Source organism: Acinetobacter sp. CWB-G5 (genome assembly GCF_019209785.1).
GTDB lineage: Bacteria > Pseudomonadota > Gammaproteobacteria > Pseudomonadales > Moraxellaceae > Acinetobacter > Acinetobacter johnsonii.
In genome coordinates this window covers 791,871-849,541 of record NZ_JAHUTF010000001.1, presented here as the reverse complement: position 1 = coordinate 849,541, position 57,671 = coordinate 791,871, and the positions used below count along the sequence as shown (strand labels likewise).

The 57,671-nt window shown below is 41.7% G+C and carries 52 protein-coding genes (2 of these 52 cut by a window edge); 30 read left to right on the top strand and 22 right to left on the bottom strand.

Annotated features, from left to right (window positions below):
* Together KVY11_RS04075 and wecB are read left to right on the top strand one after the other, a co-directional pair.
* On the top strand, positions 1-57 hold the end of the coding sequence (locus KVY11_RS04075; protein WP_218288188.1) for a lipopolysaccharide assembly protein LapB. 1,122 nt of this gene lie to the left of the window's left edge; only the last 57 of its 1,179 coding nucleotides appear in the window; its start codon lies off the left edge, out of view; its stop codon occupies positions 55-57.
* A 2-nt stretch (positions 58-59) separates the two neighbouring features.
* Entirely contained in the window at positions 60-1,205 is a 1,146-nt protein-coding gene (gene wecB, locus KVY11_RS04070; RefSeq protein ID WP_218288187.1) for a non-hydrolyzing UDP-N-acetylglucosamine 2-epimerase, read from the top strand.
* A gap of 1 nt (position 1,206) precedes the next feature.
* Here wecB and KVY11_RS04065 read toward each other — a convergent pair whose 3' ends face one another.
* The 6 genes from KVY11_RS04065 to KVY11_RS04040 form a co-directional block, all read right to left on the bottom strand.
* Positions 1,207-2,076 (bottom strand): hypothetical protein, encoded by an 870-nt coding sequence (locus KVY11_RS04065; protein ID WP_218288186.1) that lies wholly within the window; start codon positions 2,074-2,076, stop codon positions 1,207-1,209.
* A 2-nt stretch (positions 2,077-2,078) separates the two neighbouring features.
* A complete protein-coding gene (locus KVY11_RS04060; protein WP_218288185.1) occupies positions 2,079-3,902 on the bottom strand; it encodes a hypothetical protein in 1,824 nt (607 codons plus the stop codon).
* Entirely contained in the window at positions 3,899-5,152 is a 1,254-nt protein-coding gene (locus tag KVY11_RS04055; protein ID WP_218288184.1) for a glycosyltransferase, read from the bottom strand. The genes KVY11_RS04060 and KVY11_RS04055 overlap by 4 nt, the downstream gene beginning before the upstream one ends.
* A complete protein-coding gene (locus KVY11_RS04050; RefSeq protein WP_218288183.1) occupies positions 5,149-6,042 on the bottom strand; it encodes a hypothetical protein in 894 nt (297 codons plus the stop codon). Before KVY11_RS04050 ends, KVY11_RS04055 begins: the two co-directional genes overlap by 4 nt.
* Entirely contained in the window at positions 6,039-6,800 is a 762-nt protein-coding gene (locus tag KVY11_RS04045; RefSeq protein ID WP_168158487.1) for a hypothetical protein, read from the bottom strand. The genes KVY11_RS04050 and KVY11_RS04045 overlap by 4 nt, the downstream gene beginning before the upstream one ends.
* Before the next feature lie 478 nt (positions 6,801-7,278).
* A complete protein-coding gene (locus tag KVY11_RS04040; RefSeq protein WP_218288182.1) occupies positions 7,279-8,079 on the bottom strand; it encodes an undecaprenyl-diphosphate phosphatase in 801 nt (266 codons plus the stop codon).
* 634 nt (positions 8,080-8,713) lie between these two features.
* Here KVY11_RS04040 and kdpA point away from each other — a divergent pair.
* Genes kdpA through KVY11_RS04015 form a run of 5 tightly spaced genes read left to right on the top strand, consistent with a single transcriptional unit; the run spans position 8,714 to position 16,467 of the window.
* Complete coding sequence (kdpA, locus tag KVY11_RS04035) at positions 8,714-10,411, top strand: potassium-transporting ATPase subunit KdpA (RefSeq protein WP_218288181.1); 1,698 nt, start codon at positions 8,714-8,716, stop codon at positions 10,409-10,411.
* Positions 10,412-10,427: 16 nt separating this feature from the next.
* A complete protein-coding gene (kdpB, locus tag KVY11_RS04030; protein ID WP_218288180.1) occupies positions 10,428-12,440 on the top strand; it encodes a potassium-transporting ATPase subunit KdpB in 2,013 nt (670 codons plus the stop codon).
* Between the two features lie 9 nt (positions 12,441-12,449).
* A complete protein-coding gene (gene kdpC / locus KVY11_RS04025) occupies positions 12,450-13,085 on the top strand; it encodes a potassium-transporting ATPase subunit KdpC (protein ID WP_218288179.1) in 636 nt (211 codons plus the stop codon).
* A gap of 12 nt (positions 13,086-13,097) precedes the next feature.
* Positions 13,098-15,746, top strand: a complete 2,649-nt coding sequence (locus KVY11_RS04020; protein WP_218288178.1) for a sensor histidine kinase KdpD — start codon at positions 13,098-13,100, stop codon at positions 15,744-15,746.
* A 10-nt stretch (positions 15,747-15,756) separates the two neighbouring features.
* Positions 15,757-16,467 carry a response regulator gene (locus tag KVY11_RS04015; protein WP_218288177.1) on the top strand — a complete coding sequence of 237 codons (711 nt, stop codon included), beginning with the start codon at positions 15,757-15,759 and terminating at the stop codon, positions 16,465-16,467.
* Positions 16,468-16,506: 39 nt separating this feature from the next.
* Here KVY11_RS04015 and KVY11_RS04010 read toward each other — a convergent pair whose 3' ends face one another.
* The 3 genes from KVY11_RS04010 to KVY11_RS04000 all read right to left on the bottom strand — a co-directional run bounded on the left by KVY11_RS04010 (position 16,507) and on the right by KVY11_RS04000 (position 20,459).
* Positions 16,507-17,397, bottom strand: coding sequence for a DMT family transporter (locus tag KVY11_RS04010; RefSeq protein ID WP_218288213.1), 891 nt, complete (start codon positions 17,395-17,397; stop codon positions 16,507-16,509).
* Positions 17,398-17,472: 75 nt separating this feature from the next.
* Positions 17,473-19,023, bottom strand: coding sequence for a galactarate dehydratase (garD, locus tag KVY11_RS04005; protein ID WP_218288176.1), 1,551 nt, complete (start codon positions 19,021-19,023; stop codon positions 17,473-17,475).
* Positions 19,024-19,097: 74 nt separating this feature from the next.
* Complete coding sequence (locus KVY11_RS04000; protein ID WP_218288175.1) at positions 19,098-20,459, bottom strand: MFS transporter; 1,362 nt, start codon at positions 20,457-20,459, stop codon at positions 19,098-19,100.
* Between the two features lie 480 nt (positions 20,460-20,939).
* Here KVY11_RS04000 and kdgD point away from each other — a divergent pair, with 480 nt between their 5' ends.
* From kdgD to KVY11_RS03980, 4 genes are all read left to right on the top strand, one after another.
* On the top strand, positions 20,940-21,851 hold the full coding sequence (gene kdgD / locus KVY11_RS03995; protein WP_218288174.1) for a 5-dehydro-4-deoxyglucarate dehydratase: 912 nt from the start codon (positions 20,940-20,942) through the stop codon (positions 21,849-21,851).
* 31 nt (positions 21,852-21,882) lie between these two features.
* On the top strand, positions 21,883-23,469 hold the full coding sequence (locus tag KVY11_RS03990; RefSeq protein WP_218288173.1) for an aldehyde dehydrogenase (NADP(+)): 1,587 nt from the start codon (positions 21,883-21,885) through the stop codon (positions 23,467-23,469).
* Between the two features lie 67 nt (positions 23,470-23,536).
* Positions 23,537-23,728 (top strand): type II toxin-antitoxin system Phd/YefM family antitoxin, encoded by a 192-nt coding sequence (locus KVY11_RS03985; protein WP_004981514.1) that lies wholly within the window; start codon positions 23,537-23,539, stop codon positions 23,726-23,728.
* A 216-nt stretch (positions 23,729-23,944) separates the two neighbouring features.
* Positions 23,945-24,658 (top strand): FadR/GntR family transcriptional regulator, encoded by a 714-nt coding sequence (locus KVY11_RS03980; RefSeq protein ID WP_168158475.1) that lies wholly within the window; start codon positions 23,945-23,947, stop codon positions 24,656-24,658.
* Between the two features lie 109 nt (positions 24,659-24,767).
* Here KVY11_RS03980 and KVY11_RS03975 read toward each other — a convergent pair whose 3' ends face one another.
* Positions 24,768-25,724 carry an NAD(P)-dependent oxidoreductase gene (locus KVY11_RS03975; RefSeq protein WP_218288172.1) on the bottom strand — a complete coding sequence of 319 codons (957 nt, stop codon included), beginning with the start codon at positions 25,722-25,724 and terminating at the stop codon, positions 24,768-24,770.
* Between the two features lie 303 nt (positions 25,725-26,027).
* The gene (locus KVY11_RS03970) at positions 26,028-26,696 is read right to left on the bottom strand and encodes a GntR family transcriptional regulator (protein ID WP_218288171.1); all 669 of its coding nucleotides are present in this window, start codon (positions 26,694-26,696) and stop codon (positions 26,028-26,030) included.
* Positions 26,697-26,832: 136 nt separating this feature from the next.
* Between KVY11_RS03970 and madL the strand changes: the two genes are divergently transcribed.
* The 9 genes from madL to KVY11_RS03925 all read left to right on the top strand — a co-directional run bounded on the left by madL (position 26,833) and on the right by KVY11_RS03925 (position 34,104).
* Positions 26,833-27,234, top strand: coding sequence for a malonate transporter subunit MadL (gene madL, locus KVY11_RS03965; protein ID WP_062035311.1), 402 nt, complete (start codon positions 26,833-26,835; stop codon positions 27,232-27,234).
* Between the two features lie 63 nt (positions 27,235-27,297).
* Entirely contained in the window at positions 27,298-28,059 is a 762-nt protein-coding gene (madM, locus tag KVY11_RS03960) for a malonate transporter subunit MadM (protein ID WP_168158472.1), read from the top strand.
* Positions 28,060-28,080: 21 nt separating this feature from the next.
* Positions 28,081-29,736: a malonate decarboxylase subunit alpha gene (mdcA, locus tag KVY11_RS03955; protein ID WP_218288170.1), complete on the top strand. Its 1,656-nt coding sequence runs from the start codon at positions 28,081-28,083 to the stop codon at positions 29,734-29,736.
* Positions 29,737-29,741: 5 nt separating this feature from the next.
* Positions 29,742-30,050, top strand: coding sequence for a malonate decarboxylase acyl carrier protein (gene mdcC / locus KVY11_RS03950; RefSeq protein WP_218288169.1), 309 nt, complete (start codon positions 29,742-29,744; stop codon positions 30,048-30,050).
* A gap of 3 nt (positions 30,051-30,053) precedes the next feature.
* Positions 30,054-30,941: a biotin-independent malonate decarboxylase subunit beta gene (locus KVY11_RS03945; RefSeq protein ID WP_218288168.1), complete on the top strand. Its 888-nt coding sequence runs from the start codon at positions 30,054-30,056 to the stop codon at positions 30,939-30,941.
* A gap of 4 nt (positions 30,942-30,945) precedes the next feature.
* Positions 30,946-31,662, top strand: coding sequence for a biotin-independent malonate decarboxylase subunit gamma (gene mdcE, locus KVY11_RS03940; RefSeq protein WP_218288167.1), 717 nt, complete (start codon positions 30,946-30,948; stop codon positions 31,660-31,662).
* A 10-nt stretch (positions 31,663-31,672) separates the two neighbouring features.
* Positions 31,673-32,353, top strand: a complete 681-nt coding sequence (gene mdcG, locus KVY11_RS03935; protein ID WP_218288166.1) for a malonate decarboxylase holo-[acyl-carrier-protein] synthase — start codon at positions 31,673-31,675, stop codon at positions 32,351-32,353.
* Positions 32,331-33,209: a triphosphoribosyl-dephospho-CoA synthase MdcB gene (gene mdcB / locus KVY11_RS03930; RefSeq protein ID WP_218288165.1), complete on the top strand. Its 879-nt coding sequence runs from the start codon at positions 32,331-32,333 to the stop codon at positions 33,207-33,209. Before mdcG ends, mdcB begins: the two co-directional genes overlap by 23 nt.
* The gene (locus tag KVY11_RS03925) at positions 33,187-34,104 is read left to right on the top strand and encodes an acyltransferase domain-containing protein (protein ID WP_218288164.1); all 918 of its coding nucleotides are present in this window, start codon (positions 33,187-33,189) and stop codon (positions 34,102-34,104) included. The genes mdcB and KVY11_RS03925 overlap by 23 nt, the downstream gene beginning before the upstream one ends.
* A gap of 127 nt (positions 34,105-34,231) precedes the next feature.
* Here KVY11_RS03925 and KVY11_RS03920 read toward each other — a convergent pair whose 3' ends face one another.
* Both KVY11_RS03920 and KVY11_RS03915 read right to left on the bottom strand, forming a co-directional pair.
* Positions 34,232-34,567, bottom strand: a complete 336-nt coding sequence (locus tag KVY11_RS03920; RefSeq protein WP_168158465.1) for a gamma-glutamylcyclotransferase family protein — start codon at positions 34,565-34,567, stop codon at positions 34,232-34,234.
* A 13-nt stretch (positions 34,568-34,580) separates the two neighbouring features.
* Entirely contained in the window at positions 34,581-35,834 is a 1,254-nt protein-coding gene (locus KVY11_RS03915; protein WP_218288163.1) for an MFS transporter, read from the bottom strand.
* A gap of 96 nt (positions 35,835-35,930) precedes the next feature.
* On the opposite strand from KVY11_RS03915, the gene KVY11_RS03910 reads away from it, so the two are divergent.
* A complete protein-coding gene (locus tag KVY11_RS03910; protein ID WP_168158463.1) occupies positions 35,931-36,842 on the top strand; it encodes a LysR family transcriptional regulator in 912 nt (303 codons plus the stop codon).
* A 159-nt stretch (positions 36,843-37,001) separates the two neighbouring features.
* Here KVY11_RS03910 and rarD read toward each other — a convergent pair whose 3' ends face one another.
* Positions 37,002-37,907, bottom strand: a complete 906-nt coding sequence (rarD, locus tag KVY11_RS03905; RefSeq protein WP_218288162.1) for an EamA family transporter RarD — start codon at positions 37,905-37,907, stop codon at positions 37,002-37,004.
* 108 nt (positions 37,908-38,015) lie between these two features.
* Here rarD and KVY11_RS03900 point away from each other — a divergent pair, with 108 nt between their 5' ends.
* From KVY11_RS03900 to KVY11_RS03875, 6 genes are all read left to right on the top strand, one after another.
* Positions 38,016-38,477, top strand: coding sequence for an Lrp/AsnC family transcriptional regulator (locus KVY11_RS03900; RefSeq protein WP_184118148.1), 462 nt, complete (start codon positions 38,016-38,018; stop codon positions 38,475-38,477).
* 294 nt (positions 38,478-38,771) lie between these two features.
* Positions 38,772-39,593: a hypothetical protein gene (locus KVY11_RS03895; RefSeq protein ID WP_168158461.1), complete on the top strand. Its 822-nt coding sequence runs from the start codon at positions 38,772-38,774 to the stop codon at positions 39,591-39,593.
* Between the two features lie 69 nt (positions 39,594-39,662).
* Positions 39,663-41,315, top strand: coding sequence for a nitrite/sulfite reductase (locus KVY11_RS03890; protein ID WP_218288161.1), 1,653 nt, complete (start codon positions 39,663-39,665; stop codon positions 41,313-41,315).
* Between the two features lies 1 nt (position 41,316).
* Entirely contained in the window at positions 41,317-41,733 is a 417-nt protein-coding gene (locus tag KVY11_RS03885; protein WP_218288160.1) for a CidA/LrgA family protein, read from the top strand.
* Complete coding sequence (locus tag KVY11_RS03880) at positions 41,726-42,436, top strand: LrgB family protein (protein WP_218288159.1); 711 nt, start codon at positions 41,726-41,728, stop codon at positions 42,434-42,436. Before KVY11_RS03885 ends, KVY11_RS03880 begins: the two co-directional genes overlap by 8 nt.
* Before the next feature lie 18 nt (positions 42,437-42,454).
* Positions 42,455-43,381, top strand: coding sequence for an HPP family protein (locus tag KVY11_RS03875; RefSeq protein ID WP_218288158.1), 927 nt, complete (start codon positions 42,455-42,457; stop codon positions 43,379-43,381).
* A 132-nt stretch (positions 43,382-43,513) separates the two neighbouring features.
* Here the strand turns inward: KVY11_RS03875 and KVY11_RS03870 are convergent, their stop codons facing one another.
* The 6 genes from KVY11_RS03870 to KVY11_RS03845 form a co-directional block, all read right to left on the bottom strand.
* Positions 43,514-44,920, bottom strand: coding sequence for a PLP-dependent aminotransferase family protein (locus KVY11_RS03870; protein ID WP_218288157.1), 1,407 nt, complete (start codon positions 44,918-44,920; stop codon positions 43,514-43,516).
* 79 nt (positions 44,921-44,999) lie between these two features.
* On the bottom strand, positions 45,000-45,122 hold the full coding sequence (locus tag KVY11_RS03865; RefSeq protein ID WP_218288156.1) for a DUF2474 domain-containing protein: 123 nt from the start codon (positions 45,120-45,122) through the stop codon (positions 45,000-45,002).
* Positions 45,123-45,136: 14 nt separating this feature from the next.
* Positions 45,137-46,141 carry a cytochrome d ubiquinol oxidase subunit II gene (gene cydB / locus KVY11_RS03860; protein WP_039889800.1) on the bottom strand — a complete coding sequence of 335 codons (1,005 nt, stop codon included), beginning with the start codon at positions 46,139-46,141 and terminating at the stop codon, positions 45,137-45,139.
* Positions 46,134-47,594, bottom strand: coding sequence for a cytochrome ubiquinol oxidase subunit I (locus tag KVY11_RS03855; RefSeq protein ID WP_058952238.1), 1,461 nt, complete (start codon positions 47,592-47,594; stop codon positions 46,134-46,136). Before KVY11_RS03855 ends, cydB begins: the two co-directional genes overlap by 8 nt.
* Positions 47,595-48,145: 551 nt before the next feature.
* A complete protein-coding gene (locus tag KVY11_RS03850) occupies positions 48,146-48,841 on the bottom strand; it encodes an alpha/beta hydrolase (RefSeq protein ID WP_218288155.1) in 696 nt (231 codons plus the stop codon).
* Positions 48,842-49,153: 312 nt separating this feature from the next.
* Positions 49,154-49,981, bottom strand: coding sequence for an OmpW family protein (locus KVY11_RS03845; RefSeq protein WP_218288154.1), 828 nt, complete (start codon positions 49,979-49,981; stop codon positions 49,154-49,156).
* A 463-nt stretch (positions 49,982-50,444) separates the two neighbouring features.
* Between KVY11_RS03845 and KVY11_RS03840 the strand changes: the two genes are divergently transcribed.
* Positions 50,445-51,671: a heparin lyase I family protein gene (locus KVY11_RS03840; RefSeq protein ID WP_218288153.1), complete on the top strand. Its 1,227-nt coding sequence runs from the start codon at positions 50,445-50,447 to the stop codon at positions 51,669-51,671.
* A gap of 116 nt (positions 51,672-51,787) precedes the next feature.
* Here the strand turns inward: KVY11_RS03840 and KVY11_RS03835 are convergent, their stop codons facing one another.
* Positions 51,788-53,233 carry an amino acid permease gene (locus tag KVY11_RS03835; RefSeq protein ID WP_168158452.1) on the bottom strand — a complete coding sequence of 482 codons (1,446 nt, stop codon included), beginning with the start codon at positions 53,231-53,233 and terminating at the stop codon, positions 51,788-51,790.
* Positions 53,234-53,647: 414 nt separating this feature from the next.
* The gene (locus KVY11_RS03830) at positions 53,648-55,150 is read right to left on the bottom strand and encodes a PLP-dependent aminotransferase family protein (protein ID WP_087014069.1); all 1,503 of its coding nucleotides are present in this window, start codon (positions 55,148-55,150) and stop codon (positions 53,648-53,650) included.
* 578 nt (positions 55,151-55,728) lie between these two features.
* Between KVY11_RS03830 and gabT the strand changes: the two genes are divergently transcribed.
* On the top strand, positions 55,729-56,991 hold the full coding sequence (gene gabT, locus KVY11_RS03825; protein ID WP_218288152.1) for a 4-aminobutyrate--2-oxoglutarate transaminase: 1,263 nt from the start codon (positions 55,729-55,731) through the stop codon (positions 56,989-56,991).
* A gap of 16 nt (positions 56,992-57,007) precedes the next feature.
* Positions 57,008-57,671 carry the beginning of an NAD-dependent succinate-semialdehyde dehydrogenase gene (locus tag KVY11_RS03820; RefSeq protein ID WP_218288212.1) on the top strand. It continues 785 nt past the right edge of the window, so the window shows 664 of its 1,449 coding nt (coding positions 1-664); it begins with the start codon at positions 57,008-57,010; the stop codon falls past the right edge of the window.

Below are 57,671 nucleotides of genomic sequence, written 5' to 3'. Positions count from 1 at the left end.
GGGAAAAGAACTTTTGATAATACACGAGTTGAACTGACCTATTACTGGAGCTTTTAACGATGCTGATTTATCTTTCTTTTATTTTTGGTACACGCCCTGAGCTAATTAAGTTGGCTCCCGTAATTTTAAAAGCTAGGCAAGATTCACGTTTTGAGGTAAATGTTGTATTCACAGGCCAGCATTTGGAGTTGGTGCAAGATGCAATTGAGTTTTTTCAGATCGAAATTGACCATCATTTGCAAATTATGCAACCTGGAAAAAGTTTAAATATTTTATTAAGTAAGGCGCTGAGCGAGCTCGATCAGGTCTATAGTGAAATGCTGAAGTGTGATGTGATTGTGGTTCAAGGCGATACGACAACCGTACTCGCTGGTGCTCTGGTGGCTTTTAATCTGAATATCCATTTGGCACATGTAGAAGCGGGATTACGTTCTTTTGATTTGATGCATCCTTTTCCAGAAGAAGGGAACCGGCAGTTGGTTTCACGTTTGGCGCGTTGGCATTTTGCACCAACTCAACTTTCTGCTGAAAATTTATACCAAGAAAATATTTCCAAACAGCAAATTTTTATTACAGGAAATACGGTCGTTGATGCGATTCATGATGCATGTGAGTTGATAGAGTCTTCTTCACAGCAGTCCCAACAAAGATTAGAAAGATTGGGGCTGAATTTGAGCGGGCATCATCAATTGGTTTTATTGACAGCGCATCGACGAGAGAACTTTGGTGAGGGGATTCAGAATATCTGTGCAGTGATTCATGAATTATGCCAGCGTTATCCCGAGTTACATTTCGCTTGGCCTGTGCATCTTAATCCTCAGGTTTATGACATTGCCTATAAAGAGTTTTCGAAGCATCCCCAAGTCCATTTATTAAAACCTTTGGACTATCCGGACTTACTCGCAATATTGCAGGCGGCTCATTTTATTATGACGGATTCGGGTGGAATCCAAGAAGAAAGTCCAACTTATCAGAAGCCGGTACTTATTCTGCGGGACGTAACTGAGCGGCCTGAAGTGGTTGAAGCTGGCTGTGGGATACTGGTAGGTACAGATAAAGCCAAAATTATCAAAGCGTTTTCTCAATTGATGGATGACCCTGCCTATTACCAACAGCATGCGGAAGTAGAAAATCCTTTTGGTGATGGGCACGCTTCAGAACGTATCCTTGAGCAAATACTACAAGACTTAAAAGTAGCTGAATAAATTAGTAATTGATCTTCATCCATAGATAAAGCCAGAACACACTGGCTTTATCTAAATAATGAGGTCCATCAAAAATATATATTCGTTGTCCAGCATAAGTTTTCAGTTGCTTAGCAATTTCCCAAGGATAAGCTGCACGAAAACTCCCATCGGGGTTAGGTCGAAAAGCCTCTAAAATAATCACTACGCGGTTTTCACCAAACTCATTCTTAAGATTTTTATAAATGAGAGCAGCTTCTTCAGGACTGCGCGTTCCTACTCCTACACCATCTTGAAAGAAAACCTGAGCATTGTCTGGTAGCCAGCTTTCTAACCAATAATGTAAAAATGGTGATTTACGATCAGCACTATAAATACTAATCCAGACTGGGTGTTTAAGCGCGGAAATATGATGTGCTAGATTGGCAACCCCATGCCAACTTGGATCTGCTTCTACTGGGAAATAATAACCAGCAGGTTGTATAGGCAGCTTAGTATGGATTATTTGTTGGGATTGTGAAAAAAGCTGGTCTATATTTTCACGAGCTATTGGTTCCTGATAATTTCCAGCTAAACCTAAAATAACCTTTTCTGCCCAAGGCTGTTCAGAAATTGAGCTCCATTTAGGTTGATGCTCCCATTGTTGTGTGGGAATTTCTTTAAAAAAGGAACGCCCATCAACAATACTCCATTGGGTCACCAATGTATCGATACCCAAGAGATGCCAGTTTCCAGATGGATGACTGATTTGATCGACTTGCCAGAATATACCTTCAATTTTAGGAGGAATAGATTGTGCATCTGCTCGGGTCATGAATAATAACGAGCTAGTCAGAGCCAAAGTAGGAATAGCTAGGAGCACAAACAAACCTAAAAGGAGGTATTTTTTCATCTTTATTCTTCTTTAGACTTCTGCGCTTTACGGTTTCTGCGCCAGATGAGTAGGCTGATAATTAAAACAATCAGAACACCTAAGATAATAGCAATAGTCTGTAAAGAAATCTGCTCAATAATCGGCGGTTTGGCTTTTTCAACCATATTTTGATTCAAAACAGTTATTTGCCCTTGTGCAGAAATAAATAATGCCGTGGTATTGTTGGGTATTTTCTGCTGAATTTCGGGCCAGAATCGTGCAAAATTTTCTGCTCCCAAGTTATTATCACTATAGATCCAAAAGTTTCCATTTTTGACTGTAATCAGGCCACCATTTTTTGTGGTTGGTAAATAGAGAGTTTGGCCATATTTTTGCAATTCGGATTGATAACGTTGGGCATCAAGCTGGATATTAATGGCTTTCGGTGCATTTAAACTGAGTGGTGTGATATTTAAACCGATGGGGGCATTACTCAACAACATTTTCTTGGCAACTTGCGCCAAGCTAATAGCGATTGGGGTCGCGGCTGGAGTATTGACAGCAATTTCAGGTGTACTGCTAAATGTGCTAGAAAGCGTGATCACACCCTTCTTCATTTGATGCGGTAGATTCAGCTTTGATTTTTTCGTATCTATCCATAAGGCATTTCCTGCATTTGGGAGGCAGTAATTGTTATTTAACTGGGTATTGCTGACCATCATGTTAAAGCTAGTGGTATATGGATAGTCGGCACTTATAAAGTCAAACTGACGCTCCACTGGGCTTGAATCTAGCTTAGCTAGGCTGGTGCTCCCCGCCAAACCATCATTTAACCAAACTTGTAAAGTAGATCCCTGTAATAGTCCACTTTGAGAACGAAAACTAAGTTGCCCATTTAAAATATCAGTTGCTTCCCAAACAGCTGGAAAGACCAGTGAAAGGTTTTTAGGGGAATTATCGAGCTTAAAATCCGAAATACCTAAATCAGCTAGGCTCTCGAATTTACGTAAACTGGCCCATGTAGGTCTTGCAACGGGGTCATTTAATGATGCTTTTGGGGTATTGAGCTGTTCTAGATATTGGCGGTTGAGCAGAGCATTGATAGCCATCAGTAACTGTGGTTCTGTCTCATATTCAATATTTAAAGTGGGTGTTTGGCTTGTTTGACTCAGACTAATTTGTGCATTCGGTAGTGATTTGGTTGAACGCTGAATGCTGATAATAAAGTCGGGTTCGGCTTCTGTATTTTCAGTCAGTTTCCATTGTATGGGTGTAGCAAAGTTCCAAGCCGTGGTAAGTCGGCCGATCATGCTAGCTTCCATGAAATTTGTAGTATCAAAGCGCAGTAATGCCTGTATAGGTTCTCCGCGGTTGAGCTGGCTATTAAACAATGCATCTGGTAGCTGATTGAGCTGTAGGGCTTCACGCTGTGGCTGATAGCTCAGGCTTGCCTGTGTTAGCGCCGTATAGAGATTACTAGACTCTAAGCACATATTTTCAGTGCTTTGTTCTTCCGTAGAGGGCTTTTGTAAAATACTAATATCGAGTCGGTGGAAGCCACTTTGGGAGGGTTGAAGATTGAAACTTAATGTGCCTTGACCACTTAAGTTCTGCTGATGGATAAGCTGGTTGTCATAGCGCACAATAACTGTACTATTGCCCTGTACATTAAACTGGCTATTGAACAGGACGTTTTGCCAGCTTTCCCCTTTAGCCACATAAAAGAAATAAGGCGTACTTTGCTCAATATTCTGTGAGATGAAATCATCTAGCTTCCATGTATCTGCATGGACATGTGCGCTACATGCAAGAAATAGGAGCGATGACATTAATGTAAAAGGAGCTGTTTTTATCTGCAAGGTCATTTTTTTTCCTTCTTCCGTTCTGTCTTGTACCAAGTAATTCCTTCACCTTTAATTTTTCCTTTCAGCATATCCCAAGCGGCTTTGAAAACAATCAACAGAAAGACTTGTGAATAAGTGAAATAGGCAATAAAGGCGTAGAAATAAAATCTTTTCGGTACTTCTTTTTCAAGGCTAAGTGTGAACCAAATTTGTATTAAATAAAGGATAAAGGCCAGAATAAACAGTAGGGTGAATGGACCTGGAATAGTAGTACCATCAATACCCAACAAGCCAATGATCATGGTTAAGTGACTTAAGAACAGGGCTGGAACAAACATGATGTAGCACATAATATTATTTCCGATTTCCATTCCAATTGGAAAAGGGTGTCGAATAGCTGTTCTTAAATATTTGCGTGTTACATAGAAGTTACCTTGAGTCCATCTAGAGCGTTGTTTGATGAAAATACCTAGGTCACCAGGGTCTTGCTGCCAGCCCACGGCATAAGGTACCCATTTAATTCGCTTGTGACCTAAAAAAATCCGATAACTCATTTCTGTATCATCAACTAGAGATTTTTCATCAAAGCCACCCAAAATATCCAATGCGTCTCGCCAGATGACATAATTGGTGCCCATTAATGTCGATAGACGGAAGCGTAGCCAACGTCCGCCCTGAAAAATCCATTGAAAATAAATAAATTCAATTGCAATAAATGTACTGAGAGCACTGTCTTTCCAGTTACGTGTGCGTACTTTTCCATTGACAGCGACAAGGCTGGAATCTGCCAATAGAGTTTGCGCAATTAAACGCACACAATCGGGTTCAGGTGTACTATCTGCATCATAAACGGCAATCAGCTCGCCTTGAGCATACTTGAGGCCGTTATTTAAGGTTCTAGATTTTCCTTTACCACCTTGGCCTTTAGGGACATTAACTACACGAATGACAGGAAACTCGGCGGCCATACGATCCGCAATTTCCTGTGTATCATCTTTGGAGGCATCATTAATCAGGAGTACCTCATAGCTTTCAGCAGGATAGTCCTGTGCAGCTAATGCGCGTAAGGTATCCTCAATCACCAGCCCTTCATTATAAGCAGGAATCAATACACTGAGCATGGGCCAGCGTGGAGGTACTGGAAGGTTGGCCAGTTCTTTGCTGGCTCGAATAGAGTAGCGCCAAGCAGAAAAGCTAAGCCAAGCCCAAAAAGCTTGAGGAATCCAGATCCCAATAAATCCAATAATAAAAAGAATATCGATAGTGCTCATGATTTTTTAAACCTCCTCCATAGCATAGTAGAGAGAAGAATGAGCATTAAAATAATGATTATAAATACAGATACCCAAGAGGTAGATGTACCCCAAAAGCTTAGTAACCCTGGGTAATGAGTAGAGAGCACAAGGTGAAAAGGTAAAATCACTAAACCAGCTGAAAGTAAAACATAACCAATCAGATTGGTGTGAATCCGGTCTTGCTGGCTATTAAAATGCAAATTTAAAAAATTCCAAGAAATTCCCAAGTCAGGATATGCAATATCACTTTCTGCAAGGCTGACCTGCGGATTTAAAACAATTCCAGTGCCATTAAAAGGTGAGTGAGTGTAAGCCGTATAAAAGAGCTGTTGGCCTGATTGGATACGCCGTGCAGGTAAAGGGAGTCGACCGGGGTTCGCTTGAACAACATATAAGCCACGTGGTAAGACCTTCAAGTTTGGGTTCCAGCCTTCTTGAATATAGGCCCCCATAGGGCGTAAGCCTGCACTGGTTGCCAAAGTTGCTAGACCAGGGAAGTGCTGCGGTTCAACACTACTCAGATCGAGTAGTGGGATTGCTCCTTCAGAAACCTCCTGTTTGACCTTAAAATAAATGGCAGGTCTCATAAAATTTTGAGGAATAAGTAGGCCAGATTTAATCCCTTGGCTCTTCATTTTTTTATAGCTTTCAGAGTCAAGTTGATCAACTGTAAAAACAGGCCATAATTTTTTAGTTGTTGAAAAATGTTCAGGAATTTGACTGTAATCAGAGATTCCTTTTTGCTGAGTTGTAGAGGCCTTTTCCAAACGGCAGTGGTAATACTGCTGATAATAAGAAGAAAGGATTGGATCGGGCTGCGTATGGACTGAAATCAATAATCCGCAGGCGAAAATCATGCTACTCATAGGATTTCCTCTGAAAAAGAAGTTTGCCCTTTGAGATGCGAATGATGGGTGATTTTCGTTTTGATTAGTTCAATCTGCTTGATTCTGTCAATCAACTGCTTAGATATCACGGAGTCCTGATCGGCAATCATAATCACATGGAGAGTTGAAAGTCGCGTATCCGTAAAAGAAAAATGTGGGGTTTCAAAATTATTTTCTAGCACATTGATAATTTTCTGCTGTAGGTGTTTTAACTCATCAACCTGCAACATATCTCTTAATAAATTATGGTTGGTAATTTCTATATGAATTTCATTGTATTGAGGAATAAGACCTCGATTTAACATGTGCTGAACTTGATCATGCGTATATTGATAGGTACTAATAGGAAGTGTTTTATATGTTAAATTTTTACGGTACGTATCAAGTAAGTCATTGGTCTGCCGATTGGTCGACATCATTTCATAATAAATACTCAATAGCATAGGTGCTACAGGGAAAACGAAAAGCTGCAATAATTTGGTATTGGTATCGATTGTATTGACTTGGATATCAAACAAAATATAAATAAAGAAGACTATAAAAATAAAAATACTCAGAATCATTGCTTGAATTAAATTCAAAAATCGACCCAGTAAAATAAAAGCAATCAAAAGTACCCAGCTCCCTACAAGCTCAGTACGTAACCATTCATATCCAACGATTCCTATAAAAAGGGCAATCAGCATAGGAATGAAAGTGATGGTTTGATTTGTTCTTACTAACCAATTCTTTTGCATTAAAATTACTTTTTAAGAAGTGTAATGATGTAAATAACTGTTAATTTTCATCTAAATTATTACATAAAGCATTGTAAATAAACTGTGTAAAAAGGATGTAAAATTATTATATTAGCCTGAAGAAAGTTGACTTTTATTTAGAAAGCTTAACTTTAATGACTTTATTAAATTTTATTCTTGGGATGTGTACAGAGTATTGATTTCAGTAAAATTTGATTGAGGGTTAGATTGGTATTAATTCTGTCTAAGATTCCTAATAGCTAAATTTATTCAATCAGGGATAGGTCAATAGTATCCGTAAATATCGTCCCAAAAATTCTGATAATGCTTGAAGACGTGGTAATGAAGTATGACATATTAAAATTTTAAATATGGTGTCTAGTATAGTTTGGAGCAGAAAGGCTTAAAAGACTGAGAAAAATGATTCTTTGAATAAGACTCCATTTTAAACAAAGTCTTACTCATTTGAATTTTTCAATTATAAGAATACAATTAATAAAATCACACCTAAAACGACGCGATACCAAGCAAATACTCTTAACGTATGTTTTTCTACAAATTTCACTAAAGCTTTTACAACAAGTAATGCCGCAATAAATGCTGCGACAAAGCCAGCAGAAATATTCAGTAAATTATCAGAGGTTAGTACACTTGCATTGCGAATTAGGTCATAGGTGGCTGCACCGAGCATAGTCGGCATGGCTAGAAAGAAAGAAAATTCCGTTGCTGCTTTACGAGAAAGCCCCGATAATATCCCGCCAATGATGGTTGCACCTGAACGCGAAGTGCCTGGAATCATTGCGACGCATTGTGCAAAGCCAACAATAATGGCTTGTTTGATGGTAATATCCGTTGCTTCAATAGTTTTAGGCTCAATTTTTCGAGCTTCTACTGCAAAAATAATCAATCCCCCGATAATCAGTGCACATGCCACTACCAGCGGGCTAAATAGCACTTGTTTAATAAAATCAACCGCTAGTACCCCAATGACCACTGCAGGAATGAAGGCCAAGATGACATTGATGGCAAAACGTCGCGCGTGTTGGTCGCCAGAAAAAAAGCCTCGAACCAGTTCAATAATTTTGTGTCGGTACAACCAGCAAACCGCCAAAATTGCACCGAGCTGAATCACGACTTCAAATGCACGTCCCGCATCGGATTGGAAATCAATGAGATGACCAAAAAGAATCAAATGCCCCGTACTGGAAATCGGTAGAAACTCCGTTAATCCTTCGATAAGCCCTAAGAATAAGGCTTTGAGTAATTCCAAGTTGTGCATAAATAAAAAAGTTAATAATTAAAAATTGGAATCTGTTTTAAGGCATTTCGTACTACTTTGAAATGGGGCGGAGGAAGTTTTTTAGTTTTTTTATGTCATAGGTCTTGAGATGGATAGAGTATTCATTTTCTGTATGCGTATTTAAGGTCGTTGCGGATGTTTTCTGAATGAAGAAAATGATGAAGACCGTAGAATGATGTATCCAAACGAGAATATCCTAAAATTGTATTTTATTCAGCGACCGAAACTCTCACATTCTGTTCGACGTTCTAAATGAACGGTTTTGAATTTTTGCCTTTATTTGGGCGGATACCTTGGATTATTCTTCGCTTAGATGAAAAAAATTGCATGGAAATCGAAATGGGCCCAACAATTTCTAGATCTAACTGATGCTGTTTAAAGAGCACGTGATCAAAAGTTCAGTTATCTAAAGAGCAAGCCAATCATTGCTTCACTTTTTTGACTGAGTTGTCATCGGAACTAAAAACGTTGAAATAATGATAAGAAAAAGATGCTTATTAAATTTTAAATAAAATAATTTACGCAAAATTTACGCCATCCGCATTTTTGAATATAGAGAATTTACGCCCTCAATTTCCATACTAAAGCTGACCTATTTTTAATGGCATATGCTATGTGGGAATTTATTTCAGTATTTATCCTTTCATTGCTGTTGGCTTATCCGCTCGGGCACTATCTTGCGGATGTAATGCAAACCAAACCAATGAAGAGTGACCGCTTTTTTAAGTGGATTGAACAACCGATCTACGCTGTTCTAAATGTGAAGCAAGTGGGTATGAACTGGCGGCAATATCTAGGTGCTTTTGTTCTGAGTAATGTTCTACTGCTTGGGGCGAGTGTGACTATTTTAATGACTCAAGCATGGTTACCACTCAACCCTGATCATATTCCAAATATGAATTGGGATCTGGCTTTACATACCAGCATTTCATTTCTGACCAATACCAACCAACAACACTATTCAGGACAGGCTCAACTGTCTTATCTATCGCAAATGACAGTCATTGTTGGATTGCAATATTTGTCTCCAATCATGGGGCTTGCCTTATTGGTTGCCATGTTAAGAGCATTATTTTTACAATCAGTTCAACAACAAGACCTAGATCAAAACAAATGGAATCGCATTAATCTGGGTAATTACTGGATGGATATCATTCGACCACTATTTCGATTTTTCATTCCTTTGGGATTTATTTTTTCTTTACTGCTCACTTTTCAAGGTGTGCCAGCAACCTTATCTGCGGGGCCAACAGCGCAAGTTTTAGAGCAAAGCACAGAAGTCAAAACTCAACATATTCCACTCGGCCCAGTTGCACCGATGGTGGCGATTAAACAACTGGGTAGTAACGGTGGCGGTTGGTATGGCCCAAACAGCAGTGTGCCTTTAGAAAACCCAACACCATTGTCCAATGTGGTTGAGATGATCGCGATCTTACTGATTCCGTTATCGGCAGTATTTATGGTCGGGCGTTTTATTCAACGTAAAAAACTGATGTGGATGATTTTTGGCAGCATGTTGTTGATGTCACTTTCTTCAACGCTGTTGACCCTGTGGGCTGAAAAATCTTCGCTCACTCCAAATACTGCTTTGATGGAAGGGAAAGAAATGCGTTTCGGTGCTGACGCATCGGCATTGTGGGGAAGTTTGACCACACAAGTGAATAATGGCTCAGTCAATATGATGCATGATTCGGTTTCACCACTCACGGGATTGATTGAACTGTGCAATATGCTGATCAACGCCATTTGGGGGGGGATTGGTTGCGGTTTATTACAGTTCTTTATTTATCTATTTCTCGCGGTATTTATCGCAGGTTTGATGACAGGGCGTACCCCTGAATTGTTTGGTCGAAAAATTGAAGTGACTGAAATTAAGTTATTGGCTTTTGTGATCTTGTTACAGCCTGTGGTGATTCTTAGTTTGACTGCGATTGCAATTGCAGTCCCATCAATGACAGGAAATTCTAATCCAGCTTTTCACGGGATTAGCCAAGTGTTTTATGAGTATGTCTCCGCCTATGCCAATAATGGTTCGGGTTTCGAAGGCTTAGGCGATAACACGTTATGGTGGAATCTGAGTGCCAGTGTCGCTTTATTGGCAGGGCGTTATAGCGTGTTGATCATTCCAGTCTTAATTGCAGTCAGTTTAGCAACCAAACAGCAAGCAGCTGAAAGCAAAGGTTCTTTACAGATCGAATCTCCAACCTTTGCCCTAACCTTAATCGGAATCGTATTGATTCTCAGCTTATTGCAATTCATGCCCGTGTTGGTGATTGGGCCAATTGCTGACTATTTGTCGATAAAAGTTTAAGCGTGGAGCAAGCACAATGAAACATTCAAATGCGACACAACACATGGATATTTTGAATAAAGAAATTATTCAGCAAACTTTCCATAAATTGCTGCCTCAACACGCGTTTAAAAATCCAGTGATGGCATGTGTCTGGGTGGGAACAGTTTTAACCCTTGTTGCCACTTTGATGGGAAATGCCAGTTTAGGTTTTGGTTTAGCCCTAAGTTTGATTTTATTGGTCACGGTCTTATTTGCCAATTATGCCGAGGCGGTGGCAGAAGCCAAAGGACGTGGGCAAGCAGCATCTTTACGTCAGGCGCGTGAAAATTTAACTGCAAATCGTATCCTTGATTTAAATACCGTACCGACAGTGATTTCTGCAAACCTACTCAAAAAAGATGATCTTGTCGTTGTCAAAGCAGGTGAAATTGTCCCTGCGGATGGTGAGATTATTCAGGGTTTTGCGACCATCAATGAATCGGCTGTCACAGGTGAGTCTGCGCCGGTACTGCGTGAAGCCAATACCGACCGTTCAGGTGTGATTGGTGGGACGAAGGTTTTGTCTGATGAAATTATTATTCGAGTCAGTAATGAAGCAGGGCATAGCTTCTTAGACCGTATGATTGCCTTGGTGGAAGGGGCCAATCGTCAGAAAACCCCGAATGAGATCGCATTGAGTATCTTACTCAATATTATGACCATTACCTTTATTGTGGTCGTAGCGACATTACCTTTTATTGGTTCCATGGTGGGGATCAAAATCAGTATGGTTTTGTTGATTGCACTGTTGGTATGTTTGATTCCCACCACAATTGGCGGCTTGTTGCCTGCGATTGGGATTGCAGGCATGAACCGTGCTTTAAAAGCCAATGTCTTAGCCAAATCGGGGAAAGCCGTTGAAGTTGCGGGTGACATTGATGTGTTGCTCTTGGATAAAACAGGCACCATCACCTATGGTGATCGTCAAGCCACCGCTTTTTATCCATTGGCAGGTGTAACACCCAGTGAGTTACGTCAAGCGGCGATGTTGACTTCTTTTGCCGATCCAACACCCGAAGGTAAATCAGTGGTGAGTTTGGGTAAGGAAAAAGGCGAAAGTATCCAAGAGCCAAAAGATGCCGAATTCATTCAGTTTAGTGCCTCGACACGTTTATCGGGGGTGGACTTGGCTACGGGACAAACGATTCGTAAAGGTGCAGTGGATGCTATTCTTAAATTCACCCATCAAGACATTAAAGACCATATCGAGCTTAAAACGCGTGTTGAACAAGTCGCGTCTAAAGGTGCTACGCCTTTGGTGGTGGCGTCAAATCACAGTATTTTAGGCGTGATTGAACTTTCGGATGTGATCAAACAAGGCATTAAAGAACGTTTTGCACTGTTACGTGAAATGGGCATCAAAACCATCATGGTCACGGGAGACAATCCATTGACTGCGGCTGCGATTGCGGCCGAAGCAGGGGTGGATGACTATATTGCAGAAGCGAGACCTGAGGACAAATTGGCTTGTATTCGTAACGAACAAGCAGCAGGAAAATTGGTCGCAATGGTGGGTGATGGTACCAACGATGCACCAGCCTTGGCGCAGGCAGATATTGGTTTAGCCATGAATTCGGGTACTCAGGCTGCCAAAGAAGCAGGCAATATGGTGGACTTGGATTCCGATCCGACCAAATTGCTAGATGTAGTGGAAATTGGTAAGCAGCAATTGATCACCCGTGGGGCTTTAACCACTTTTTCGTTGGCAAATGACGTATCTAAGTACTTTGTCATCTTACCTGCCTTGTTTGCAGTAGCAATTCCTGAGCTTGGGGTACTGAATATTTTGCAATTGGGTAGTCCGAGCAGTGCAGTGATTTCCGCTTTGATCTTTAATGCCTTGATTATTCCAATGTTGATTCCATTGGCACTCAAAGGTGTTCAATTCAAACCTGCCAGTGCGCTGCAATTGTTACGCCGTAATATGCTGATTTACGGTGTCGGTGGGGTAGTCTTTCCGTTTATTGCCATCAAGTTAATTGACCTTGTTGTGTCCTTGTGGATTTAGGAGCGAGCGATGAATACTTTATTGAAGCATGAACAATTGAATCAACAGAATCTCCAATTATCGAATCCTGTTCATTCAGTTTTACGTCCAAGCCTCGGTTTGGTTGCGGTTGGTTTCTTGATTGCAGGCGTGTTGTACGCTACAGCAAGTGTCTCCATTGCGCAGTTGCTCTTTCCCAAACAGGCCAATGGCAGTGTCATTGAACTCAATGGTAAAGTGGTGGGGTCAAGTTTGGTCGGACAAAATTTTGTCAGTGAATCATATTTTCATGGGCGACCGAGTGCGGTAAGTTACAGTGTCGATGGTATGGCGGGCAGTAATTTGGCAATTTCAAATCCTGATTTGCGAAAACAGATCAAGGAACGAACCGCACAGTTTGCGCAAAACAATCAGATAACTGAGCAACAAGTGCCCAATGAGATGGTAACGGCATCGGGCAGCGGGATTGACCCAGATATTTCACCTGAAAGTGCATTGTTGCAGGTGAAACGTGTGGCACAACAACGTCATTTAGCAGAGCAACAATTGCGAGATTTAGTACAACAACAGATTCAGCCTGCACAGTTTGGCATCTATGGGCAAGCGCGAGTGAATGTGTTGCAGTTAAATTTAGCCTTAGATCAATTGTCCTCGACCACACATTGATAGAGCGTAATTATGCAGATCGACCGTAATAACAAAGCAGATGCATGGTTGGCACATAGTCAACGTGAACAATCTGGACGTTTGACCATTTTCTTGGGTGCAGCACCAGGGGTAGGGAAAACCTATGCCATGCTGACCCGAGCGCATGAGCTGATGCAACAAGGACAGTATGTGGTGGTCGGCGTGGTGGAAACCCACGGTCGATCTGACACCGAAGCTTTGATTCAAGGTCTCAATGTTATTCCAAGAAAGTCTGTGGAATATCAGGGGCGAATGTTGGAGGAGATGGATCTCGACCTAATTCTTAAATTAAAGCCTCAAATTGTGCTTGTTGATGAATTGGCCCATCGTAATGTACCCAATAGTCGGCATGAATATCGTTGGCAAGATGTCAATGAGTTGTTGGATGCAGGCATTGATGTCTATAGCACCTTAAATATTCAGCATTTGGAAAGTCTGAATGATGTAGTTTTTCAAATTACGGGGATTCGGGTCACTGAAACTGTCCCTGATGCACTCCTTAAACGTTTGAAAGATATTCGACTGGTTGATTTACCTGTTCCTGAATTATTAGAACGAATGAATCATGGCAAGATTTATTTCGCCGATGTTGCACCCCATGCATTACAAGGTTTTTTTAAAGCTGCGAATTTGACAGCGTTACGTGATCTGGCAATTCAAACTGTTGCAGGGCAGGTCGATATTGATTATCGAGAAAAATTTATTGCACAAGGGCAGATTATCCCGATTCAAAATCATGTCATGTTGGCAATAGATGGTTCTGAATTCTCAGAAGATTTAGTACGCCGTGCCCATCGGATTGCGGAAAGACGCAATGCAACGTGGAGCGTCATTTCGATTCAAAAAAGTAAGGTTGAAACAGCTCAAGCTTTTGCAGTGACTAGAGCCTTTAATCTAGCGCGCAAGCTTGGTGCAGATACCTATTTACTGTATAGCAATCATATTGCATCGACCATTTTACAGGCGGCTTATGATTATGGTGCATCTAATATTTTGCTCGGTAAAAGCCCTCAAAAATCGTTATGGCAGCGCCTATTTTCAGATCATATTGCCGATCAACTGTTAGAGAAACAGCATCCTTTTGAAATCACCTTTGTTCAGTCTTTAAAAGCCAAAAATAATGAAAAGCGTTTGCAGACAAATGTGGCTCATTCATCTTGGCTAGAACAAGGTTTGGCGTTTAATCAACGTGAAGTATTTGAAAGTATCATTATTGTATTGCTAGGACTGATTGTGGCGGCAATCAGTGATCATTTTATTGGGTATAGTGATTTAGCCTTAATTTTTATTGTGGCCGTATTACTGGTTGCGATACGCGCCCGCATGTTGATCACAATTATCAGCGTATTCATTTGTTTTCTACTCTACAACTATTTTTTTATCGAACCTCGATTTACCTTTATGATTAGCGCTGAACGTGGCGTGATTACCATTATCACGTTCATTGTCTCAGCTTTACTGGTCGGGCGTTTGGCCAACCAATTACGCGCTCAGGTGCTTAGCCTACGTGCTGCAAATTCAGTCTCGTTACAGTTGCAAGAATTGGAAAGAAAACTATCGACCTGTGTAGATATTGAACAGGTGTTAAATGTCGCCAAACAACATTTGGAAACTTCATTAAATGCCACGGTTTGGTTAAAAGTCGAAAATCAGTCTTTAGGTGATTCATCAGTCTTAAATGAAAAAGATCAAATTGCCGCAGATTGGACGCAGAAGAATGCGAAACCCTGTGGACGTTTTACCAATACGTTGACCAATTCTGATTGGTGGTTTATTCCGTTAAATTTGGTGAAAGAATATGGGGTGATTGCAATTCGCTTTCATCAAAATGCTCAAACCATCAGTTTTGAATTGCAACGTTTAACTGAGTTGATGATTGAAGATATTGCGCAAACTGTTGCTCGGGTTCAACTCTCGTTACAGTTGGAAAACTCTCGTGTGGTGGCTGAAACGGAAAAGCTACGTTCAGCTTTGCTTTCCTCGGTCTCACATGATTTACGTTCACCTTTAGCCGCGATGATTGGCTCGGCAGATACGCTCAAATATTATGGTGAACAGATGCCTGAAAGTGATCGCCATGAATTATTAGACACCATTCACATTGAAGGGGAACGATTGGATCGTTATATTCAAAACCTCTTGGATATGACTCGATTAGGTCATCAGGGTTTGACTTTAAGTCGTGCTTGGGTTGGTATGGATGAACTGATTGGCTCGGCAACGCAACGACTGAAACGTTATCAGCCTGAGGTAAAAATTGAGGTTGCTTTGGCGGAAGAACTTCCTCAATTGTATGTGCATCCTGCTTTGATTGAACAAGCCATTTTTAATGTCTTGGAAAATGCTGCCAAGTTTTCACCAGAGAATGTTCCGATTGAAATAAAGATTCAGCAACAGGAACAATGTCTGCAAATTGACATTACCGATCAAGGGATCGGCATTCCTGAACATGAACGCGAACAAATTTTTGATATGTTTTATACCATGCAGCGTGGCGATCGCGGTAAAACAGGAACAGGTTTAGGGTTGGCGATTGTCAAAGCGATTATTGGCGCTCATATGGGCAGTATCGAAGCTTTTGCTGGAACAGATGGTCAAGGCACTTTAATTCGCATACGATTACCGTTACATCAGGGTTAAACGATCTTTTATGTCGCAAACAATCTATCCGAATGCATCAATTCTGATTATTGATGATGAACCTCAAATTCGAAAATTTTTAGACATTGCTTTACGTGCGCAAGGTTATCAGGTGCATGTTGCTGAAAATGGCATGAAAGGCTTAGAAATTTTGGCAACACGAGGTGCGGATTTACTGATTTTAGATTTGGGTTTACCTGATATGGAAGGACAGCAGGTGTTGACCGAGATGAGACAGTGGTCAGATATTCCTGTGATTGTGTTGTCTGCACGTCCTGATGAAAATCAAAAAATTAAACTGCTCGATGCAGGCGCGAATGATTATGTGACCAAACCGTTTAGCATTCAGGAATTATGTGCCCGTATTCGAGTCATGTTTCGTAATAAACCACAACAGCCTGAACAGAATATTGTATTTGATGATGGTCAATTATCTGTGGATGTGGCTGAGCATATGGTGACGTTTGCTCAGCAAGAAATTGTCCTCAGCAAAAAAGAATTTCAACTGTTGGCACTGCTGATTCGTCATCAAGGTAAGATCGTCACACAAAAACAAATTATGACGGAGTTATGGGGCATTAGCCATGAAGAGGATACCCATTATCTTCGAATCTTGGTGAAAAAACTCCGCACCAAAATTGGCGATTCTGCGGTCACTCCAAAATATATTTTTACCATTGCAGGCGTGGGGTTACGTTTCGATGCAGCAAACCGCACCTAGTAAAAAGCTCAACTTTTTTAATAATCGATTTTGGCTAACTTAGAATTTCAAAAGACTCCTAATTTTATTCGTAATCATGGGATTACACGCCAAAATTGCGATTAAGATAATAGAGATACCGAGAATACTGAACAGGTCGGGAATCTCATGCCAAAAAATAAAGCCCCAAATCCCTGCAAATACAATCGCAACATAATTCATCGGTCCAATTTGACCTGCTGGTGCAAGGCTGTATGCATAGGACATAAACAACTGACTAATGTTGGCTAACAGCCCTGCGGTAATCAGTAGGGCCAATTCTTTGAGTGTGAAGATACGCCAGTGCCAAAACATTGGAATAGATGAAATGAGCGTGCCAAAAATACAAAAATAGAAAACGATCCGTTCAGGTGGCTCAGTACTGGTCAGTGCACGTACAGTGACAAAGGCCATTGCGGATAAGAAGCAAGCACCTAGGCCAATCACAGACAACGCATTAAACATCCCTTGATCAGGTTTTGCCACCAACAACACCCCGATTAAACCGACAACTGCCGCGATAATCATGCCGAGACTTATTTTTTCTTTGAGAAAGAAGTAGGCAATCAGTGGAATAAAAATCGGCGAGGAGTAGCTAAACACCATTGCATTGGACAGTTTTAGATGCGCAATGGCATAGAAAAAACCATACATTGCAGCTAAACCGACGACACTGCGCCAAGTATGCATCCACAATTTATCGGTTTTAATAAAACTTAAACCCTGCTTAAACAGCATAGGAATAAAAATAAATAATCCGACAGCATTCCTAAAAAAGACCACTGTCGGATTATCTACCGTTTCAGATGCAAAACGAATACACACGCCCATAACCGAAAACAGCAAGGCTGAAGTCATTAAACAGAGCAGTGCTTTACTCACAGCCGTTGAGGGCGATGATGTGTTTTGCATCATAAGATTGTGTTTCCGAGTACATAAACAGGTAAATAGAAGAATCAGCCGACTCCTCTACTTAGCTTATAAAGTTTAGGTCACAGGGGCAGGGTTAAAGACTGCAAGTGAATTATGAATTCCCCAGTGATCTGACCAAGTTTTCTTTTCACCGCTTGCAACTTGTAAAATGAGTTCAAATAATTCCCAACCCACTTGTTCAATGCTGCGTTTACCAATCGCGATATCACCCGCGCTAATATCAATCAGGTCATACCAACGGTTGGCAATGGTGTTGCGGCTCGCCATTTTAATCACAGGAACTGCGGCTAAACCGTAAGGTGTACCACGACCTGTGGTAAAGACTTGTACAGTAATACCAGACGCCATTTGTTGTGTACCACAAATAAAGTCGCTAGATGGCGTTGCAGCAAAAATCAGCCCTTTCTTGGTTGGTTTTTGCCCTGGTGCTAACACTTCAACAATGGCAGAACTGCCAGACTTAGCAATTGAGCCCATAGCTTTTTCAACAATGTTGTTTAAGCCACCCTTTTTGTTACCCGGCGTGGTATTGGCGCTACGGTCCACTTTACCTGCGGCAAGGTAGTCATCATACCATTGCATTTCACGGATTAAATCTTTGGCAACTTGTTCATCTGCTGCACGCGGCGTTAATAAGTGGATGCCATCACGCACTTCAGTGACTTCAGAGAACATCACCGTTCCACCGCAACGTACAATCAGGTCAGAGGCAAAACCAACGGCAGGGTTAGAGGTAACACCTGAAAATGCATCACTACCACCACATTGCATGCCGACGACAAGATTTGAAGCACAAACATCTTCACGCTGGCGCTGATTCAGCTTGGCTAAATGATGTTCTGCGACTGCCAAAATATGGTCAATCATGCTTTGGAAGCCATTATGACGTTCATCTTGTAGTTGGATGATGTCTTGATCTTCAACAGGAATACGTTTGTTTTCCGCAGGAATATTCAATAAACGTTCAGGCTGCATTTTTTCACAACCCAAGCTCACCACCATTACTTCGCCACCAAAGTTTGGATTTAGCGCTAAGTTGTGGATGGTACGAATCGGAACAATTGCCGCAGGTGCATCAATCGCAACACCACAGCCATATAAATGGTTTAGACCGACGATACCGTCAACATTTGGGTATTTATGCAGTAATTCACGTTCTACGATTTTCACCACATGATCGACAATTCCTTCAACGCAGTTCACGCTGGTGGTAATTGCCAATAAGTTTTTAGTCCCGACTGAACCGTCTTTGTTTTTATAGCCTTTGAAGGTATAGCCAGAAAGGGGTTCAAGACTTGGTGCAGGGCGTGTTGCCATGTCTAACGAGTCTAAAGTTGGTGCTTCAGGCATGCGTGTTACAGCTTCATTGACCCATGAACCTGCATTTAAATCTTTATTTGCATAGCCAATAATTTCGCCGTAGCGAACAATCGGATCGCTTTCTTTTAATTCTGTTAATAAAACTTTGTGACCTTGAGGAACAGCTTCAACTAAAGTGATGTCCTGAGCCTCTACATACGTACCTTGCGCAAGACCACCATCGTTCACCACGATCGCGACGTTGTCTTGCGGATTAATTTTGATGAGTAGTGGTCTCTGTTGCATGATCGTTCCTTGTAAAAATATTGCTGTAGAGCTAGCTTTGAAATTCGCTAGCTCTAAGTTGTTAAATGTGGGGATTAGTTTGCAGTGGTTTTCAATTGGAAACGTTCAATTTTGCCGACCATGAGTAAGTAGCAAAGTAGCGCAATTACGGCATGAATACCTACAAATACCAAGGCATTATTGAATGAACCTGTTGAACTGATGATGTAACCAATTACGATTGGAATCACGATACCCGCAGTATTACCAAAGGTATTGAATAGACCACCTGAAAGACCAATCATTTCTTTTGGTGCAACGTCTGACATAACTGCCCAACCTAAAGAACCAAAGCCTTTGCCGAAGAAAGCAAGTGACATAAAGAAAATAATGGCGGTATGTGAATCTACATAGTTACAAATCACAATACTGGTTGATAAAAACAAGCCAAGAATAATCGGCAACTTACGAGCGAAAGTTACTGAACGATTCATCTTGATCAGTTTGTCGGAAACTAAACCACCTAAAATACCACCGATAAATCCACACAATGCTGGTGCAACTGCGGCAAAACCGGCTTGTAGAATAGTCATATGGCGTTCTTTCACAAGGTACACAGGGAACCAAGTTAAGAAGAAATAGGTCAAACAGTTAATACAATATTGCGCAATGAATATCCCCAGTAACATACGTGAAGAAAGTAACTGCTTAATATCTGCAAAAGAGGCTTTTTTCTTCTCTGCAGTATTGTGTTTATCTTCACCCATATTTACCAAACCACCACCTTCTTTGATGTAGTCAAGTTCGGCAGGATTAATACTTGGATGATTGACTGGGCTATAAATAACTTTCAACCACACAAATGACATCACAATACCTAGACCACCCATGATCCAGAAAATAGATTGCCAGTGGACTTGTGCAACAAGCCAGCCCATGAATGGAGCGAAAATAACCGTTGCGAAATATTGTGCAGAGTTAAAAATTGCAGCAGCCGTACCGCGTTCTTTGGTCGGGAACCATGCAGCCACGATCTGACTATTTCCAGGGAACGCAGGGCTTTCCGCTAAACCAACCATAAAACGCAATAAAAATAAGACACTAATGACTGCGCCAGTGCTGCCGAAAATATCAGAGAAGCCAATAAGAACGGTGAATAATGACCATAAGAAAATACTGCCGAAATATACTTTTCGTGCGCCGTACTTATCGAGTAACCAACCACCTGGAATTTGTCCAATCACGTATGCCCAAGCAAACGCAGAGAAGATATATCCCATCGTCACAGAGTCAATACCTAACTCTTGTGTCATTGGTGAAGCAGCCATTGAAAGGGTTGCACGATCACCATAGTTTAATGAGGTGATAATAAAGATCATCGCTAAAATAAAATAGCGGGTCTTTTTGTGACTAGCCGTAGTAGCGGCAGCGGCACTTTGCGTTTGTAAATTTTCCATACACAAACTCTTCTATCCGTAACCTAATTTGTGCGCAATCAAATTAGAGTGACTTCATGTCTATTTAACGAAATAGGTATTTTTTCATCATGATTAAATACCGATTTCTTCCAAAATGCTCAAAGCAGTCTTTAAAGATGTATGACATCTTATGATTATTTTGGAATTGTTTGCAATTTGTTTTTTTGAAGTTTTGGGTTGTTGTTTATTAAACTATTGAAAATTAATAAATTAAATAAATTTGGAGGTGTGATGACTGAGTGATTGGATTAAATTTGAGTTATTTTTATGCACCTAACCAAGTATTTTATTCTTTTTTAAAAGAGAATTGAATCATCAATTAGTTGAATAAGTATAGATTTTCTTGCTTTTGATGCATATTAGCGGCGCTTTTCGAGACTTTCGCACAAAAAAGATTGGACTTTTCAATTTTATGTTGTAGGATGTCAGACAACTTATAGATGACTACGGAGAGTTACAATGGAAGCAGTTGAGTTAAAGAGTATTATTTCTGACGGTTTACTTTCTTTCCCAGTAACTGACTTTGACAAAAATGGCGATTTTAACAAAGCAACCTATGCAAAGCGTTTAGAGTGGTTAGCACCTTACGGTGCAAGTGCACTTTTTGCTGCAGGTGGTACTGGTGAGTTTTTCTCATTAACTGGCAATGAATATTCTGAAGTCATCAAGACTGCGGTGGATACTTGTAAGGGCAGTGTGCCAATTATTGCAGGTGCGGGTGGTCCAACTCGTCAAGCGATTGCACAGGCGCAAGAAGCAGAACGTTTGGGCGCTCAAGGTATTCTTTTGATGCCGCACTATTTAACTGAAGCGAGCCAAGAAGGTTTGATCGAACACGTTAAACAAGTGTGTAACTCTGTAGACTTCGGTGTAATTTTCTATAACCGTAGCGTATCTCTTTTAAATCTTGATTCATTACAACAATTAACAGAAGCGTGTCCTAATCTGATTGGTTTTAAAGACAGTTCAGGTCAAATCGACATGATGACTGGTATTACACAAACTGTAGGTGATCGTTTATCTTACTTAGGTGGTTTACCAACTGCTGAAGTATTTGCAGCACCATACAAAGCACTTGGTTGCCCAGTGTATTCATCTGCAGTGTTTAACTTTATTCCAAAAACTGCAATGGAGTTCTACAACGCAATTCGTGCCAACGATACAGCTACAACTGATCGTTTAATCAAAGATTTCTTCTTGCCGTTAATCCAAATCCGTGACCGTAAAGCAGGTTATGGCGTAAGTATGATTAAAGCTGGCGCGAAGATTATTGGTTATGACGCTGGTCCTGTACGTCCACCATTAAGTGACTTAACGCCAAAAGACTACGATGATTTAGCAGCATTAATTGCGACTTTAGGTCCGCAATAAGTTTTATAAATTTAGGCATTGGAGTTTATTCATGGCAATTAATAATGGTAAGCAATTTATCAATGGTCAGCGTGTAGCAACACATGCACCTGCAATTGAAAGCATTAACGCAACCGACTACCAACTGACAGGTTATGTCTACAGCCAAGCAACGCTTGAAGAAGTCGATGCTGCTGCAAAAGCTGCGGAAGCTGCTTTCGCTGTATACAGCCAAACAACTCAAGAGCAACGCGCTGAATTTTTAGAAGAAATCGCAGTACAAATTGAAGCTTTGGGTCCAAAACTTCAAGAAGTTGCATCGTTGGAAACAGGCTTACCTTTGGCTCGTTTGCAAGGTGAAACAGGTCGTGTAACAGGTCAATTGCGTTTATTTGCTCAGTTGTTACGTCGTGGCGATTTCTATGGCGCACGTATTGATCCTGCATTGCCAGAACGTAAGCCAATGCCTCGCGTTGACCTTCGCCAATGCAAAGTGGCTGTAGGTCCTGTTGCAGTATTTGGTGCAAGTAACTTCCCATTGGCGTTTTCTACCGCTGGTGGTGACACGGTTGCAGCTTTGGCTGCGGGCTGTCCTGTAGTGTTTAAAGCTCACTCAGGTCATATGGCAACTGCGGAACTGGTTGGTGAAGCGATTGAAAAAGCCATTGTGAACTGTGCGATGCCAGCGGGTACATTCAATATGATCTTTGGTGGTCGTATTGGTGCGGATTTGGTGGCACATCCACTGATTCAAGCTGTAGGCTTCACAGGTTCTTTGGAAGGTGGTATGGCGCTGTATAACATTGCGCAAAACCGCCCACAACCCATTCCTGTATTTGCTGAAATGTCGAGCGTGAACCCAGTTGTGGTGATGCCACAGGCATTAGCTGCACGTGGTGCACAAATTGCACAAGACACGGTTGCTTCATTTAACATGGGTTGTGGTCAATTCTGTACCAAACCGGGTTTAATTTTAGGCGTGAAAAGCCCTGAGTTTGATCAGTTTGTTCAAGGCTTAATTGCACATACACAGCAAGCTGTGCCACAAGTGATGTTGAATCCAGGTACTTTAAAAAGCTATCAACAAGGTCTTGCTGAGTTAAAAACCGAAGCTGGCTTTGAATTGATTGCTCAAGGTCAAGAAGCGACGTTGATTTCACAAGCATCAGCGAACTTGTTCCAAGCAGACCAAAGTGTGTTATTGGCAGGTAATGCTAAATTGCAGCACGAAGTGTTTGGTCCAATGTCGATTGTCGTTGCAGTGGATGATGAAGCAACCTTATTACAAGGTCTTGAACAATTGGCTGGTCAATTGACTGCAACCATTATTGGTGAAGATGCTGAATTGGCTACAGCAGCTCAATTGTTGGCATTGTTTACCCGCAAGTCAGGTCGTGTGTTGTTTAACGGCTTCCCGACAGGGGTAGAAGTGTCTGATGCGATGGTACATGGTGGTCCATTCCCTGCAACCAGTGATGCACGTGGAACTTCTGTAGGTACGGGTGCAATTGAGCGTTTCATGCGTCCAGTGTGTTATCAAAATACCCCACAAGCTCTGTTGCCAGCAGCGCTTAAAGATGAAAATCCATTACAAATTAATCGTTTGATTAATGGTGAATTGACTAAAGCAGCACTTTAATTCAATGGATTAAACAAAAGCCACGCTGTGATTGATCATGGCGTGGCTTTATTTAGGACAGTATTCTATGGAAAGTTTTAATTGCAGTAATGCTAAAGCGCTGTTGTCCATGATTATGGATAAAGCAGTCGCGGGTGATCCTGTCGAAATCACCCGTAAAGGCCGAGAGTCTGCGGTCATGATCAGCAAGGCTTCCTATGAGGCTTATAAAAAAGCAGAATTTGAGGCGAAATTTCCAAAACAGTCCGAATCTTACTGAAGGCTTTGGGCTTCAAAATATAGTGCCCGAGCATGTCAGGCGTGTATTTCCTTTTTTGAATAAACAGTGTTAGTTTGAATGGCAGGATCAGACTGATATGATGTATCCCCACTCCCGATAACAACTGAAGTCCAAACAACTTACTATAGGACTATTGGGTCGGGTTATAGTAAACTAAGTCTCTAATTTTCCAATATTTGGTGAGTCTCTTTCATTATGTCTAGTGCGATTAAATCTAGATCAACAAAAAAATTAAGCCAAATCATCGTCGCGCAATTGATTGAAAAAATTCAATCAGGAGACTTTACGGTTGGAGAAAAAATTCCGACAGAACTTGAACTGATTGAACAGTTTGAAGTGAGTCGTTCGGTTATTCGAGAGGCTATTACCGAATTACGTTCTCTCGGTTATGTCGAGACCCGTCATGGCATTGGTACTTTTGTCAAAGAACATTCTATTGAACAAAATTTTTTACTTTCAAATGCCAGCCTAGAAACCATCAATGACATTGTGGCCTTACTGGAATTGCGGATTAGTTTGGAGTCAGAGGCAGTATTTCTTGCTTCGGAACGCCGTAAACAAGTGCATATCGATAAAATGAAAGTAGCATTGGATGACTTTGAAAAGCATATTTCATCTGATGTGAATGACGGTACAGTGAAAGCTGATTATGACTTTCATATTGCAATTGCCGAGGCATCTGAAAATCAATATTTTGTTGATTTTCTGAAATACTTAGGTGAAAAAATTATTCCGCGCGCGCGAGTAAAATCCATTGAACACAGCCCTGTGAATCGTGAAGATTATTTAAAAACAGTACACCATGATCATGTCAATATTTTCAATGCGATTGTAGATCAAGATGGACTTTTGGCGCGTCAAATGATGCGTGCTCATCTATCAAAAAGCATTAAAAAGTTTAAGCAATAGTTTTATGACTTAACGACGATTAAAGTTCTGATATAAAAAAAAGCAGCATGACTTAATTCGAGTCTGCTGCTTTTTTTATTGATACAAAGCCTATTGAAGCATGGTGTATTTAAACAAGATTTTGTTCTACACCCTGCATATTTTGATTGATATTACTTTGTAAAATGTCAAATAAACGTTGCTGTGCTTCGTCTGTACCCCAAGCAATATGTCCAGTAATCACGACATTGGCATGCTGGCATTGCAGTTGGAGTAGCGGATGGTCATCGGTTGGGGGTTCTTGATTCAATACATCAGCACCAAAACCTGCAATTTTTTTGCTTTCAATTGCTGTAATCAGATCGGCATCATGCACTAATCCACCACGTCCGACATTAATTAAAATACTTTTGTCTTTCATTAACTTGAATACAGAAGCATCAATCATATGTTGAGTTTCAGCATTTAACTCACAGTGTAAAGACAAAATATCTGCTTGTTGTACAGCTTGCTCAAATGGCACATATCCATCACGGCATTGCGCCGCATTTTTACGCTCACTAAAAATGACTTTCATGCCAAATGCTTCGGCTTTTTGCGCTAGCGATAAGCCAATTTCACCTTTACCCATGATGGTTAGGGTCTTGTTTTTAAGTTCACCCATTGGGGCAGCAAGATAAAATGAACTGTGGCCATTTGACCAGAGACCTTGTTTAACGCCATCAACTTGTTGGTTAAAGTTTTTAATTAGGTTGATCATTAAGGTGAACGCATGTTCAGCAACGGCATCGCCAGCATAGCCACGGATATTACAGACTTGAACGCCATGTTGTTTGAGCAGAGGCAGATTGACGTGGTTAAAGCCAGTTGAGCAGAGTGCGAGGAGCTTTAGATTGGGATTGTTGGCTAAAACTTGTTCATTAATATTTAAATCACTAATGATAATGACATCTTGATCATGGACTTGTGTTTGAAACTGCTCTTGATCGAGTTGCTGAAATTCGCTGTATTGCACAGGAAAATCGAATTGAAATGCTTGATCAATTAAGACATATTTTTCGGCACAGGTTACTTTGAGAGTCGACATAAGAAGTATTCAACATAAAACTAAATATAAGACATCATATGTCATATGAGTGCTGATTTCTATATCACATCATCATACGCAGGGCAGTTGCGAATCGTTCAAGCCATTTCTTAATTTTAACTCGATGAGTTTCTAGGAAGGAGATGTATCTGATACTGCTCTAATCAAGGCACTCATCAAGAAAAAATACCAAGAAATCGATACATATTTCTTGGTATTTATCTTCGCTACATAAATGGTCTGAAACATGGAGCTAAACATCAAAAGCATGAACAACTCAGCTCAAACAAGTCCAGATTCTAGTTAAGTATTTAAATGTTCTAAGGTTGAAATAAAGTCCGTAAATTTCTCACCTTGAATCACCACATGCGCTTTCAGCAAAGCCTCAGCTTCTTGTTCATCCCCTGCAAAAATGGCCTCTAAAATTGCGCTATGTTCTGAAAATGAATGATTCATTCGATGGTTAACGCGGAGTTGTAGGCGACGGTACGGGTGCAAACGTTTGTGTAAAGTACAGGCTTGTTCAATTAAAAAGGCATTATGACTGGCTTGATAAATGGCAAAGTGAAATAAACGGTTGGCCTCATAATAATTTTCTGAATCGTTCTGATTTAAATAGTCTTGGCATAACTGATGTAAGCGCTGTAACTCTTGCTTTTCTTCAGGTTGAATGCGCCGTGCTGCTAAACGTCCACACATGGCTTCTAATTCAGCCATCACCTCGAACATTTCACAAAGGGTAAGTGAATTAATGGCTGGAATAATTGCACCACGACGTGGGCGAATTTCAACTAAACCTTCAGCGGCCAATAGCTTTAATGCCTCACGAATCGGAGTGCGTGAAGCACCATAGCGTTCGCAAAGCTCTTGTTCATCTAGCTTAGTCCCAGGTAGGAAAAAGCCATAAATAATATCATCCTCTAACTTTTTACTAATTTGAATAGAAAGAGGAAGTTCCGCAATTGAAGTCATACATCACCAAAAATTGTATACAATTTATGTTTATTTGAGTACAAATCATTGTACACTGGATACAGATAAGCTATAACTATAGCAAATTATAAGTCAGATTATTAGAAGCGCTGCATGATCCAGGGAGGATTCAGCAATGATTATTTACGGAACAGCCATATTGGCAGTCTGCCATTTACTTGGTGTTTATCTAGGCAATGCCCTCGGGATTGCTCTTGGTGTGCAAGCCAATGTAGGTGGTGTGGCCATTGCCATGATTTTATTAATTCTATCGAAGGAACTATTAGCGAAACGTGGGCACTTACCACAAGTGACTCAATTTGGTGTGTTGTACTGGTCAGGTATGTATATCCCGATTGTGGTTGCCATGTCGGCAGGTCAAAACGTAGTTGCTGCTATGTCGGGCGGGATGTTAGGTCTGATTGTTTCGCTTGCATCTTTGATTGGTACCGTCTTGGTGATTCGTTGGTTGAATAAATCCAGTGGCGATTATGACAGCTATGAATGGGCTGTAGAGCAGACTGAAAAAGCCGCTTAAGGACAAGGGTGTTGTCTTAACACGAAATAACAATCAGTTGTACGGTTACAAGGAAGAAACGCAATGGAAGAAATAATTACGGTTTTTACCAAAAATGCCCTCGTCGCGGCGCTCGCAGTGACTGGGTTGATGATGTATGTGTCGCATCTTTTGTCGAAATATCTTACCAAAGGGAAGTTACAAAGCTCAGCCATCGCCATCACCATGGGGCTAGTTTTGGCTTATTTCGCTGGGATTTATACTCAAGGTGAAAAGGGCATTTCAGATATCGCCATTTTCTCAGGTTTTGCTTTACTCGGTGGTGCCATGATTCGTGACTTGGCCATTGCATCAACGGCGTTTGAAGTCGACGTCAAAGAAGTGAAAAAAGCAGGAAAGGTGGGCTTGATCGCGCTTGCACTGGGCTGCGTGATTCCATTTTTGATTGGTGCAATGGTGGCGTGGTTGATGGGCTATAAAGATCCCGTTTCGATGACCACGATTGGTGCAGGTGCGATGACCTATATCGTTGGACCAGTAACAGGTTCAGCCATTGGTGCAAGCTCAGAAGTGATTGCATTATCGATTGCAATTGGTTTGATCAAGGCGGTGTTTTTCATGGTGGGTACGCCGTTGTTCGCAAAATTTATGTATCTCAAAAGTCCACGTTCTGCCATGGTTTTTGGTGGAATGGCAGGGACGACTAGTGGTACAGCAGCAGGTTTGGCAGGAACTGATGTGCGTTTAGTACCCTATGGTGCATTGGTCGCAACCTTCTATACCGGTCTTGGTTGCTTACTTGGACCCTCTGTATTTTTTCTCACAATTAATGCCATCTTCGGCTAAGCACAGCATAAAGGTGACCCCATGAACCAAATGGTTAAGACGCGCTTATGGGATAAGCAGCGCACCCGTAGACAAGAAAAGTTGAATCTTGCCAAAGAAAAAGGCTTTGCAAAACAAGTTGAGCATGCTCGGGTGATTGAACTTTTGGAAACGGTAATTTCCAGTGGTGATCGCGTTTGTTTAGAAGGTAATAACCAAAAGCAGGCCGACTTTTTGTCAAAGAGTTTAAGTCAGTGTAATCCAGAGGTGGTTCATGACTTACATATCGTGCAGTCAGTATTGGCTTTACCGAGTCATATTGATGTCTTTGAAAAAGGCATTGCTTCTAAGGTCGATTTTTCCTTTGCAGGCCCACAAAGTTTACGTCTAGCACAATTGGTTCAGCAGCAAAAAATCAGTATTGGTTCGATCCATACTTACCTCGAGCTGTATGGGCGATACTTTATCGATCTGACGCCAAATGTCTGCTTGATTACGGCACATGCGGCCGACCGTGAGGGCAACCTCTATACAGGTGCGAATACCGAAGATACGCCCGCGATTATTGAAGCGACAGCATTTAAAAGCGGCATTGTGATTGCGCAGGTTAATGAAATTGTCGATAAGTTACCGCGTGTGGATGTACCTGCGGATTGGGTCGATTTTTATATCGAAAGTCCCAAGTATAACTATATAGAACCGTTGTTTACCCGTGATCCTGCACAAATTACTGAAGTGCAAATTTTAATGGCGATGATGGTCATTAAAGGCATCTATGCGCCTTATCAAATTCAACGTTTAAACCATGGTATTGGTTTTGATACCGCGGCGATTGAATTGTTACTGCCTACCTATGGGGCATCCTTAGGACTAAAGGGACAGATTTGTACCAATTGGGCTTTGAATCCGCACCCGACTTTAATTCCAGCGATTGAAAGTGGATTTGTCGATTCGATCCATAGCTTCGGTTCTGAAGTGGGGATGGAAGACTATATTAAAGAACGTCCAGATGTCTTTTTTACAGGTAGTGACGGCAGCATGCGTTCCAATCGTGCTTTTAGTCAAACTGCGGGTTTATATGCCTGCGATCTCTTCATTGGTTCGACTTTACAGATTGATTTACAAGGCAACAGTTCTACGGCAACTGTAGACCGTATTTCTGGTTTTGGTGGTGCACCGAATATGGGCTCTGACCCGCATGGACGCCGTCATGCCAGTTATGCCTATACCAAAGCAGGGCGTGAAGCGGTCGACGGCAAACTCATTAAAGGTCGCAAACTAGTAGTGCAACTGGTCGAAACGTACCGTGAACATATGCATCCTGTTTTTGTTGAAGAGTTAGATGCATGGCAGTTGCAGGACAAAATGGAGAGCGAACTCCCGCCCATCATGATTTATGGCGAAGACGTAACCCATATTGTGACGGAAGAAGGTATTGCCAACTTGCTGTTATGTCGTACTTCAGAAGAACGTGAACAAGCCATTCGTGGTGTGGCTGGTTATACCACAGTGGGGATGCAGCGTGATGAAGCCAAAGTGGAAGAGTTACGCCAGCGCGGCATTATTCAACGTCCAGAAGATTTGGGTATCGATCCAACACAGGTCAGTCGTGATTTGTTGGCGGCAAAATCGGTGAAAGATTTAGTTAAATGGTCGGGTGGTTTATATAGTCCCCCAAGTCGCTTTAGAAACTGGTGATCGACATGGAAAAGTTAAAATTTGAATTACAATCCGCACCGCTGAGCGCTGAACAAGCGGCTGTTATTTGTGGTGTCGTTGGTTCTGGAAATTTAGAAGTTTTGGTTTCACAGCATGATCAAGCGGATATTTGTCAGATTGAAGTCACGACATCAGCCGTCGGTTTTCAACATGTTTGGCAGTCTGTGCTGAATGAGTTTGTACAACGTCATGCAGTAGCAGGGCTTAAATTTCAGTTAAATGATATGGGCGCGACCCCAGCGGTGGTGAATCTACGCTTAAGCCAAGCAATATCTATGTTTAAGGGAGTATAGAACATGGATCAAGTGATGCTCAAAAACAGTTTTTATGAAAAAACCGCACGTGCGCGTATTCAAGCAGTTGTTGATGCTCAGAGTTTTAATGAAATTTTAAAGCCGACTGAAGTTGAAGTCAGCCCACACCTGTCTGCTTTGGGTATTCCAGGTAGTTTTGATGATGGCGTGATTATTGGTACAGCGCGTGTAAACGGAACACCCGTGCATATTATGGCCCAAGAAGGTCAGTTTATGGGTGGGGCTGTGGGTGAAATCCACGGGGCAAAAATTGTCGGTCTCTTGCATAAAGCCATTCAAGATCAAGCGCAAGCGGTACTATTTTTTGTCGACTCAGGCGGCGTGCGTTTGCATGAAGCCAATGCTGGTCTCATTGCCATTTCCGAAATTATGCGTGCCATGTTGCAGGTAAGAAATGCGGGGATTCCCATTATTACCGTGATTGGTGGCACCTGTGGCGCCTTTGGTGGTATGGGCATCAGTGCCTGTTTGAGCAGTGCCATCATCATGACGGAAGAAGGGCGTTTGGCACTGTCTGGCCCAGAAGTGATTGAAACAGTGAAAGGCGTCGAAGAGTTTGACTCGAAAGACCGTGCTTTGGTTTGGCGCGTTACAGGCGGTAAACATCGTTATTTACTGAACCATGTACAGGCTTTGGTCGAGGATGATATTGCAGATATTTGTGATGCGATTTTAACACAACTAGACGCCAAGGCTGCTTCTTTAGATTTAGAACAATTATTGCAACAGCAGCAACAGCTTGAGCAGCAGTACCAACGCTGGTTTGGTAAAAATGATGGTTTACAGATTTGGCATGACATGGGAATTTCACAGCCAGAAAAAATTCCGATGTTGTCTGCCCATGAAGTTGTGTTGTTAAAGCAAGGATGAGGTCATGAATACAGAATTACTTTTACAACAGTTGTTTCCGCGTCAACTGGATTATCAGATCGAAGGTTATGTGATTAAGGGCAATGCTCAGACGGACGCAGGTCCAGTACGGATTTTGGGTACAGTTAATGCAGCACCTATTAATCAAGACATTGCTATTCAATTATCCTCAGAAATTTTGAAATTGGTACAACAAGGCAACAAAACTCCCGTGGTCTTTATTGTCGATACGCAAGGTCAAGATCTTTCCCGTGCCGATGAGTTATTGTGCTTAAACCGTACCTTCGCGCATTTGGCATCTTGTGTTGACCTACTGCGCCGTAGTGGACATGCCAACCTTGCGATTATTTTCGGTCAAGCGGTCAGTGGCGGCTTTCTCTCTTATGGACTCATGGCAAACGAAGTTTATGCACTCAGTGATTCGCAAGTGAAAGTCATGGACTTAAACGCGATGGCACGGGTCACTAAAATTCCAGTCGAAAAGTTAAAAGAACTTTCCCAAAGCTCAGCTATTTTTGCCCCAGGGGCAGAAAACTTTTACAAAATGGGCGCAATCAATGCCATTTGGCCAGATTTGGAGACAGACTGGGTCAGCCAAGCATTGTTAAATCAACAACAACATCTTGAGGTTTTTCTGACAGATCAACGCCGTGTGGTGGGGCAGCAGCGTCAAGGGCGTGTGCTGTGTAATACTATTATTGAGAAAGTTGTCCACAGTTAAGGAAGCAGATATGGATCGTCATGACTTAGCTTATCTTCGTGATTCAGCAACCCTACATTTTTTAGATGTTTCTTTACCAGAAACAGTGAAACACAAGGTGTATCAGCTGCTGAGCCAATATATTCCAATGACCGTTTGTCGGCAGGAAGATATGGATGCGAGACAAGTGAAGCTGGCGATCAACTGCTTGGTTGAGGGTTATAAATATCGTGTGGCGTGCTTAGTAGAGAAACACGAGATCAAGCAGATTACTCGACCGCTTTCTCTACAGGCTTTGTTAGAAACTGACTCGCAGATCTTACAAGCTAAAGTGCTGAGTGATTTTGCAGATAACTTAGAACAATTGGGCTGCAAAGTATATGTTTATGGTTCCTATGCCTATCAGTCTCTTACGCAGGAGGCTTATGTCAGGCCGACTTCAGACTTAGATCTGTTGTTGTATCCACAGCATCAACATGATGTACCAGAAATTTTACAGTGCATTCAACGAGTCCAAACCCAGAGTTCTATGCGCTTGGATGGCGAGATTCAAATCCATCCGGACTGGCATGTGTCATTTAATGAATTAATTGCTGTTTTTCCTGAAAAGAACCAGCAAGTGATTGTCAAAGGAATTCAGCGTGTCGAGATGCTGAGATTAGAACAATTATTCGAAGGGAAGCTTGAATATGCAAATGCTACAACCGCATGAAGTTTTATGTCCGAACATTATCAGTACTGCTGAAACATTAGACCATTTGGCATGTATGGCGTTATTGGATGAAGCCAGTTTAGAACATAAGCCCGGTTTGGTTTGTCCAAGTTCGCAGGGTAGTCATTGTGATATGGACTTTAGCTTGTTCCAATGTAGTGTGGATGCTTTACAGGGCTATTTTCAGGCGCAATGTTTAAATGGGTATCGCGATGCCGATTTTGAAGAGATTCGACAGTGTGGCATTTTAGCTGAACAAAAAATGATGACTGCCACTCAGCAGATCAATACGCATAAAGGGGCAATTTTTAATTTGGGTTTTGCTAGCGCCGCAGTAGGGAAATGCTTAATAGCGGATAGTTCGTTGAATGCAGGCTCAATCAGTCAAAAAATTCAAAGCACTTGGCAGGATGAGCTGTTACATCATTTAGAGCGAAATCCCAACAGTCATGGGCAACGCATGCGGAGTCAATATGGCATCACAGGGGCGATTGAAGAAGTGGCTTCAGGTTTTAAAACGGTGATGGATGTTGCCTTGCCAACGTATATCGACATTTACACCAAAACGGCCAATGCACAGCAGGCTTCAATTCAGACTTTATTCAGTCTTATGGCTTATGTACAAGATACCAATATTGTTTGGCGCGGTGGTTTATCTGCCTTATATATTGTGCAGGATCTAGCTAAGCAGTTTTTGGGCCGTGGTGGTGTGTTACAACACAATTGGATGCAAGATGTGGCTAAAGTGGAAGATTATTTCGTTCAGCATCGCTTAAGTCCGGGGGGCAGTGCTGATTTATTGGGGGTGACTTTGTTCATGCTGAAGGTGGAACATGAATTTCGCAATCATATTTAGTGGGCAAGGACTCCAAAGCTTAGCGCATGTGCAAGAGCTGCTGACTCTGGCCGGTGAGCTTCATGTATCAGATATTTTAAAGCAGCATTTGCCGAAGCTATTTTGTTCCGATTTAACCGAAGCGGATCTGTATCCGAATGAGTTCGCGCAGCCTTTTATTTTTGCTTTGCAATGGTGTCGTTGGCAAAAGTTAAAACCTGAGATTGAAGACCTTATGAGCTTCTCAGGTTATTCACTCGGAGAGTTAAGCGCACTTATTTGTGCTACGCAGATAGGCCTAGAGCAAGGCCTGTATTTAGCCCAGCAGCGTGCCTCGTTGATGTCTTCAGCCACTCAGCACGCAAGTGGCTTAATGGCCGTTCAAGGTATCAATCTTAATACGCTTGAACCGTTGTTGACTGAAACGTCAACCGCACTTTCCATCAAACTGAGTGATAGTAGTTTTGTTGTGGGGGGGGATGATGCCAATTTACAGCAGCTGGCTCTGCAACTCGAATTACGAGGAACACGTTTTGTTAAACGCTTGAATGTCACCATAGCATCGCATACCGTCTGTATGGATGCTGCAGTTCAGCCGTATCAACAGGTTTTACAGCAGCAACACTTTGCTCGTTTATGCACGGCCATGATTAGTGGTTCGGGTGGACATAAGTTTTTTAAGACCACAGATGCAGTGAATGCGTTGATTCACCAAATGAATCATGCGATTGATTGGGATGCTTGCTTAAGTGCAATACAAGAAAATCAGCCTGATGTCGTGTTAGAAATTGGGCCGGGCAGCGCCTTAAGTAAAATGCTATTAGAACGCAATCCAAATTGTATCGTACGTGCGGTGGATGATTTTAAAAGTTGGTCTGGGTTGCAGGCATGGTTAGAAAAACAGAACTTGGCATGAATTGGATAATGCGTATCAAGGATTCAAAATTTGCAGTACTTGAATATTAGGAAATAACATTCAAATACCGCACAATTTTTCGATGTATGCACAACATTTATACGCTAACGATATGATGTCATGCTTTTTATGTATTTGGGTTTAACGCATAGAGATAGGCCTGTTGCGTCTGCCCATTCTCTAAAGTGACTTCAGTTAAAACACGCTGATATTCACTTCCTTCAAACTCATCCAAGCTGTTCCACAGCGTATCTAATTGCTCTGAACTAAACATATATCCATCAACAGTTGGTCCATCTGGGCTTAGCATTAGCCCAGGAAAGCCAAGTTCTGCTCCCCAACCCGCTTTCTTAAGCAAACCTTTCACAGAGCCTTTGCTCCATGTACCGCCAAGCGCTTCTAAAATATGAGCATTGGGTTTGTTTGGCCCTAAGGTGCCGTAGACAAATAAGTGTTGTTGCATGATGTAGATGTTCCTAATGGGTAACAGATGGAGAATGAAGTGGTTTTATTGAAAAAATGACAACGAGTGCAAGCAAAATCAGAAAAATATTTAATATAACGATGCCATTCCAGCCATGGCTTTGCCAGATATTTCCGCCATACGCACCCACAATGCTTGAACCTAAATAATAAAAAAGCAGATACAAGGAAGTGGCATGACCTTTATTGGATGTTGCGAGCTCTCCAACACGACTGCTGGCAATGGCATGGGCAATAAAAAAGCCAGTGGTCACACAGCCAATCCCGAGAATAATCAAAAACAACGAGGCAGAAAGAGTGAGTAGTACCCCTAAGAGCATGCACAAAAAGCCCAAAATCATTACCTGCTTTTTGCCTATTCGGTCTGTAATATTGCCTGCAATCGAAGAGGAAATAATACCCAAACTATAAGATAAAAAAATGAGGCTAATCTGGGTTTGGCTTAAATGATAAGGTGCTGCAAACAGTCTGAAGGTGACATAGTTAAACAGCGTGACAAATACACTGGTGAGTAAAAAGCCAATCCCATAGATTTTTAATAGGCGAGTATGACTTAAGTGTGCATACCATGCATGTAGATGGAACTTAAAAGAGATACCTTGCTGGGCAATGAAATTTCGTGAATTGGGTAAGAATTTCAAAAAACCAAACGCACAGAACAGACAAATGCCGCCGAGAATGGCCATGGAAATACGCCACGAGAAAAACTCGGTCAAAATGCCCATGCCAACACGTCCCATCATGCCGCCAAATGCTGTGCCTGCAATATATAGCCCCATGGTTTTACTTAGGTTTTTGGGACTAATTTCTTCTGCAATCCAAGCCATGGCAACAGCGGGAACTCCACCTAGGACAAAACCTTCTAAGCTTCTTGAAACCATGAGCACATGCCAACTCGGTGAAACCGCGCATACCACATTGAGTATAGAAGCCAAAAGCATAGAGAAAAACATCAGACCTTTTCTGCCCAATGTTTGTGAAAAGGCACTGGATAGCACGATCGACATAGCTAAAAAGCCTGTGGTTAAGGACAGTGCTAGAGCACTTGAACTGGGTGCAATATGGAAACTCTGACTTAAGTTCGGTAGTAAGGGCTGTACGCAATAGATCAGTGAAAAACTGGCAAAGCCCAACAAAAACAGCGCCATGCCCGCTCTTTTATACTCAACTGTACCTTGGCTGATGGTCTGTGGAATCGGCTGTTGAGGGCTAGACCAATCTGCTTCTAGTGAAGAGCTCAGTTTCATGACTTGGTTGATTTAAAATGGAGAGAAGCTTCATTTTAATAACTACATGAATATATGTATAATATATATAACTCAATAATGGTATAGCTTTAATATATGGAGTTGCGCAATATTCAATATTTTATTGCTATCGCGGAAGAGCAAAGTTTCTCTAAAGCAGCCTTGCGTCTTGGCATAAGTCAGCCGCCGTTGAGTATGCAAATTAAAAAATTGGAAAGAGAAATCGGTGTAGAACTTTTTTATCGCTACTCTCATGGTGTAGCTCTGACACCAGCAGGGGAAACTTTTCTTAAAATGGTTTTACCTGTTCAGAACCAACTGAAAAATGCGGTGAAATTGACCCAAAGTACGGCCAATGGCGAATTGGGAGAACTACGCCTCGGTTTTACAGGCACTTCAATTTTAAACTCTTTAATTCCGACAGCCATTCAAGCATTTCAACAGCAATATCCTCAAGTAAATTTGGTGTTAAAAGAAGCCAATTCTTTGATTTTGATTGAAAGTTTATTGAATAATGAATTAGACATTGCGATTGTGCGGCCACCTGCGCAGTATCCTAATGCCATTACGATTCGTAATTTGATCGATGAAAAATTGATTGCAGCCTTGCCGATTCAATATCCCGCAAAAGATGAGGTGATAGATTTGGCAGAGTTTAAGTATGAAAACTTTATTGTCTCACCACCAGAGGTGAGTGCGGGGCTGTATGCCGCGATTTTAAATAGCTGCCAACAGCATGGCTTCACGCCCAAAATTGGACAGCAAGCCCCTCAGATTGTTTCGATTCTATCGTTGGTTGCGGCGAATTTGGGCATTTCTTTGGTGCCTGAATCTACCCAACAGCTCAAAATTGAAGGGATTAAATATAAATACCTGAAGAATAAGACCGCGACGATTGGACTCGGTATTGCGTTCAAGGCGGATTTGCATAGCCAACCTGCAATCAACTTTTCCAGTTTATTGAATAGTATTGTGAGGCAGCATCATCATTTAAAAGGTTCGCTGTAATTCACTCTATGTCGTTTTAAATATGAAGTGTCAGCACGTCACTCGCGGAGTCAAATAGCCATTTAAATAGGATCAGAAAGTCAGTACTCGATTCAGCACCAAAGCATGCCTAGACGGCTAAATTTAAGCGATCTAGAGGAAAATATGCATAAAAAATGCCTATATCACTAATTTACGATTCTTTTTAAAGCTGCGTAATCCTTCAAGCATGAGGGTAAAAACTGCGAGCCAAATGGCGATATAGGTTGGCCATTCTGCTGAAGTAATGCTTTCCCCTAAGGCGATTGAAACCGCCACTAACAATATCGGTTCAACATAAACCAACAGTCCAAACAGACTTAAGTTTAAATGCGGGGCAGACAAGGATTGAAATGCTAAAGCCAACGCACTGATTAGTCCAAGTCCTGAAATGAGCCAAAGCGTATGTGAGCTTTCAGATAGGCTTTCTGTGACGATACTGCCTTGCATGATAAAGAAAATACATACTGGGAGACTCAGCATCATGTCAAACCAAAGTCCACCTATATTATTCGTCTTCGTTTTTTGTCTGAGCCAAAAATAGATCGGATAACCTAAGCAAATCAGCAGAGTGGGCCAACTCAGTGTTTGAGAAATCGCCAATAGGTTAAAGATCCCCAGCACTGCAAAAATACAGGACAGTTGCTGAAAGCGTGACATTCGCTCTTTAAAGGCAATCCGACCGACAATCACCATGCTAATCGGCATCATAAAATAACCGAGTGAAACATCCAGTCCATAGCCATGACTGGGTGCCCACATAAACAGCCACAACTGAATCCCAATTAAAAACGAAGATAAAATTCGCGTTAAAAAGAAAAAGCGCTCTTGGTAGAAACGGCGATAAATAACAACCACCTGAGACCAATTGCCTTTGAGCCAAATAAAAAGTGTTAGACATGGAATAGTCAATACAATGCGCCAGCCGTAAATTTCTGTACCTGCCAGTGTGCCCAAAAGTGAGGTATAGGCAAACATTAAAGCAAATAACACCGAGGCCGTGATATTTAAGCTAATGCCAAGTGCTGTATTAGGATGCGTAGACATAGGCAGTTTTAAAACAGGATGAATGGATAATATTTTATTGCAATACTCTTGATAAAATGGCTTGTAATCATTAGTTTGGATGAGAAAATTTCTCGCAGGAAGCTGCTCATGCAATTAGATAAGTTTGATTTCGCTTTATTGGAGCATCTGCAAAAAGATTGCTTAACGCCGCTCCGAGAGTTGGCTGATTTAGTGCATTTATCAACGGCCTCGGTACAACGTCGCATTCAAAAATTAAGAGACAGTGGCTATATTATTGGCAATACCGCGGTGCTTGATCCAGACAAATTGGGACAAGTGATTACAATTTTTGTTGAGGTTCGCGTCAATCAAACCCATGTGACAGACCTTGACGAGTTGAAAACGAGTTTTTCAATTCCAGAAGTACAGCAATGTTATTACGTAACCGGTGAGGCAGATTTTATGTTGGTACTTTTGGTACCCAGTATGAGTCGGTTTCAAGCCTTATGTGATCAGCTTTTTCATCATAATGCCAATGTGCAATGGTTTAAAACCACCGTTGTGTTAGAACGGATCAAAACAACTTTAGAGGTGTCTTGTCAGCCCTAACTTTTATTCTCCTTTCTATATTCCACCTTATATTAAATGGCTAAAGGGTTTGCTTGAAATAGCAAAAGAGAAGAGTCGTTTCTGAATTTTTAGGCACTCAAAATAACGCCATGATGGGATTGGCTTTTATTTAAATAGCGAATTTATTTTCTAATTTTGATGGCTTTGTACCCGTAAAACTTGAGAAGGTGGCACGCTGTTATAGTTTTTTCAAGCCTTACTGTAGCTACTCATTCACACCAAACTAGCTGAAAATTTGACTCAAGAAGAGATCACAATCTTGATGGTGGCGTAATGTTTATAACACAGCAACTAAATACAATTTCTGAATTGGTTGAGGGGCAGGGTCTTTCGGATCAACTGCAACATCTACTTGCGCAGCAGTATTTAAACTTAGAAGCGACTTTGCTGCGTGCTAAAGTTTTACGAGATTTTTCAAGCGCTAAAGTTCAGTATATCGTGCAGTCTGCCATTCAAGCAGAACACGCGGAGGTCGCATTTTTATTTGCGCCTTTTATCTTGGCAAATTTGAACCATCCTGTGATTTATAGCAGCCCTGCAACGCCAACCGTACTCAATATCCTCAATCGTTACTATCAAGCAGAGCAAAAACAAAACCTAAAAATAGATGATGTGCTTGAGGCACTCAATGTTTATTTAGATTTGAGTGATAGCGTATTTAATGATGTCGATTTTTTCTATTTTTCATTGATCAAAGCGCTATGTCGCACTGATGTCTCGCAGATTTTTTTGGTGACATCATTGGTGCTCAATACACAAAAACTCGCAGAGCTGGAACAGTTTTTTAAAGTCAAAATTAATTATATTTCTACCCATCCACAAGATGCCATCATCGACAGTAGTGAATGGAATATGCGGAAATTGTTCTTTAAAAACAAAGATCAGCAATATATCGATTTATGTGAAAAATTCGCCACATTGAATGCGCAGTTATTGTTGAGCTATGGCAGTTATAACCAGCAGCAAGCGATGCAGTTGGTTGAAGATATGTTCTATGCCGAGCATATTTATGAAAAGTTATCGGTCTATGCCGAGTATATGCAGACCTGTCTACAACATGGCGTGTCCCGAAAGCAGGCGACGTTTTTTGCCTAACTTGCATTTTTGATGCGCCATTCAAAACAGCTTTTCTTTCATATTGATGCATATACCTAGGTCTTCCCCATGTTTTTATATACAGACTTTGATCAAAATTTATTGAATGAACGTGTCGCACAGTTTCGCGACCAAACCCAGCGTTATTTAGAGGGAAAACTGACCGAAGAAGAATACCGCCCCTTACGCTTACAAAATGGTTTATATGTTCAACGCTATGCTCCCATGCTACGTTTGGCAGTGCCTTATGGCTTAATGAACTCAGCACAATTGCGGAAGGTGGCTGAGGTTGCGCAGAAGTATGACCGTGGTTATGCACACATTTCTACGCGTCAAAATATTCAATTGAATTGGCCGCAGCTTGCAGATGTCCCCGATATTTTGCAGGAACTCGCTACGGTACACATGCATTCTATTCAGACCAGTGGCAACTGTATTCGAAACACCACCACAGACCAGTATGCAGGTGTAGTTGAGGGCGAGCTCACAGACCCGCGTCCCACCTGTGAACTGATTCGCCAGTGGAGTACCTTCCATCCTGAGTTTTCATTCCTACCACGTAAATTTAAAATTGCGGTTTGTGCACACCCTGAACAAGATCGTGCTGCCACAACTTTCCATGATGTTGGGGTCTATCTGGTAGAAAATGAAGCGGGGGAGTTGGGTTATCAAATTAAAGTCGGTGGTGGGCTTGGACGCACCCCTTTAGCGGGACATGTCATTAAGCCATTTTTAGCCCGTGAAGATTTAATTGCCTATTTAGATGCGATCATGCGCGTATATAACTTGCATGGTCGCCGTGATAATAAATACAAAGCACGTATTAAAATTTTAGTGAAAGCCCTGACTCCAGCGGGCTTTGCAGAAAAAGTGGAAGCTGAGTTTGCACATACTCAGACTTTGCTCAAAGTTCAGCCCAGTGTTTTAGCGCAAATGGATGCCGTATTTCGACCGTTTGCCTATGAAGCTTTAGATGCGGAAAATTTTGAGGCGTTGTTCCAACAGTATCCGAAGTTTAAACACTGGTTCAATATCAATACCCATGCACATAAAGTCGCGGGCTACCGCATAGTCACAATCAGCTTAAAACGGGCGGGTGTAGCACCGGGCGATATGACTTCCGATGAAATGCGTTTAATTGCAGATTTGGCTGACCAATATACTTTCGGTGAGCTGCGAACCACGCATGAGCAAAATATTGCCTTAACCGATGTACGCCAAAAGGATCTGTTTGAACTGTGGCAAGTCTTAGATCGTGGCAATTTGGCTCGTGCGCATATTGGCTTTCTGACTGACATGATTTGCTGTCCGGGCGGCGATTTTTGCTCCTTGGCAAATGCCAAATCCATTCCGGTGTATGAAGCAATTGCTCGCCGTTTTGATGATTTGGATGCTTTATATCATTTAGGCAAGGTTGATTTGAACATTTCAGGCTGTATGAATGCGTGTGGACACCACCATGTCGGCAATATTGGCATCTTAGGTGTCGATAAAAAAGGCGCTGAATATTACCAAATTAGCTTAGGCGGTAACTCAGATCATGATGCGTCCATCGGTGATATTTTAGGGCCATCATTTCCTGCAGAAGATATTCCCGATGTGCTTGAAGAAATTCTGAATACTTATCTGGATTTGCGTTTGGAGCATGAATCTTTTTTAGAAACCTACAAACGTGTCTCGATCCAGCCGTTTAAAGATCGGGCTTATGCGGACATAAATTGAGATGTTGGACGACCGAACTCGGCTGAAGAAGTTAAAAACTGCGAGCTGCCAAATCATCATTATTTTGGCTGTTTGGAGCTGTGCTTATGTCTTGCAAAAGCTGTTGAATTTACCTGTGGCATCAGGGGTACTTGGTTTTTTTCTGCTGTTGTTCTTACTTGAAATGAAATGGTTGAAATTAGCCCACGTTGAACGCGGTGCCGATCTGTTACTGGCGGAATTACTGCTGTTTTTCATTCCGCCAGTGGTTGGCGTGATTCAATATCAAGATTTATTGATTGCCAGTGGTTGGAAAATTCTGCTGGTGATTTTAATCAGCACCGCTTTGGTGATGATGGTTTCTGTATATAGCGTGCGGTTGTTGTTAAAGCAGCCAGTGCTAAATCAAGAATCAAAACAGGAAGATCAGAATGACTGAATGCTGGGGGATTTTTTACTTGGTTTGGACTGTGCTGTGCTATTTCATGGCAAAGCAGCTTTTTGTTCGAACCCAAAAAATCTATTTATCTCCGATTATTGTCGTTCCTAGCTTGAGCATCATACTGATCTTTCTTTTACAGCATCAGTTCCAAGACTATTACTTTTATACCCAATATTTGGTGGCCATGCTCGGCCCAATTACGGTGGCTTTTGCGATTCCTGTATTTCGTTATCGCCGCATGATTCAGCAACATTTTAAAGTGTTGCTCTTCAGTTCTAGTCTCGCCATGTTGGTGGGTATTTTCAGCAGTTGGTTTTTGGCGAGCCTATTGGACTTTGATGACATCGTTAAAAATAGCCTGTTGGCGCGTTCCATTTCGATTCCTTTTGCTTTGGTGCTCACCGAAAAACTCGGGGGCTCCATCAGCCTGATTCCGCTATTTACCGTAATTACAGGTTTGGTCGGTATGTTGTTGGGAGACATCCTTTTGCTTTGGATGAAATATAAAAATCACCTTGCTTCGGGTGCAGCACTAGGTAATGCCGCACATGCTATGGGCATAGCTCGGGCAAGACAGCGGCATGAGTTGGAAGGCGTCATTGCCAGCCTCTCGATGATTATTTCAGGAATCATTATGGTGCTATTTGCGCCATCGCTGATTGCAGTGACGAAGTATTTACTTGGCTTTATATCTTTTTAAATCAATAAGGAATCGAATATGAATCCTATGTCACATGCAAAGACAATCTTAAGCCCCAAAAGCTATCTTGCGGCCTTTGTCTTTATAGTACTCATGGTGGCGGCTGCCTATGGACTGAATGATCGTGAAATTATTCTGCCTGAAATGGCGGCGATGGCCGTTGGGCTGTGGGTCTATCGAGATAAACAGTGGCTGAATCAGCCAGATAAAATTTTTATTTTACCCAGTTTGACCGCTGTTATCGGCTTCAGTATTAATTTGATGCCGATTTCATATCTGTTCAAACTGGTTTTAGTTCTCTGTGCCATGTTGCTCGTGATGCGGATGTTTAACTATATATTACCGCCCGCACTGGCCACAGGTTTCTTGCCGATTGTGACCCAAGCCTATGAAATATCGTTTTTGATTTCGATTTTTGCCACCAGTTTTATCCTGATGTTGGGTGTTGTGCTCTTTAAACTGAACCAAGGCGTGGAGAGAAAAGGCAATTTTGATCGACGAAAAATAGGTGTATATGCCAGTATTACTTTAATTGGTTTTGCACTCGCTGCTGTTTTCAAGATTGAAGCGATGGCACTGATTCCGCCGATTACAGTGGTGGTGTACGAATCATTAAATATGATGATGTATTCGTTGAAAATGTGCCTTAAGCAGGTTGCTGTGTTGACACTGTCGATTTCAATGGCCGTGTTTATGCAGTTGTGGATTCAAGATTGGATCTTGCTCACCCTAATATACATGCCCTTGATGTTCCTTTTGCTCAAGCTCTTTGATATGCGCATTCCTGCAGTATATGTCTTTCCATTTTTGGTCTTTGTATTTCCACAAGACAGTGTGATGCATTTACCCATGGCATCCGGCCTGATGGCAGGTTTTTCACTTGGCTGTGTCTATATCTATCGTACCTATTTTCAAAATATGAGTGCTGAGAAATCCTATACCTAGCTTGAGAGGAATGACATGATCCGATCTGATCATGTCATTTATCTCTGGGATGGTGATATTTACCGTATGGGCAGTGAGTCTCTTCAAATAAAAAGATGCTTTAAATCAGTCTGGATTTAAACCATTCAACTTTTACTCAAAGGCTTCTGGGTAAATACATTGGATCAAGGCATCTAAGGCATTTTGAATACGCTCATTGATTTCAAATGAACAATTGATTCGAATATGATGTGGGATATTATCCGTTTGATAAAATAATGAACCGGGCGCAATGCTGATATTTTTCTCTAAGAGCTGCTCATAAATCAAATTGCCATTGATCTGCTCGGGCAAGGTAATCCAAAGAAAATAGCCCGATGGATAATAATGAATTTGATAATCTTCAGACAAATGTTCAGATAAATAAGTGTAATACTGATTTTTGAGACGTTTTAAGGTGTTACGCAAAGTTTTTAAGTGCTTTTCATAGTGTCGATGCGATAAATAATCGACCAAGGCATTTTGAATAAACGAGTTGACGGAAAGCGTGCTCATCAGCTGTAAATGCTGAATATGCTCCGAAAATTTACCCGCATAGACCCAACCAATTCGAAAACCCGCACCTAAAGTTTTTGAAAAAGAAGAGCAGTGTAAAACCAAATTTTTCTGATCAAAGTATTTCATCGACAGCGGCTTTTTATGATCAAAATAAAGCTCTTCATAGACATCGTCTTCAATTAAATAAATATCGCGCTCATGCAATAGCTTTGCCAGTTGGTATTTGATGTCGTCACTGACCGTAAAACCAATTGGGTTGTGACTGTTGAGCATCAGCAAACAGACTTTAATTGGGTAACGTTCAATCGCATCTTTAAAAGCCTCAAGGTCAATACCGTGTTCTTCATGTTCAGGAATACTAATGACTTTCAGGCCCAAATGTTCAGCCGCTTGCCATGCGCCATAAAATATTGTTTTTTGAAGTAAAATATAGTCACCCGGTTGGGTCATAGCTTGTAAGGAGAGGTTTAAAGCATCTAATCCGCCCGAGGTAATTACGATATCGGACGGGTCTGTTGGAATCCCTTGCATACAGTAGCGCTGCGCAATCAGTTTTCGCAGCTCAAAGTTTCCGGGAGGTAAACTTGGCATCTGTTCATAACTAAGACGGTGTTTGGCACGTTGTCCCAACGTTTGCATCAGCTTGGCAGAGTAGAGTAGTTGGCTGTTGGGAAAGGCAATGCCAAAGGGAACCATTTTTTCAGATTGGATCGATTTTAAGTATCTGAAAATTTTAGAGTTGATTTCAATCTTTTCGTTGAGAATGACACTATTGGAGTTGCTTTCTGAGCGCGCATCGCCTGTCACAAAGTAACCGAGTTTTTCTTGTGAATAAATCAGACCTTGCGCTTCGAGTTCCTGATAGGCATTCATCACCGTCATTAGGCTAAAACCCGATGTTTCAGCTTGTTGACGTAGTGACGGTAGTTTATCGTTGGCTTTCCAAAAACCACTTTCAATCAAATGTTTCAGGCTGAGCGCAAGTTTTTCTGATTTATACATATAGGTTCGCTGCAATTAAAAGGCACAGGACATGTACTGAAAGTCCCGTGCCTAATTCATAAAAAATGCTTGGCTGGCTTTAGTAAGCAAAACTCAGCAACAGCTTAAATAAACCCGCAATCAGTGCGAGAGAAATAAAGCCAAAGCACCACAATAAAATAAACCATAATCGTGGGCTGAGTCGATCAACAAATTTTTTCATGTCTATCTCCTCAATTAATGATAACCCTGATCCCCTATACGTACTTTGTCACGGAACACCCAATAGGACAAGAAGGTATAGGCAATGATGATTGGGATTAAAATTGCAGCTCCCACCAAAGTAAACTTTAAACTTGACTCAGGTGCAGCGGCCTGCCAAATAGTGACCGATGGCGGAATAATATTGGGCCATAAGCTGATGACGAAGCCAGTAAAAGCTAAAAAGACTAAAGCCAAAGTATAGATAAACGGTTTTAGTTCATGCTGCTTTTTGCACGCGGATAGAATCAAGCCAACAAACAGTAAGACTAAAATTGGCACGGGGCTAAAATAGTATAGATTCGGCAGAGAGAACCAACGCTGTGCAATTTCAGGATGGGTCAGCGGCGTATATAAACTCACGGCACCGAAGATAATGAGTAAAGCAATAATCAGCCTAGGCATGAGATGAAACATCCGTTGCTGTATCTCTTTTTCGGTTTTCCAAATGAGCCAGCCACACCCTAAAGTGGCGTACATGACCACGACCCCTAGACCAGTAAAACATGTAAATGGTGTGAACCAGTCCCATCCACCGCCGCTGTAAATACCATTGGTGGTCTGAATACCTTGGATATAAGCCCCTAAAATCACGCCTTGGAAAAAGCTCGATAAGATAGAGCCCCAGATAAATGCGAGATCCCAGAGGTATTTGGTGCGCGTGGCTTTAAAGCGGAACTCGAAGGCCACACCGCGGAAAATTAAGGCAACCACCATAAAGATAATGGGTAAATACAGTGCCGATAAAACCGTTGAATAGACCAAAGGAAATGCAGCGAATAAGCCAGCACCACCTAGGACCATCCATGTTTCATTACCGTCCCAAACGGGCGCGACGGTATTCATCATCACATCACGTTCTTGCGTTCCGTTCATAAAGGGAAACAGAATGCCAATGCCTAAGTCGAAACCATCCATAACCACATAGATGAGTACCCCGAGCCCGATAATACCGACCCAAACCAAAGCGAGATCAATCATGTGGTTTCTCCTTACTATTTTGAGCAGAAGGATCAGTGGTCTCGATAGACTCTTCAACAGCACTGAGTGGACGTAAAGGGGTTTTAAAATGCCCCGGGCCAGTATCTTGCACGGCATCTAAAGGCGTAGAAAAAGCAGGGCCTAATTTGATCAAGCGCAGCATGTAGTAAATACCCGCGCCAAAGACGACGGTATAGACCAGAACAAAAATAATCAGGCTCAAGCCGACTTGATCTGCGGTGACTGTATGCGATAAACCGTCTTTAGTTCGAATCACACCGTACACCACCCAAGGCTGACGGCCAACTTCTGTTGTGACCCAACCTGCTAGGAGTGCGATATAACCTGTAGGCCCCATGATGATGGCAAATTTATGAAACCAACTGCTTTCATATAAAGAGCCTTTTTTACGCAGCCACAGCGCTGTTAATGAGAGTAAAACCATTAACATACCCAAGCCGACCATGACTCGGAAACTCCAGAATACAATCAGTGCATTCGGGCGGTCTTCAGCTGCGAAGTCTTTTAAACCAGTGACCTGACCCTCTAGGGAATGCGTCAGAATCAAACTGCCCAGATTGGGAATACCAATCTCAAAATCATTCGATTCTGTTTCCATATTCGGTAAAGCGAACAGTAATAAAGGCATGCCATGATCACGATTGGTTTCCCAATGGCCTTCAATGGCTGCCAATTTTGCAGGTTGATGTTTTAAGGTATTTAAACCGTGGTTGTCCCCAATCACAACTTGTAAGCAAGACGTGACCAGGACCATCCATAAGCCCATGGAAAAAGATTTTTTCACCAATTCATCACGACGACCTTTCAGCAAATGCCATGCTGCGGTGCCGACCACTAAAAGTGATGAGACTAGGAAGGCCGCTGCTGCCATATGGGCAAATCGATAGGGGAAAGATGGGTTAAACACAATTGCCCACCAGTCTGTGGGGACAATAATGCCATTTTCGATGGCAAAGCCTTGAGGTGTCTGCATCCAACTGTTGGAAGATAAAATCCAGAACATGGAAATACAGGTACCGATGGCAACCATTAAAGTGGCAAAAAAGTGGGCTTTGGGACTGACGCGTCCCCAACCAAATAGCATAATGCCCAAAAAGCCCGCCTCTAAAAAGAAGGCGCTCATGACTTCATACGTGAGTAGTGGTCCAGTGACACTGCCTGCGATGCGTGAAAATTCACTCCAGTTGGTGCCGAACTGGTAGGCCATGACAATGCCTGAAACAACCCCCATAGCAAATGCCACGGCAAAAATCTTAATCCAGTACTTAAATAAGTCTTTATAAATTGGATTTTGGGTGCGTAGCCACTTCCATTCCAGCATGGCAAGAAAGCAGGCTAAACCAATAGAAGTTGCAGGAAAAATAATATGAAAGGAAACAGTAAAGGCAAATTGAATTCTTGCCAACTCAAGTGCGGTTAATCCGAGGCTCATTGCATCCTCCATGGCTGGCAGGAATATCGGCGGTTCGATACCCAGTTGCTGTCTAGATCTGAATGATAAAAAAGCATAGATCGTTTCATTAAAAACTACCTACTTAAAATACTGATGATGATCTTGCATCAGGATGTCTAGAAGAGGTAGGTACAAGAATTGGAGAGAAAAAATATAACAAAATAGAAAATTGCACTTAGTCTGTTATATTTTTTGAACTGTTCTTATGATCTATTCATTCTTATTGCTTAATTAAAATATACAGAAAGTTTTGATGCTGAGTTAGTTAAAAAATGTTATTCAAAACTCGCATAACACATTGTTTGAAATAGCCTAGTTTGAATAAAACTTTTAACGAGGGAACTTCATTATGAATGATAAGGTCAGTAGTAAAGGCTGAGGTCTAGCTGAAAGCAATCGAACCGAGTATGTGCGAATATTTACACCTATAGGATAATGATATTGCGCTATCTATTGTGATTCGAAAGTCGTTGTAGATCTAAAAATAGCTCTAAAAAAGGAAGTCATTAGACTCCCTTCAATATAATAGTTTAACGCGCAAGGAAAGTTGCGGCTTCATCAATTAAAGCAGCAACGGCTTTGGGTTGAGATGCGAGTGAAGCATGACTGGCATTTAAAGAAATGACTTTTTGGGCATTTAAGCGTGAAGACATCATGGCTTGGTTTTCAGGGTGAATCATGCGGTCTTCGGTTGAAATTTGGTACCAAGATGGTTTGTTTTTCCATGCTGGGTTTGAAATGGTATCGCCAAAAGTACTCGCAACTGGAGCTTTCTGGGTGATGCCCATGACCAGTCCTTCATCATTCGTTAAGTCCTGACAGAAGCTTTCATGGTATTTATCGGCTTTGACCCAAAGGTATCCGTCACTGTCGGGTTCTAAGTTGGGTGCACCAACGGGTAAATGTTGCTGCGTTATGCCACCTGGACTTTCACCAGCATCCGGTGCAAAAGCTGCAATATAGACTAGACCCACAACATTAGGTTGATTACCCACTTCGGTAATGACCGCCCCCCCATAGGAATGGCCAACTAAAAGTACATCTCCTTGTACTTGTGAGATCATTTTACGGGTTCTTTCGACATCATCCGCCAAAGAGGTGAGAGGCAGTTCAACTGCGCGTAAGGCTTCGTAACCTCGGTGAGATAGGTCAGTAATGACTTTAGACCAATGGGCAGCGCCGCCCCAAAATCCATGTACTAAAATAATTGTTGGCTTCTTATTCATCTTCTTATCCCTAGAGTAAAAATATCATCTTATAGTTAAAAAAGTGGTCATGCTAGGTTGGGCTAATGATTATCGATGCAAGTTAATTTAACTAATTGTAAGTTAAAAAAATATAGATAAAAGACTGGAAAAAAATGCCAATTACGTTAAAAAGTGGGTATTTTGTGTGATTAATATTTTGTTTTTCTATAGATTTTATTGATGAAGTGAAGTTTTGGATGAAAGCATTTTTATCGGTGAATTAGGTGTTTTAAAAGGCTACCCTGTCGCCAGAGTAACCTCAATAAATATCAACTAATAAATACTCAAATCTTAGAAACGGTAGCCAATCCCTAAATAAGTCACAATAGGATTAATTTCAATTTTACTTTCACCTTTGAGAATGCTATCACGCGGACTGTTCGGATTAAATAATTCAGTATTACCGATGACGTTTAACTCAGCTTTAGTTGAGAGGTGAGCATAACTTACAGAGGCAGTAGCAAACCAGTCTTGATTAATATTGTAATCTAAACCCGCAATCACAACGGGTGCAAAAGCATCGTCAACCTTAATTTTTCCAAGCTCAGGTTTTAGTAACGCCAAGAGTGGATCGCTATTCAATTCAGCATTCACATTTGGATCTGCTTTAACATCACTAAAATGTGCATACATGACACCAGCACCGACATAAGGGCGGAGTTTATTGTTGATTGCCCCAAAATGATATTTTGCTAAAAAGGTCGGGGTATAGGCGTCTGTGGTTGCAATTTTATCAAATTTATCTAAATTAGCAGCGGTACGTTCTGTACCTAAAATAGGGATCGTAATACGCCCTTTTCCAGAAAGTTCCATTTCTGGTGGAGCTCCTAAGACAAGTTCAAGAGACACATTATCATTCACAAAATAATCGAGGATTAAACCTGCGGTGTCGGCATCTTGTACCTCAAAACCAGCTTGAGGGGATGACGCAGGTGTATTTGGAATTAACGGTGTTTTCTCTGTCGTACTGCCATATACACCCTGTTTTTCACTTTGAGGCATTACATGTAACCAGCCTGCTGAAACGCCCCATGTTTTCCCGTCAGAGGTGGCAGCTTGCGCAGTTGGAATCGCGCAAATCAAGGCAATTGGTAAAGCAGTTTTTAAAGTTAACTTCATAATAATACATTCCTTTCTTAATTTTTTTTATCAATTCCCTAAAATCCTATAGGAAATCTGTTTTAGATATTATTTACTGTTTGGTATAAAATACACACCAAGATACAAAAAAATAACATATTGATTTTAAAACAGTGTTTTTGGTTTTACTTACTTCCATTTTAGATTTGGTAAAATATTAATCCCTGATAATCATTTTTTGAGGTATTCAGCCATAAAAAAAGCAGAGTTGCATTTTCATAATGTTATAAGATGAGCAGGCTGCGCTGAACGGTTGATTTTGGGGAAAATTGATCATTTATCAATAATTAAAGCAGCACGTTTCATTGTTTCAAATGAAGCTCGTTTTTAGGTTTTTAAAAATTGAATTTGGCCATGTTCCATTGCTTCCTATTCTCAACGAGAAATGGGTGAGGCAAGGTACATGGCAGATTTTGGGTGGGTATAAATAGAGTGCATTTGCATGAAAAAAATTAGATATTTTTTAGTTTTCGCTACAGTTTTGGGGATGAGTGCTTGCGGGGGCGGTGAGGATCAGCAGTCAACAACAGCAACGGTAAAAGATGTTCAAAATGAAATGCCTGTAGCCGTAATTCAGTCAACGCAAGACAGTGCTATGGTCGGGGATAGTATACTTTTAGATGGTTCTGAAAGTACCGATGATGGCGCGACGACATTGAACTATCGTTGGTCGGTTGTTAAAAAGCCTGAAAATAGCTTTCCCAGTCTTGGTGCCAGTACAGATAAAACATTTCATTTTATTCCAGACCGTACAGGAGATTATGAACTGAGTTTAGTGGTGAATGATGGTCAACAAGACAGTCAAACCACTACGGTCAAACTACAAGTCTTTGCAAGAAATACACAACAAGTTGTCAATCCATCAGATGTGATACCAGATCCTAAAGAGGATGATGTATTGGTCGACAATACAGAAGAAAAGGGTAAGGTCATTTTTCGTGATGGCTTTGAGACGGGGACGATTCGTGTCGACAAATACAACAATGATTTGTCGACGTGGAATGCAATGGCTCTCCACTTTGAAAATCGTAGTTCAGCCACGATAGTTAAAGATCCAGCTGGTACAGGGCAGAATGTTGCCAAATTTGTCGTGCCTGATGATGGTCAATGTTATCGCGCGGAAATACAACGAAAGCAATTTGGTTGGGGGCATTACAACTATTCTTTTTCTCATTATATTCCTTCAACATGGCCCGCATTTCAGTATGGAACAATATTGGCGCAGTGGCATGGTTTTAACCTAAATGGAAAGGATTTGAATCCTCCAATAGCCTTGGTGCTTTCAGGTCTAAAACCTGAATGGCAGTTACATTTATATGAGTTGAAGCCAATGACCTCACCATTGGCGGTTCCAGAAACGCTTTTGAAGCGTTATGTCTTAGATGTGCCTGTGGAGTATAACCAGTGGGATGATTGGAATTTTGATATCCAATGGTCAGAACTTGATGCAAACAATCAACTGATTCCAGGGAAAGTGGTGGTGAAACACAATGGAAAAGAAGTAGCCAACATCAGTGGGGTTAATAATTACCATCAAAAGTGGTCGCCTTATTTCCAAATGGGCATTTACCGTTCAAGTTGGCGTGAAGGGGCACTGAAGAACCGTGTAATCGTGGGGCAGCCTGTCGAGGCTTACCATAAAAACGTGGTGATTAAAGATCTTAATTAAGATTTTGAGTTTCATCTAAGGGGGCATTTCTTATCACTAAAAAACCGATGGCTCTTACTTGAAAGCCATCGGTCTAATCTAGTTTGAAGTTAGATCATTACCACATTATTTTAAAACTAAAGGTTATTGCTCAAATCGGCTTGAGTGTTCATCGGCTTATCTTGAGCATGCTTTCCCCAGTTAAACTTCTGTGCACAGATGCCCAATCCAACAATAAACAAGGCAAGTAAACTAGTGTAAGTCACTTCTTTAAAGTAGGTACCTTCCACAAGCATAGTAATGAGCGCGCCAATGATAAAGACGATGGCAAGATAAGTGAGCCAAGGGAATAACCACATTTTAAAGTCAATCACTTGTCCTTCGGCTTCTAATTTTTTACGCATACGTAATTGTGAGAAGGCAATGGTCAGGTAGACATACAACGCTGCTGTACCTGTTGCTAACATGAAGATGTCATAGACATTCATACTTTCAGTTGCAGTAAGGTACGTTGCCACCAGAGCAAATAATGACGAGACCAGAACGCCCATCCACGGACTACCATTACGGTTGATTGAACCAAAGCTTTTAGGTGCGTCGCCACGTTTTGACAGTGAAAATAGCATCCGTGAGCAGGTATAGAGCGCTGAGTTAAAGCAGCTACATACCGAGGTCAGGACTACAAAGTTAACAATATGTTTTGCTTCTGGAATGCCAAGTGCTGACAAAGTCACACTATAGGTTCCCCAAGTTGGATCTTTTAACAGTGGATTGTTATGTGGAATTAGGCAGACGGTAATAAACATTGAACCGACATAGAACAACATAATCCGCCAAACCACCGAGTTAGATGCTTTACGGATTTCACGGGCAGGATTTTCTGATTCTGCCGCCGCAACCGTAACAATTTCAGCACCAATGTAGGCAAACATAACCCCAAGTAAGGCGGTGATCACTGCCGAGAAACCGTTCGGCATGAAGCCGTCTGCGGTTAAATGCGTGATTCCTGATGCAGTTGCTTGACCCCATGGCCATAAATGCATGATAGCCAAGCTACCAATTACTAAGAAAATCACAATCGCAATTACTTTGATGAGTGCAAACCAAAATTCAAATTCACCATAGTTTTTGACATTTTGTAAGTTAACCAAAACTAAGGACACAATTACGACCAGCATGTAACCCCAGATTGGGATAAAGGGAAACCAACTGTTGAGAATTTTACCTGCGACATAGGCTTCCCAACCCATCAGCAAAGCCCAAGAACACCAATACAGCCAGCCAATGGTAAAACCAGCCCAACGACCAATGGCACGATCAGCATAGGTTGAAAACGACCCACTGTCTGGATTGAGAACAGCCATTTCACCCAGCATACGCATGATTAACAGAATGAGTAATCCACCAAACGCATAGGCCAAAACTGCAGCAGGGCCTGCCGAATAGATAACATTTCCCGAGCCGATGAACAGTGAACCACCAATGACACCCGCAATCGAGATCATGGTGAGATGACGCGACTTAAGTCCATTTTTTAAGCCTTGAGATGCATCCGACACAGCGCTTTGTTTAGGTGCTTCCATATAATTTTCCTTAATCTTAAGGAGGTAGCTTCAAAAGGGGGCAAAGCCTTTTTCGGACTACTTATCCTTTAAAACTGTAACCGAATGATCAGAGGCTTTATCATTATTAAGGCAAAAATGAATAAATCTGATATTCCTGTCAAAGCGTGAAAAATCACACTTTGGCTACAAAACGGTTACATGTTGTTTATGTATGCACCTAATCTCTCTTTTTTGTTCTCAGTAAACGAGAGCCATTTTTTAGCATTTGGAAGGAGCCAATTGCAGCTAAAATATGAAAAGCTGGGGAGCCAATGTTTACTCTCATCTCAATAATTTATAGAATGAAGCAGCAAAACTCAGCTTTGTAACCGCAGCTTTAGTTGTAAGTCGAAGGGTTGTAAAAAAACTTAAGTATCTAATTTATAAAAATAATCAACTCAGCGTACGAACTCCTGCATTTCTCAGACATTTGAGTAACACACCAAAAGCCACCAATATTTCTTGTTCACGGACACAGGCAAAGCCCAATAGCAGTCCTTTCTGCCGTGTTGAGTAATGCTTGGTATAGTATTGTGACAGCGCTCGAACTTTTACGCCTTGATCAAGTGCATTGCTGGCAATCAACACATCATCCATGTTGCTCGGCAGCTTTAAAATCAAATGTAAACCAGCAGCGGTATTGTATTCATGCAGAAAATCTGCCCCAAGATGACGTGTAATCAGATCGATTAAAAAGGCATGGCGCTTGCTATAGAGTAAACGCATACGACGAATATGTGCTTCATAATGGCCCTCACGGATAAACTCCGCCAAGACCTTTTGATCCAGTAAATGCCCGCCCCGATATAACTCCGATGCCACAATACGCAATGGTGAAAACAACTTTTTAGGGACCACCAAATAGCCAATGCGCAAAGCAGGGTAGATGGTTTTACTGAAGGTTCCCATATAAATGACAGGTGCATCAGGCTCCAAACCTTGCAAAGAAGGGAATGGCTGACCCGAGAAGCGGAACTCACTATCATAGTCATCTTCCACAATCCAACTTTTATGCTGGCGCGCGATGGCAATCAGTTGTTTACGACGTTCTAAACTTAAGTGAGAGCCTAAAGGGTATTGATGTGAAGGCGTCACAAAAATTAGTTTAGGTGGGGTTTTCGGGTCTAGGTCAGGAATAATGCCTTCTTGATCGACAGGCAAGGAGCGTAGATTCACGCCATTAATGCGTAAAATATTACGTGCTCCCCAATAAGCAGGATCTTCAATCCAAACTTCATCGCCTGGGTCACTTAAGGTCCGTGAAACCAAATCGATCGCCTGGTGTGTCCCTTCAGTAATAATGATTTGGTCTGCATCGCATTGCACTGAACGTGCAATTTTGAGGTATTCTGCCAGTTCTTGGCGCAGCTCTAAACAACCGCCCGCATTGCTATAAATGAGACTATTAATTTCGGGTTCACGGCTGAGGCGGGTTTGAATACGGCTAAAAATATGGTGCGGAAACTCTGTGACATCGGGTGCACCGGGCACAAACGCGCCCCATTGGTAAGGCGATGCAGCTGAATAGCCGATGAGATAGGAACCACGCTGTGACAAATTGTAATTTTGCTGGGTCTTTTTTTCTTGAGCTTGACTATTGGTATTTTCAGCTTTGACCAAAAAGGATTCAGGCAGTTTTTCAGCGACCCAAGTGCCTTGGCCTGTACGTGCTTCAACATAGCCTTGCGCTTGTAATTGTTCATATGCACTGAGTACAGTATTGCGTGAGACTTTAATTTCTTTGGCTAAGTCACGCGATGCAGGTAGGCGAGTTTTGGGTGCGAGTACACTGTCAATAATGGCGTTGCGTAAGCAGCGAAACAACCGCAATTGTAGGGTTCCGTCAATATCTTGCTGTAATCGTTGCAGTAAATAATCTCCAAGCAAGCTACGCAATTGGCTCTCTCCTACAATATTAAAATGGCTTTTCGTGAGCGATTACCATAAATGCAAAATTATCTCGTCAGGCAGCCGTTGTAAAGCATTTCGCTTGTAGACGTTGGGAGCAAATGCCCGCGACTAAGGGGCTGGAAATATACACAAGTCGCATCCAAAGCAAAAGTTTTTTTAGATGATTTACACAATCGAATACAACAGCTTGAAAATACAATCAGAAAAGCCTAAGGCAGGACATAAATGGGTTCTAGGTTGGCATAGTCATTTGCTGAATTTTGGGCTTCTTTAGCATTTGGGGTGATTCGGTTGAATACCGTAATGGCCCTCTTGAATAAGTATGCCTTTTTTAAATTTATATTTTTTAAGTTGTTTATTTTTATCAAATAAATATTTAAGGTGGAAAATAACAATAAAGGGATAGGATAAATTGGCTCCATCTGTCTGATGAAAAGTGGCTCTCGTCTAGTGCCAATAAAAGCGCAAAATGCAATAAACCCCACGTCCTTTGTATATCAGCAAAAAGCATGATCGGGACGCTGAAATTTTATAAATGTATGAATCAAGAATGAGGATACAAAATGGACAGTAAACACTCTGCACTGAACGCACGTAAACTAAAAGCGACTCCTCGTGGCGTTGGTGTCATGTGTCAATGGTATGCGGAGAAAGCAGAAAATTCCACCATTTGGGATGCTGAAGGGAATCAATATACTGACTTCGCGGGTGGTATTGCGGTACTGAACACAGGTCACCGTCATCCTAAAATTATTGCTGCTGTTACTGAACAATTGACTAAATTCACCCATACAGCGTACCAAGTTGTACCGTATGAAAGCTATGTTTCGTTGGCTGAACGTATCAATGCACGCGCGCCAATTGCAGGTGAAGCGAAAACAACATTCTTCTCTACAGGTGCGGAAGCTGTAGAAAATGCAGTGAAAATTGCACGTTCTTACACAGGTCGCCACGGTATTGTGACTTTTGGTAACGGTTTCCACGGTCGTTCATTTATGACCATGGCAATGACGGGTAAAACTGCACCGTACAAACGTGACTTTGGTGTGATGCCTTCAGGTGTGTTCCATGCACGCTATCCTGTAGAGTCAAAAGGGATTACTGTAGATATTGCGATTGAAAGCATTGAAGACATTTTTGCAGAAGATATTGCGGCACATGATGTAGCCGCTATTGTACTTGAACCTGTTCAAGGTGAAGGCGGTTTCAACGTTGTTCCTGCTGAATTCTTAAAGCGTTTACGTGCGCTATGTGATCAACACGGTATTTTGATTATTGCAGATGAAGTACAGACAGGCTTTGCGCGTACTGGTAAGTTATTTGCCATGGATCACTATGAAACCAAAGCAGATTTAATCACGATGGCGAAAAGCCTTGGTGGTGGTTTCCCAATCTCTGGCGTGGTTGGCCGTGCTGAAGTGATGGATGCACCAAACCCAGGTGGTCTAGGTGGTACTTATGCAGGTAACCCAGTGGCTGTAGCTTCTGCACATGCCGTACTAGACGTGATTGAAGAAGAAGGTCTTTGCGAACGTGCAAATGTATTGGGCGCAGAGTTGGTTGAAGTTCTGAATGAACTCAAACAGTCTTCGTCTACAGTCCAAGAAATTCGTGCGTTGGGTTCAATGGTCGCGATTGAGTTGGAAACGGCGGATCAAGCGAAAGCAATTCAAAATTATGCAATGCAAAATGGCTTGCTTATTTTGACCTGTGGTCGTTATGGTAATGTGATCCGTTTCTTATATCCTTTAACGATTCCTGCAGAACAATTCCGTGCTGGCTTAAACATTTTAAAACAAGGTTTTGCACTTTCTGCTGCAGCATAATTGAAGAGTAATGACTATGCTTCAAGCGCAATATAAAGATTTATTACAGCATCCAGATATTCGTTTTGATGTGCCTGAAAATGGCGGTTACATCGAAGTCAAAGATGCTGCAACACATGACACCTTGGCATGGGTGAAATCCCATGACCGCGCGTCAGTTGAGCAAGTGATTGCTCGTTCTCAAAAAGCACAAACAGCGTGGAAAGCGCAAACAGCTCTACAACGCGCTGATGTACTTTGGGCTTGGTTTGATTTGATGCAGGAAAATAAAGAGTCATTGGCTCAGATTTTGACTGCTGAACAAGGTAAGCCTTTAGCGGAAGCACGTGGTGAAATTGGCTATGCTGCTTCATTTATTCGTTGGTTTGCTGAACAAGCCCGTCGTATCGATGGTGAAGTTTTAACACCCACACTGCCGAACCAACGTTTGTTGGTGATCAAACAGGCGATTGGTGTTACGGCCGCAATTACGCCGTGGAACTTCCCCGCAGCAATGATCACACGTAAGGCCGCACCTGCCATTGCAGCAGGGTGTTCGATGATTGTGAAACCTGCTGAGCAAACGCCTTTAACCGCTTATGCTTTAGAAGTGTTAGCGCTACGCGCGGGTTTGCCACAAGACGTGTTATTACACATCAGTGGTGATTCAAGCGAAGTGGGTAAAACACTGTGTGAAAGCG

Coding starts and splice junctions, on each gene's coding strand:
- KVY11_RS03920 (WP_168158465.1), bottom strand. CDS start 34,567: ATGCAACAACACTTATTTGTCTACGGCACCTTAGGGCCAAACAAACCC.
- KVY11_RS03915 (WP_218288163.1), bottom strand. CDS start 35,834: ATGAAACTGAGCTCTTCACTAGAAGCAGATTGGTCTAGCCCTCAACAG.
- KVY11_RS03870 (WP_218288157.1), bottom strand. CDS start 44,920: ATGTATAAATCAGAAAAACTTGCGCTCAGCCTGAAACATTTGATTGAA.
- KVY11_RS04020 (WP_218288178.1), top strand. CDS start 13,098: ATGCAGATCGACCGTAATAACAAAGCAGATGCATGGTTGGCACATAGT.
- KVY11_RS03985 (WP_004981514.1), top strand. CDS start 23,537: ATGGAAAGTTTTAATTGCAGTAATGCTAAAGCGCTGTTGTCCATGATT.
- KVY11_RS04040 (WP_218288182.1), bottom strand. CDS start 8,079: ATGCACAACTTGGAATTACTCAAAGCCTTATTCTTAGGGCTTATCGAA.
- KVY11_RS03885 (WP_218288160.1), top strand. CDS start 41,317: ATGTTGGACGACCGAACTCGGCTGAAGAAGTTAAAAACTGCGAGCTGC.
- gabT (WP_218288152.1), top strand. CDS start 55,729: ATGGACAGTAAACACTCTGCACTGAACGCACGTAAACTAAAAGCGACT.
- KVY11_RS03865 (WP_218288156.1), bottom strand. CDS start 45,122: ATGAAAAAATTTGTTGATCGACTCAGCCCACGATTATGGTTTATTTTA.
- KVY11_RS03945 (WP_218288168.1), top strand. CDS start 30,054: ATGGATCAAGTGATGCTCAAAAACAGTTTTTATGAAAAAACCGCACGT.
- KVY11_RS04060 (WP_218288185.1), bottom strand. CDS start 3,902: ATGACCTTGCAGATAAAAACAGCTCCTTTTACATTAATGTCATCGCTC.
- KVY11_RS03910 (WP_168158463.1), top strand. CDS start 35,931: ATGGAGTTGCGCAATATTCAATATTTTATTGCTATCGCGGAAGAGCAA.
- KVY11_RS04045 (WP_168158487.1), bottom strand. CDS start 6,800: ATGCAAAAGAATTGGTTAGTAAGAACAAATCAAACCATCACTTTCATT.
- KVY11_RS03880 (WP_218288159.1), top strand. CDS start 41,726: ATGACTGAATGCTGGGGGATTTTTTACTTGGTTTGGACTGTGCTGTGC.
- mdcA (WP_218288170.1), top strand. CDS start 28,081: ATGAACCAAATGGTTAAGACGCGCTTATGGGATAAGCAGCGCACCCGT.
- mdcE (WP_218288167.1), top strand. CDS start 30,946: ATGAATACAGAATTACTTTTACAACAGTTGTTTCCGCGTCAACTGGAT.
- KVY11_RS04055 (WP_218288184.1), bottom strand. CDS start 5,152: ATGAGCACTATCGATATTCTTTTTATTATTGGATTTATTGGGATCTGG.
- KVY11_RS03980 (WP_168158475.1), top strand. CDS start 23,945: ATGTCTAGTGCGATTAAATCTAGATCAACAAAAAAATTAAGCCAAATC.
- madM (WP_168158472.1), top strand. CDS start 27,298: ATGGAAGAAATAATTACGGTTTTTACCAAAAATGCCCTCGTCGCGGCG.
- KVY11_RS04050 (WP_218288183.1), bottom strand. CDS start 6,042: ATGAGTAGCATGATTTTCGCCTGCGGATTATTGATTTCAGTCCATACG.
- KVY11_RS03900 (WP_184118148.1), top strand. CDS start 38,016: ATGCAATTAGATAAGTTTGATTTCGCTTTATTGGAGCATCTGCAAAAA.
- garD (WP_218288176.1), bottom strand. CDS start 19,023: ATGCAACAGAGACCACTACTCATCAAAATTAATCCGCAAGACAACGTC.
- mdcG (WP_218288166.1), top strand. CDS start 31,673: ATGGATCGTCATGACTTAGCTTATCTTCGTGATTCAGCAACCCTACAT.
- KVY11_RS03990 (WP_218288173.1), top strand. CDS start 21,883: ATGGCAATTAATAATGGTAAGCAATTTATCAATGGTCAGCGTGTAGCA.
- KVY11_RS03845 (WP_218288154.1), bottom strand. CDS start 49,981: ATGAAGTTAACTTTAAAAACTGCTTTACCAATTGCCTTGATTTGCGCG.
- mdcB (WP_218288165.1), top strand. CDS start 32,331: ATGCAAATGCTACAACCGCATGAAGTTTTATGTCCGAACATTATCAGT.
- KVY11_RS03875 (WP_218288158.1), top strand. CDS start 42,455: ATGAATCCTATGTCACATGCAAAGACAATCTTAAGCCCCAAAAGCTAT.
- KVY11_RS04010 (WP_218288213.1), bottom strand. CDS start 17,397: ATGCAAAACACATCATCGCCCTCAACGGCTGTGAGTAAAGCACTGCTC.
- KVY11_RS04015 (WP_218288177.1), top strand. CDS start 15,757: ATGTCGCAAACAATCTATCCGAATGCATCAATTCTGATTATTGATGAT.
- madL (WP_062035311.1), top strand. CDS start 26,833: ATGATTATTTACGGAACAGCCATATTGGCAGTCTGCCATTTACTTGGT.
- KVY11_RS03890 (WP_218288161.1), top strand. CDS start 39,663: ATGTTTTTATATACAGACTTTGATCAAAATTTATTGAATGAACGTGTC.
- KVY11_RS04065 (WP_218288186.1), bottom strand. CDS start 2,076: ATGAAAAAATACCTCCTTTTAGGTTTGTTTGTGCTCCTAGCTATTCCT.
- KVY11_RS03835 (WP_168158452.1), bottom strand. CDS start 53,233: ATGGAAGCACCTAAACAAAGCGCTGTGTCGGATGCATCTCAAGGCTTA.
- wecB (WP_218288187.1), top strand. CDS start 60: ATGCTGATTTATCTTTCTTTTATTTTTGGTACACGCCCTGAGCTAATT.
- kdpA (WP_218288181.1), top strand. CDS start 8,714: ATGTGGGAATTTATTTCAGTATTTATCCTTTCATTGCTGTTGGCTTAT.
- rarD (WP_218288162.1), bottom strand. CDS start 37,907: ATGTCTACGCATCCTAATACAGCACTTGGCATTAGCTTAAATATCACG.
- cydB (WP_039889800.1), bottom strand. CDS start 46,141: ATGATTGATCTCGCTTTGGTTTGGGTCGGTATTATCGGGCTCGGGGTA.
- KVY11_RS03925 (WP_218288164.1), top strand. CDS start 33,187: ATGAATTTCGCAATCATATTTAGTGGGCAAGGACTCCAAAGCTTAGCG.
- KVY11_RS03840 (WP_218288153.1), top strand. CDS start 50,445: ATGAAAAAAATTAGATATTTTTTAGTTTTCGCTACAGTTTTGGGGATG.
- KVY11_RS03975 (WP_218288172.1), bottom strand. CDS start 25,724: ATGTCGACTCTCAAAGTAACCTGTGCCGAAAAATATGTCTTAATTGAT.
- KVY11_RS04000 (WP_218288175.1), bottom strand. CDS start 20,459: ATGGAAAATTTACAAACGCAAAGTGCCGCTGCCGCTACTACGGCTAGT.
- mdcC (WP_218288169.1), top strand. CDS start 29,742: ATGGAAAAGTTAAAATTTGAATTACAATCCGCACCGCTGAGCGCTGAA.
- KVY11_RS03850 (WP_218288155.1), bottom strand. CDS start 48,841: ATGAATAAGAAGCCAACAATTATTTTAGTACATGGATTTTGGGGCGGC.
- KVY11_RS03855 (WP_058952238.1), bottom strand. CDS start 47,594: ATGAGCCTCGGATTAACCGCACTTGAGTTGGCAAGAATTCAATTTGCC.
- kdpB (WP_218288180.1), top strand. CDS start 10,428: ATGAAACATTCAAATGCGACACAACACATGGATATTTTGAATAAAGAA.
- KVY11_RS03970 (WP_218288171.1), bottom strand. CDS start 26,696: ATGACTTCAATTGCGGAACTTCCTCTTTCTATTCAAATTAGTAAAAAG.
- kdpC (WP_218288179.1), top strand. CDS start 12,450: ATGAATACTTTATTGAAGCATGAACAATTGAATCAACAGAATCTCCAA.
- kdgD (WP_218288174.1), top strand. CDS start 20,940: ATGGAAGCAGTTGAGTTAAAGAGTATTATTTCTGACGGTTTACTTTCT.
- KVY11_RS03895 (WP_168158461.1), top strand. CDS start 38,772: ATGTTTATAACACAGCAACTAAATACAATTTCTGAATTGGTTGAGGGG.